The sequence below is a fragment of the Planctomycetia bacterium genome, assembly GCA_016795155.1.
GTDB lineage: Bacteria > Planctomycetota > Planctomycetia > Gemmatales > HRBIN36 > JAEUIE01.
Genome location: JAEUIE010000055.1, coordinates 1 through 57,671, shown reverse-complemented (window position 1 = coordinate 57,671; position 57,671 = coordinate 1). Strand labels below are relative to the sequence as shown.

Below are 57,671 nucleotides of genomic sequence, written 5' to 3'. Positions count from 1 at the left end.
TTACCATCTTTCAGCGAATGGCAGTAGGTGAATTGTCCATCATCGGTTTGCCCCATGCAGAACATGCGGTCACCTTTGATGGCTGGACCTGCCATAGCGGAACCAAACCCAGTTGCTTTCCAGAGCAGCGCCGGGCCTTTTTCAGGCCATTGCGTGAGCAGTCCCTTCTCTGCTGATTTGCCATCGCGATGAATGCCACGGAAAGCGGGCCAGTCGTCACCGTGAAGTGAAGAGAGGGATAAGACTGCTAGTAAACTAATTGTCAGAAGTGTCTGTTTCATGGTGATCGCGAGCCTCCGTACCTTGAACATGCTCGATATCTTATGGGATGGGTGAGTACCCATTCAGTAGCTCGACTTATTTTCGCTTGCGCATATAGGCCTGCCTGCGAGCTTCTGCAACCTGCTCATGGAGATAGGCGAGCATTTCATCAGGCTTCATAGCCAGCAGTTTCTCAGGCGGAATGATTTCCCCGGCGTAGCCACACAAGCTGGCTTTGGTAGCTGACGACCATAATGGGGACCAGCTTGGCTTCAACGTTTTCGGCGGCCAGGCATGGAATGCACCTGCAAGACCAAAGGGAAGTACAGGCACTTTCGCCTTCCGTACCAGCAGCACGATGCCTTTCATGAACTCTCGCATCTCGCCGGTGGTGCTTCGCGTGCCTTCAGGAAAGACGAGGACTGCTTCACCATCCTGAAATCGTTTCAGAGTTTCCTTGATGCCATCGAGGCCAATGCCTTCGAGATCCACAGGGAATCCACCTTGCCTGGTAATGAACCCACCCAGAAACCAGTTTTTAAACAGTGTCTTGCGTGCCATGTACGAAATGGGGCGACTCACGGTAATTCCCACCAGAGGCGGATCCCAGACGCTTTCATGGTTGGATATGATCAGGAGCGGTCCTTTCCAGGGAACGCGCTGCATGCCAAAGCGGCGAAACGAATTAAAGATCAAAAAGATCATGCCGAAAAGCCAGAAGCCGAATTGCTGCCAGGCCCGACGGGAAAAGGAGAGCGGTTTCATCCAGCCTTCTCCCGATACTGTTGCACAGCCTGGTAAAGCTGATCAATCACCTGTTGCTTGGAAATATGCGTGCTGTCGATGATGATTGCATCTTGAGGAACCACCAGTGGTGCAAACGACCGGCTTTTATCACGCAGATCCCGGCGGTGCAATTCCTGAGCCAGTTGTTCCTGGGTCTTGCTCCTGTCCTCGCGATGGTGCAAATCGAGTAGCCGTCGCTTTGCTCTTTCGTTGACATCGGCATCAATATAGAACTTTAATTCAGCATTGGGGAAAACAAAGGATCCCTGATCACGGCCTTCCGCGACAAAACTACGTCCCTCTGCCAGGTAACATTCAGCCCGTTTGTGGATTGCTGCATTGATATGCTTGCGAACCGCAGGGAGTTCCGCCCAGGTGCTGCTCAGGTGCGACATCAGGTTGCCTTCAATTACCTGGCTGACATCGTTCTGATTGAGGTAAACATACTGGTCATCGGCATCAATCTGCCAGTCTTTCAAATGTGGGGCAAAATCCTCACAGGTAGCCTGCTCTTTCAGCCCGGCGTGATGAGCGGCATAGGCCAAGGCACGGTACATCGCTCCGGTGCGCAACAAAGCAAAGCCCAGCCGGTTTGCCAACTCGCGGGCTGCAGTCGTCTTCCCAGAGGCACTCGTACCATCAATCGTGATGATCATAGCATCATGTTAGCAGCCTGAGCAGATTAGGGCAGGATATCTGGATGTCATCCATGGGCTAATCGCGTGGAGGATGTATGAAAAATCGGTAAAAATCCGTGTTCACTAGCCACCCAGTAGGGGGCATGCATAGAGTTGCTTTGCCAAGTCTTTTCTCATTTCAAGGAGTGTTGGTATGTGTTGTCGTATAGTAGCTTCGTGTCTGCTGGTTCTGGCGATGGCTGGCGTTGTTGCAGCCCAGCCACCCGAAATGCCCAAGCCTAGTACTGAACATGCGTATCTCAAGAAACTGGTAGGCAACTGGGATTGCACCATGAAGATGATGGGCATGGAGATGAAATGCAGCCACAGCTATGAAATGCTGGGCGAATTCTGGGTGATGGGCAAGTTTGAAGGTGATTTTGGTGGCATGAAATTCTATGGCCGCGATACCTGCGGTTGGGATCCCAATAAGAAAAAATATGTCATGACCTGGGTCGACAGCATGTCCCCCACGCTGACCATGCTTGAAGGCACCATGGACGCATCTGGCAAGACACTGACCACCGAAGGCATGAGCACCAACATGGAAGGCAAGCCATGCAAAGTTAAGGAAATCGTGACATGGAAGAATGACGATGAAATGGCATTCACCATGTATGAAGAAAAAGCTGGTAAGATGGAAGTGAACTTTGAGATCAGCTACAAGCGACGCAAGTAATTTTCAGCTTAAGTAAATGCTGAATAGTTGAGACAGGGTCGCGATGGTACTCCATCTCGACCCTGTTTGCTTGAACATTGTCACGAATTTACAGGGTCGAACATGAGTACATTTACAACCCTGCCACAACTTCCGCTTTTTCAAAAGGCGATTAAGCATTCAGATCGGTTAGCCCACCAAATCTTCGTTCACGTTTTCCAAAAGTTCTGACAGCATCAAATAATGCTTCTCGATCGAAATCAGGCCAGTAGAGATCAGTCACATAGAGTTCAGCATAAGAAATCTGCCAAAGTAGAAAGTTGCTGATCCGCATTTCTCCAGCAGTACGAATCAGCAGGTCTGGATCAGGGCATCCCGCCGTGTACAGGGCTTGTCCAATGGATGCTTCATCAATCTGTTCAGGCTTCAGTTGCCCTTGCTGTACTTTTCGGGCCAGTTGCTGTACCGCATCGACAATTTCAATGCGGCTGCCATAGTTGATGGCCAGGCAGAGCGTCATGCCATGGTTATGTTCGCTCAGTCTGCAGTTGGTATCAATTTCATGCAGTACGTCCGCTGGTAGTGGCTCTCGGCGGCCTATGGTCATGAATTTGATGTCCTGCTCAAGAATCTCCTCGCGCTCTTCGATCAGGAATTCCTTGAGCAGTGCCATCAGGAAATCAATTTCGGTTTGCGGCCGTTTCCAGTTTTCTGAACTCAGGCAGAACAGTGTCAGTTGTTCGATGCCGAGCCTGCAGCATTCTTCCACCACCACGCGAACACTGCCTGCCCCCTGGCGATGACCGACGGTACGCACTTCATCCCGCTTGCCTGCCCACCGGCCATTACCATCCATGATGATGGCAATGTGCCTCGGAATCGTGGTGATTCCCCAGGACTGCAGTGCATCAGGGGTGTAGCGGGGTTTGGTGGGCATGCTCAGCAGATAATGGTTTGATCCCGATCCGGACCGACGGATACCATGGATACAGGCAAGCCGACCGCACCGCTGATGACATCAACATACCGGCGGGCAGCAGTGGGCAGGTCACTGAGTTTCCGCAACTTGGAAATATCTTCCTTCCAGCCGGGGATCGTCGTGTAGATAGGTTTGCATTTAGCCAGTATCTGGGAATCACTAGGGAAATGATCCACCCGCTTGCCATCGACTTCGTACGCTGTGCAGACTTTGACTTCTTCGAGTCCACTGAGAACATCGAGCAGCATCAGGGATACAGAATCAGCATCGCTGAGCGCTGCGGTGTAGCGCACTGCAACGGCATCAAACCAGCCACAGCGCCTTGGTCGGCCAGTGACGGTGCCATACTCTCTGCCCACCTTGCGAATCTGGTCGCCGATGGCGTCGGTCAACTCAGTGGGGAAGGGGCCTCCACCTACTCTTGTTGTGTAAGCTTTGACAATGCCAAGAACTTTGGTTAATCGACGTGCTGGTACACCAGCGCTGCCAATGCCTGCTGCAGTGCTGCTGGAACTGGTGACATAAGGGAAAGTACCATGATCCAGATCGAGCAAGCTGCCTTGTGCTGCTTCAAAAAGAATCGTGTCTTTGGTCACCAGGGCATGATGCAGCAGTTCAGTGGTATCGGTGATGTGGGGTCGCAGCTTTTCTCCGAAGGCAATGTACTCATCAGCAAGTTGGTTAGCCTTGAACTGGCTGGTGGACCCCAGTGCAGCCAGGATTTTGTTCTTGATGGGGACAATGATATTCAGTCGTTCGCGCAGCCAGTCGGGCTGCAAGAGTTCACCAACACGAATAGCATAGGTTCGGCCAGCCTTGTCTGCATAGCAGGGTCCGATGCCACGCCCAGTGGTACCGATAGGCTTGGGAGCCAGGCCTTCATGAGCAGCTTCTTCCGCCATGTGGTAGGGGAAGATCACATGTGCCCGGTCGCTCAACTTGAGGTTCTGCCCGGTGATGCTGATGCCGGCTTTCTGAAGGCTATCGACCTCTTCAATGAACCGAGGCGGATACACTACCACGCCGTTGGCAATCACTGCAGTGCGATCAGGCCTGAGCACGCCAGTAGGCAACAGGGAAAGTTTGAAGGTTTTATCGCCATGTACAATCGTGTGCCCGGCATTGGCACCACCATTGTAACGGACAATGATCCGATGCTTTTCTGCCAGCAGGTCTACCATTTTGCCTTTGGCTTCATCGCCCCACTGTAAACCGACAACGCACACCACAGAGGACATCAGAACCTTTCCGGTTTTAATCAATGCAACTGTTGGAGAACACCAAAACGGGGAAAATACTCTGCGTACCCATTCAAGTACGACTTATACGTTCTATGCCGACACAAAGTGAACGCCTACCATATGTTCCGATGGGGTAAGCCTTGACCGGGCGCCTTCAGACGGGTATGGTCGAACGTAGGGTGGGAAACTACCTGCGGTGCAGATGTATTGGTGTTACGGTTTTAACGATTTTGCCGCTGAACTGCTGGAGTTGGCATCATGAAGCGATTTTGGGTTGGTTTGGCCATCCTGTCTTGCATTCCGTTGTCAGGCCTGGCACAAGAGCCACCTGCTTCTTCGCAGACTACACCACCACCGGTGGGTGTGGGTTTCAACGAACGCGTGGTGGAGAAACTCGCCAGTCCGGAAGATCGTGAAGCCAACATCTGGATGCTCGATTTCCACTTCAAAGATCCTCGAATTATGAAGATCGATGTTCCGGGGAAGGGCACCAAGGTTGTCTGGTACCTATGGTATCAGATTTCCAATACCACGGGTGAACCTCGGAATTTCAATCCCCGTTTTGTCTGGCTTGCTCAGGATGAGAACACGGTTCATCACGACAAGGTGCTGCACACCGTTCAAAAAGAAGTGCAGAAACGGGAGGATGAGCAGAACATCCTCGATATCAAGAACTCCTGGACCATCAGCAAGGAACCGATCCCTGTCAGCAAGGAATTCGATGGCAGTGGCAACCGCATTGCCTACCCGCTCCGAATCACTGGCGTTGCCACCTGGGATGACATCAATCCCAAGTCAACCCAGTTCAGCATCTTGGTGTTCGGCCTTTCCAATGGCTACACCAAGGTTGATGGCCCCGATGGCAAGGAAATTGTCCGCGTGAAAACGCTGCAACTCAATTTCAAACGCGTAGGCGATGATGACAACCTGAAAGGTGAACAGGTAAAGTTCGTTAACTACAAGTGGATTTATGCGACAACACCTGAACCACTGCCTGTGATTACTGAGAAAAAGTAAGCAACTGTCAGCCTACAATAGAAATGCAAGATAGCCCGGAGTTAATCCCGGGCTGTTTCATTAAGTGCCTGGGCGATGGCGGCCCATTCCTCCTGCAGGCCTCCTTGAAACACCGGCCTTCCCGCCTGACTGTACCAGTAACGGGCGTTGCCAATATCCCCTTCCTTGCGGTGCAGGTAGGCATGCATCCAGGAACCCATGTGGGTATGATCTTCCTGAGCACAGGAATGGGCTGCTTTCCAGTCGCCGTGGGCATCGTGCCAGAGAGCTTGGGTGATGAGGCATTGATCCGTGGGAAGCTGCGTCAGTTGTTTAATCTGTTCCGGTGTCATTAAACCTGCTCAACTTTATTCCACTTTCCATCACGTGCTGAGTCGAGCACTGCATCACACACATACTGTGTCCGCAGTGCATCGCGGAAATCGGGCATAGCTGGCTTGCCGGTTTCCAGACTTTCGCAGAAATCGGCAACCTGGTGGACAAAGGAATGTTCATACCCAATCTGTAAGCCAGGCACCCACCATTTGCCCATATAGGGGTGGTCGCCATCGGTGACATGGATGCTTCTCCAGCCGCGGACAATGCCTTCGTCACTATGATCGAAATACTGCAGCCGGTGCAGGTCGTGTAGATCCCAGGCGATGGAGGCATGCTCGCCATTGATTTCAAAAGTGTAGAGTGCCTTGTGGCCCCGGGCATAGCGGGTCGATTCGAAGGTAGCCAGCGAGCCGTTGTTGAAGCGGCACAGGAATGCACAGGCATCGTCGATGCCCACTTTTTCTTTCTTGCCAGTGAGGTTGTGCTGCCGTTCCTTAATGAAAGTTTCGGTCATGGCACTGACGGTGTTGATGTCGCCATTGAGCCAAAGGGCAGTATCGATGCAATGTGCGAGTAGATCGCCTGTTACGCCGGAACCAGCTGCGCCGACATCGAGCCGCCACAGGCCATTGCCACCCTGAGGCAGATCGGGGCTGATGGTCCAATCCTGCAGGAATTTGGCACGGTAATGGAAAATGCGGCCCAGTTTGCCACTGTCAATCAGTTGCTTGGCGAGTGTCACCGCAGGCACACGGCGGTAGTTGTACCAGACCATGTTTTTCACTTTGGCCTTTTCGACAGCAGCCACCATCTCACGGCCTTCCGAACCGTTCATGGAGAGTGGTTTTTCACAGAGAATCATCTTGCCGTTGGCTGCAGCAGCCAGAGCAATTTCCTTGTGGGTGTTGTTGGGGGTGCAGATGTCGATGGCATCAATGTCTTTGCGTTCGACCAGCTTGCGCCAATCGGTTTCAGTGCTGGCGTAACCCCATTTGTCAGCAAACGCTTTGACTGCCTGTTCATTGCGGGCACAGGCTGCCTGCAGAACCGGCTGATGTTTCAGATCAAAGAAATTCCCGACTTTACGATAGCCGTTAGAATGAGCCCGACCCATGAATCCGTAACCGATCATTCCAATACGCAGGGGTTTAGCGGCCATCGTTTCTGAACCTCATCAGAGAGTAAAGATCAGGAGTGTGCTCATTGCACTCCATCAAGGTGTGGAAGTCAATCATTGACAGAATTAATATGGAACTTCAACCGGGATGGCATAGTTTATTGATACCAATCATTGTTGCAGAAACTTCAAATCCTCTGCAACAAGCCCTTACTCTCACTTCTCAAGGGTTACAGGAGAAACGCTGATGTTACCGATGGTGTTGCTGGTATCGCTTGCTGCGCCGCAGGCAGAATTCAAAACCCCCGCTCCGGAATTCAACAAAGTGACCGAATGGGTCAACTCCAAGCCGCTGAAGCTTTCGGAACTGCGAGGCAAAGTGGTGGTGGTCCATTTCTTTGCATTCGGCTGAATCAACTGTGTCCGAAACTATCCCTGGTACAGGGAAGTGCAGGAACGTTATAAGAATAGCGAAGTGGTCATCATCGGTATTCATACACCTGAAACCGAGACTGAGTACAAAATTGACAAGCTGAAAAAGAAACTGGAAGATGCCGGCCTGACTCATCCTGTTGCAGTGGATAATAACCAGGCGAACTGGAACCGGTACGGCAACCGCATCTGGCCCAGTGTTTATCTCATTGACAAGAAAGGCAATGGTCGTTTCCGGTGGGATGGTGAACTGAAGTGGCAGGGCGCCAAGGGCGATACCATCATGCATGACAAGATCAAGTTGCTGTTGAAGGAACGGTAGAAACTACTTGATTAAATGCACTACAACATACCGGCACCAGGGCCGGAGTGTTAGCCAGTGGCGTAAAATGGCACCGTCCAATCGATCGAGCATGGGAAGCAACGGACAGTTTTTCCATGCTCGGCGGATCATGCCCGACAACTGCACGAACTGTAATTCAGCACTGGGAAATACTGTTTGAATCTGGCGTAGATCGTCCGCAGTCAACGGTCTTTCATCGGCAGTCCGTTCCTTACCGGCGTAGGGCAGGTAACGCCGGGCCAGTTCTAGGAGTTGGTTGCCTCCCCAAGGCTCACAGAAAACGGCCTGTCCGCCAGGTGCCAGCACTCGTTTGATTTCCTTAGCTGCATGGGTCAGTTCCAGATGATGCAGTATGGCGACACCCCAGATGGCGTCCATACTGCCATCTCGAAAAGGTAAATGAGCGCCATCAGCCACTACACCCTCAATTGCGACTTGGTTGCTTTTCGCTCTGCACACTGCTTCGTGCACGTAGCCTGAAGAAAGATCGAAAGCGATTACATGGGCACCCATGCGTGCCAGGCTGGTTGACGCCATGCCGTGCCCGCAGCCAAAGTCCACAACTCGCTTATATTGCAGGTTGCCAAGTCTGGCGAGTGCCGGGCGTACCCACGGTTCATGGTCAAGATAATCTTCGGCAGGAAAACGCAACAAGGCTGGGTTTGCTTCCCAGCCCTGGCGGCGTTCCTGGGCCTGCTCATCATGAAAGTGTTGTTCGTGACGCAGGCGTTCGTTCATGGAATTACTTCAATTCCTTGATGACGATGTCTTTGAAAATGACGTCCATCGGTCCGCCGCCATGAATCTGCAGTGCGATGATGCCAGAATCGGGAAGCTTGTCAAAGCTGCCATCGAGCATGGTCGTTCCGTTGATCTTGATGACCACTCGTTTGCCCTGGCACAAAATGTAGTAGTCGTTGAAATCATTGGTCTTGATAACTTTCTTGACAGTTTCCGGGTCAGAGGCTTTCATCATGCCGCCAAACTGTTCGCCATACAGGCTGCCCCAGTATTGTTGGCCCATGTCGCATTGGGGACCGGCCACAACAAATTTCTTCTGATCGATGATCTTCGAACGAATCTGAATACCACTATTTCCTTTTCCGTTAACGATGTTGACTTTCAGGCTCAGTTCAACATCCCGGAATTCCTTTTGGGAACAGAGAAACGTATTGAAGTCGATGCCTTTGGGTTGCGTGGTGCCGTAGATACAGTCCTGGCGAACGGACCAGTGTTTGTCCAGGCCCTTCCAGGCGACGTTGCCCGGAGTAGGCGATCCCTCTTGAGGTGACAACAGGCCACAGGTTAAGATCAGAAAAGCTAAACCAGAATGCATCAAGGTGCTCCCATGAAATGGTTTGAATCGGCAAGTGGTCTGTTTATCGTTTGGTGAACCGTATGAAGACTCACCAGTACAATACGGAAATTCCGCATGAAGTGTGCAGGCAATTCCCATGTTTGGAACGCTCTAAATCGGTAACTCTGCAGCCGGCAAGTTTTTCCGGCGCCAGGGTCTGGAAAGTAGAAACAGCGCAACAGATATTGGCGGTCAAGCAATGGCCGATGGGGCATCCCGTCCACATGCAGTTGACTGAAATACATGCGATGATGAATCAAGCCAGAGTGGAGGGACTCAACTGTGTGCCTGCAGTATTGCCCACTTATACTGGATCGACAACGGTGGAATCGCAACACCAATATTGGGATGTCTGTACCTGGATACCAGGTGAACCCTGCCTGAATCCTTCGGAAGAACAACTGAAGCAGATCGTCCGTGTCATCTCCCAACTGCATACCATTTGGCGGCGGATGGGTCATCGAGTTATGACGCAGTGTCGCGCTGTGCAAATTCAGCATGAAAAGCTCTTAGCCTGGCAGCATGGCTTTTTCAAGGCAATCCCGGATCTACCTGTGTACGCTCATGCTGCAGAAACCATTCAGCGATATCGAGCATCGGGGCTGAATGCGCTTGGTCCCTGGTTGTCTCGCAAGGTCGGTCAACACCCTTGTCTGGCCGATTGCCGTATCGAACACTTCCTGTTCAAAGACCAGTTGATAACTGGTATCGTGGACTACGGTGGAATGCGTTATGATCACCCTGCTCAGGATTTGGCAAGGCTGTTTGGATCGATGGAATCGGTTCACCCTGCAATCAGGTCCAGTGCCCTGGCAGAGTATGGATCAACATCTTCAGAGTTCGATCAGTTACGCACGCTGCTTGAAACGTGGGGATTGCTGGTTGCCATCGGAAATTGGCTTACCTGGCTGATGAAAGCGAAACGTGCTGTTTCCTTCATTCAGGAGGGTGAAAGGCGATTGCAGTTCCTGCTTAATCGGTTCTGCAGTCTGAGAAATCAACCTGTTTTCTGATCGTAAAGGACTACTCATGCCCCGGCTAAATATAATCAATAATTGGAGTGAAACGAAAAGGAATGATATGAGTTCGGTCAATCATAGAAAAACTTCGAGACAAAGCAGGCAACGTAAGACAGTTGCACGCAGAGGTCAGGCACCCATTGCAGAGAACATTATTCATACCTGGGTGGGTGAGGTGCAGTTTAATCGTGGCCTCAAATACGTCGAACAGTCGTTGCTCTTTCACCATTCACGACGAGGCACTTGGATCAAGGCCTACTGTGAAGGCAAAAGACATGGCAGCCTGTATTATCAGGTTCGTGCCAATGTCGTTGATGGCCGGATAGACAAAGCGAATTGTTCGTGTTCCATTGGCAAGTATGGCATCTGTCCCCATATTGCTGCGTTACTGGTGGAGTATTGCCGCAGTCCGGAGCGATTTCCGGTTTTTTCCATGTTTCGCTGGTTGGGCCAACTGCTTGGTCTGCAAAACTAATACAGGCGGGACGATTGTTCTAGCGAAGATTCTCGCACTATTGTAAGGTACAGCAGTAATGTCTTATCTATTGAGGTGATTTCATGCGCTTCATACTTCTGGCACTGTTACTCCTGGCGGGTTGCTCGAATAACAACCCGGTGAATGTTTCAGGGAATTCCTGTAATGACGTAGTGCTGCAATTCCATCCTTCGGATAAGGCACAGGAAGACATTCTTGCTGCGCTGATCAAGGCCAAAACGGGGATAACCCTTGAGTTGGCTGCAGGGACGTATTCCTTCAATACCAGTCTTTCGCTAACCGTTCCCGGTGTGACTATCCGCGGAGCAGGCATGGATCAGACCATTCTTTCATTTAAGGAACAGGATCAGGGCAAGGAAGGAATCTTGGTGACCGGGAATGATTTCAAAATGGAAGGACTGACCATTGAAGACACCAAGGGTGATGCTTTGAAAATCAACGGCGCCACCAATGTTACGCTGACCAAAGTGCGTGCTCGCTGGACGGGTGGTCCTGCAGAAACCAATGGAGCGTACGGCCTGTATCCGGTACAGTGCAGCCATGTAATTATTGATGGCTGCGAAGCTGAGTGCGCATCCGATGCTGGTATCTATGTCGGTCAATCAAAGCAGGTTATCGTGAAGAATTGCAAGGCAACCCGCAATGTGGCAGGCATCGAGATCGAAAATTGCACCGAAGTGGATGTCTTTGACAATTACTCGACCAACAACACCGGCGGGTTGCTGGTGTTTGATCTGCCTGACTTGCCCGCCAAGAATGGTAAGCAGGTGCGGGTGTTCAGGAACACGGTGATTGCCAACAATCATCGCAACTTTGCACCCAAGGGCAACATTGTAGCCACAGTACCTCCGGGAACGGGCATGATGGTGCTGGCCAGCGACCAGGTGGAACTCTTTCAGAATCAGGTCAAGCAGAACAATACCACTGGTTTGTCGATCATCAGCTACCACCTGGTGCAGAAGCCGATTCAGGATAAGGATTATGACCCATATCCTGAAGGTATTTACGTTCACGACAATGTATTTGAAGAGAATGGCAACTCACCCGGTGGCGAAATGGGATTACTGCTCACTGGCCTCTTAGGCAAGCCATTGCCTGACATTCTGTACGATGGCAATACTGATCCCAAAAAGCAAGTCGATGGCAAGCTGCCTGAAGAGAAACGCTTGAAGATCTCGAATCAAGACAAAGCACGCTTTGTTAACTTGAATTACACCGGCGGCGATATTCTGAAGTTCGCATTAGGTAAGCCCAAAATCGAACGTAACATCGCTTCCGTTGCCGGGACATTGCCAGCACTGCCTGCGGTGGAGTTGAAGTAAGCAACCTATGATAAGACAAGCAACAAGAATCAGCCTCGCAGCATGGGTGTGTCTGGCAGTCGTATGTTCAGGTTGCGGGAAAACGGAAGCCACCAAGGTTCAGAAGGCGGGCTCATCCCAGCAATGGGATGAACTGCCCAATTCGCTGGCAGATCTTCAGTTATTCCAGGGGCCTATTGCAGAGCAGGAGCCTGTAGCAGGTGTATTGCATTACGAGTTGAACACGCCACTCTTTTCCGATTACACTGCCAAGTATCGCTTCATCAAGCTCCCGGCAGGGAGCAGCATGCAATTCATCAACGAAGATGCATCACTGGAGTTTCCTGTTGGAACGCTGATTGCCAAGACTTTTGCTTACCCACATGATCAGCGTGACCCCGCCAAAGGACAGAAGTTACTGGAAACTCGCATCCTGAAACGGGAAGCGGCAGGCTGGATTGGTGTCAGCTACCTCTGGAATGATGAGCAGACAGCAGCGACCCAGAAACTGACCGGTTCCATCGTGCAGTCCAAATGGACTCATTTTGACGGCAACGAACGGACCAATGCCTACATCGTTCCCAATGCCAACCAATGCAAAGGCTGTCATGGCCCGACCAATCAACCCATCGGCCCCAAGCCCAGGAATCTCAACAGGCCGCCACCAGGAACGATGGCCGGAGCCAATCAGTTGGAACTCTGGCGGGATGCAGGTGTACTGCAAGGTTTGAAGAATGGGCAGCAGGTACATGCGGTGCCAGTCTGGAATCAGGAAACAACCGGTTCGCTGGAACAACGGGTACGAGCCTGGCTTGATATCAACTGTGCTCACTGTCACGATCCCACCGGCCCGGCACGTCAATCTGGGCTCGATTTGCGCTATACGCAGCTGGAACCAGCTAAGCGTGGTGTTATGAAAACTCCTGTTGCTGCTGGTCGTGGTTCGGGCGGTAAACTCTATGATGTGGTGCCTGGCAAGCCAGATGAATCGATTCTGATTCATCGGCTCGAATCGACGGAGCCAGGCATCATGATGCCTGAGTTGCCACGCCGCATGGTGGATGAAGAGGGTGTCAATCTGATTCGTAGCTGGATCAGTTCTTTGAAATAGTGGTGTTCATGCTGAGTGGCTTACCACGATCCTTGCTGATACCCAGTTTTTCAAACAGTGAATTACGGGCTTCACGCAGGTCTGCAACACTTGGAAGTCCTTCTGGCAACACTCCTTCCACCACTGCTACACGATAACTGAGCAGAAACAGCAATCCCCAGGTTACCACGGTAGCTGCAGTGTTCTTGGAGAAGAGTTTTAATGCGCTGCCGGCAAACTGGTTCAATTTGGGCTTCAGCCCACGAAAATCGACAGCATATATTTCATCCAGCAACAAATGGGAAACAAATCCAATCAGAACACCACCAGCCATCGCCAATGCAATGCGGTCGCCTTCGCTGACAAAGAGCAGATAAGCGGAAATGGCTGCAATCAGTGCAGCAGGAATGCTGTGACACATGCCACGATGCACGGTCAGTTGCTTGAACAGGTATGAAAATCCGAAACGCATGAACAAGTACATACCGCCGGCCAGGAGCAAGCGGAATTCGAGATTCCCATCCCCCAGTTTGTGAAAGATCAGAATGCTGCAGGCGGCAGCGATGAAGCTGAACATCTCCCGGACGGGTCTGCCACTGTCGCTATCGAGGTCAGGCAACATGCCTGATAGGCTGCATATGCTGCCAGCGAGTACTGCCTGCGCGGGTTCAAACCCAAGCGATTTCAAGCCAACAGCATAACCGACTCCCAAAACAGTGGAAAAGGCGATATGCTCTCGAAACGCAGCCATGGTGCATCCTTTCGCTAGGCATTCAGCTTGCGCAAATTACCTCAATAACGTGGTTCCAGCAACCCCGCCTTGACCCCCAGCGCCAAGCCGGTATAGTCCGCCGACACGGTTTTCTGAACGGGGACTGTTCGTGCTCCTTATCCATCGGTACATACTCTGGGAATTGCTCCGCATCTTCATCATGGCCCTGGCTGGCCTTTCCTCCATCGTGGTGATGGCAGGCATTGTGCAGGAAACCTCGCAGCAGGGTCTGGGTCCGGAACATATCATGTTGCTGGTGCCGCTGCTTCTGCCCAGTACCTTGCCCTATACCGTTCCTGCCACCATGCTATTTACCGTGGCAGTGGTGTATGGCAGGTTGTCGGCTGATAACGAAATTACAGCCATCAAGGCTGCTGGCATTCCCATTCGTGTTGCTTTATGGCCTGCGGTGCTGCTCAGTCTGCTGATATCAGCGGGCGTGTTTGCGCTGCATTACGAGTATATTCCCCACACGCATCATCGCTTGAGGGGCATGGCATTCAACGAATCAGAAGATTTTCTCTACGCCAAGCTGCGGCGTGATCTCTGTTTTAACGAACCTGGGTTTCAATACTCCATCTATGTTCGGGAAGTGCACGGCAAACGACTCATTGGCCCTATCTTCAAACAACGCAATGAAAAGGGTGAGTACGTCATGATAGCTTCCGCTGAGGAAGCGGAAATCAAAGTCGATCTGGATACCAAGACGATCATCGTCACGCTGATCCTGCCCGACGTCATTCGCGAGGGAAATTCAGGCCAGTTTGAACGGGAAGTCATCAAGATTCCGTTCCCTAAGAAGGTCAATCGCAATCCCCGGCCACGAGAGCGGTCTATTCCGGAAATCCTTGAACGCCAGGTCGATGCAGTTGTCGAAGAGGAGAAGCAAAAGGAAGAACTGGAGAAGTATTCGCCGGGAAGTACGGAATATCTGGTTCAACGGCAGAAGTACTATGACATTCGTCGTGAGGTTGGCGAACTGCGGGTGGAACTGGCGGAACGACCATCGCTGGCACTCGGTTGTTTCTTTTTTGTTCTGATCGGCTGCCCGGTAGCAATCTGGTTTCAAAAGAGTGATTTTCTGAGTTCCTTCGTCACCTGTTTTCTGCCTATTGTGCTGGTCTACTATCCACTCAATCTGCTGATGAAAAACCTGGGTAAGGATGGAAACAATGTGTACCTGGCCATGTGGCTGGGCAATGCCGTTCTGGGAGTTGCCGGACTGATGCTCTTATGGCGACTCGGACGCCGATAAGGGCTTATTCCCAGGAACAGGAGCAACATGGTGACCCTGCTGGATCGATACCTGTTAAGGCAGTTTCTGTTTGCCTACCTGGCAACCTTTGCCAGCCTGGTGATGATGTACATCGTGATCGATGTCTTTACCAAGTTCGAAGAATTTACCGCGCCCGATCCTGTTAAAGTCCTGATGAAAGAACAACGAGCCAATCAGGCATCTACCACGGGGGTTGTCCACAAGAAAGGCAAATCGTCTGTAGAACAAACGCCAATGGAAAAGGTTTCTACCTTTTTCAGAAACGTAGGCGTGTACTATGCTTACCGCGTTCCAGTGTTCTTTCAGCGCGTCAACGGGATCATCATTCTCCTGGCTGGTGCATTTACATTAGGCTGGATGGAGCGGCAGAACGAACTGATGCCCATCCTGGCAGCAGGCGTTCCGCTTCGACGCTTGCTGATACCACTCGCTGCTATCACCAGTTTTTTTCTCGTACTGCAATGGCTGGATACTGAACTGGTCATACCTCACTGCGCGGATAATCTGCTCAGGCAGGCAGAAGACCCGCTGGGCAAGCGTCCATTACTGGTCTCCGGTACATTCGACAATCGACATATCCATATTGAGGCGAAGGTTGCTTATCCCAATCGACAGATGATTCAGTTTGCCCGTGTGACATTTCCCTCAGATATCACAGGTAAAACTCTGCACATCCAGTCGAAGGAGATGTTCTACCATGCAGGTACCCGGCCTGAGGATCATGGCTGGTTCATGAATGGCTCTACTCCCGATGTTCTGCCCATCGCACACCCGGCCATCAGGCAATTAAAACCCGGGCAATTCTTCCTGCATACAGAACTGAGCTACAAGAGACTTGTCAGAAGGCCGAATTGGTATCTGTTTCAATCCACCGCAGATTTGTTTGAAGCACTGGAGACCGAAGAAGGTCTACCCCAGCGTTCTGCGGTCATCGGACTGATGCATCAGCGGCTGGTTGCACCGTTTTATGATCTGCTGTTGTTCCTGTTAGGCCTGCCCATCATCGTGGGACGATCAGAATGGAACATCTTTGTGCGTGTTGCCTGGTGCCTGATGATTTATGGCTTGCTGCAGGGTTTCGGCATGGCGACTTCAGCGCTCATCAAGACTGATGCCATCGACCCGGCACTGGCAGCCTGGCTGCCGTTACTGGTTCTCGGACCGATTGTTCCACCCGTCTTGTCAACCATGCGCACGTAGAAAAAATCTGTTGAAAATCTGTGGCAGGGTCGTAACGGTACTCCGTTTCGACCCTGATGCCGCGACATAAAGTTATTGCAATAATACAGGGTCGAGTGGAGTACCACACGACCCTGCCACAGCTTTCGAGTTGTTCAAAAGCAACTTAGAAAATCCAGGATACGCCCGCAGAGAAACCGCTGATCCAGAGATTGCTCGTCTGGTAGTTGAACAGTGGTCGGACTTCACCGCTGGTTGGTCCAGGGAATTGCGGCAACTGGCTGGCGTTGACGCTGCGATCAATCTGTTGTCCGGGGCGTACCACGTTCGACCAGTACATCATTTCATAACCAGCGAAGACACGAAGATGATCGGTCACTTGCAATCCAAGTTTTAACCCCAGTTCGGGAACATAGCTGAACTGTGATCGGGTATTGGTGCCAATGTTCGATTCCTGTGCGAGCAAGCCTCCTGTCAGCAACCCGGTTGTCTGGCCGTTAGGCGTAGTGACTTGCGTATTGCCACCAATCGTTACCGTTTGCTGGGTGCCACCCAATGCAATGCCGGTACGCATTTCGATGAAGAATCGTCCCATGCGTGCTTCGCTGATCAAGCCGATATTGCCGCCAATAAATGCATTCTGTGTGCTGAAGCGATCCTGCACGAAGAATTGTGTACCCTGAAGCAGTGTAGTATTGGGATCTATCACAAAGTCATTCAATACGTTGATGTTCTCCGTGATGTTCAGCGTTTCATCAAAGCCCAGATATTTCACGCCTGCATAACCATCGATGTTCCAATGGGTTCTTCGGCAAGGTGGAAAGTTATTGCACAGATTGAACCTGAAGTTCAAATCCGCGCCGCGAAGCTTGCTCGTGCGATCGATGTTCACGAAACCACCAAGAGCAGGCCGTAAAGCTGTTCCTAACTGCGAAACCTGTTCCAAATCTTCCGCAGGTACACGCGGTGTGCCATTAAAATTGACGGTGCTCGTATTGAAGAAGGGTCGAGCATAGAAGGTACTGCCATCTGCAGAGCCAGCCTGGTAATGCATGGCCTGGTCTTGTGTGGTAAAGAAGCTGCCGAACATACCCCAAGACTGGCGTCGATTAAACCAGACACCCATGCTGACTCTACCACCGAGCATGGTATCGGTGGGCAGATCGCTTCCGCCATAGACGACGGTTCCATCCAGAATGCTGGTGGTATTCTGTGGGCCGGTAATCACCAGAGCAGGAGCCTTGTCTGGAGTAACCGAAAAGAGGACAAAATCGAGACTGCCATACCAGAGGCCTGGGCTGCCATGAATTGACTGCAGGAAGTATCGATCAGACATGCCCCCGCTGTATTGCATGCCGGGGAACGCACCGCCGTCATAAATCGGTGCACCTTGAAAGATCTGCCCATCGATTGGTCCATTGACCACCACTGGCGGGCCACCTGGTTGCGGCTGACCCTGGGCGAAATCTCCTGAAGGATAGGGCATGCTGCCTGGATAAATGACAGTTCCTGCACCCATCGGAGGTGTCTGGGCAGCAGGCATCAGTTTCATGTTTGGAGGTAAAACCGCATTGGCGGGTGCTGTTGCAATCGGGTATCCCGAAGCAGAAACACGCGGTGGCGGCAGAGTTTCAACGCCATATGATTTCCCTGCTGGCGCCTGAGGAATGGGCAATGCCATGCTGTTGTCACCAGCAAAGCCGGTGCGTTCGATGGCCTGATCCACTTTGGATCGACCCGTGATGGGCCTGCCCAGCAGGGACATCGAAGAGGTAGCTGCCTCTTCATAACGGGCGGTATGGGTGCTGACAGGCTTCCAGTCCTGGGCGACGATGGGTAATGCTCCAAATCCCACAATCGCAAAGCTGCACCACTTGATGTACGACCGTTTCATTGCCATCACTCCAGTATGCGTTGTCCTACGGCGAAGTAGTTGATCCTTCAGAGGGTTGTCTGTTATTTGAAACTGCTACCCAGCAAAAGCCCTTTTCCAATCGCAGCAGAGCTGCTCCCTCCACTGCTCGGTGGTCTGATGGGTGTGCTACCCAGCAACAACCCTTTACCCAGAGATCCACCAGCGGAACTCGGAGGCGTTGGCGTTACGCTGGATGGTGGCTGTACAACAGGTGTGCTTCCCAGCAGAAGTCCTTTGCCAATGGCTCCAGGTGTGCTGCCACCACTGCTAGGTGGTCGAATAGGCGTGCTTCCCAGTAAGACACCTTTGCCGATGCCTGTTGAACCGCCACCCGATGTTGATCCATTGCTGGGCTGCACGGGTGTGGAAGAGGGAATACCTGTTGCTGATTTGGCGTTCAGTCCGAAGTTATAGCTGGTTCCTTGCTGGCTGCCCGAAATCATGATTGAACTGATATCTTTCTTGGTGCCAGCGGTTCCACCCAGGCTGCCTGGAGTCACTTTACCTGAAACGTAGCCAGCAGGCTGTGACATCTGGGCTAGTGAATAATTGCCGGGCCGCAGGTTGCCAAACTGGTAATTGCCCTGGGCATCAGTGGTAGTCAGCAAAGTCAGCTTCTTGCCCAGATCATTGGTGCCAGTCAGTTTGACCTGGACATTGGCAAAGAACTGTTCGGTCGCGTCAATTTGCCCGTTGTTGTTGCTATCGTGGTAGACTTTGCCACTGATGGCAACAGGGCGGTATTCGCCGAAGTTGTTGTTGGAACTGTTGGAAGTGCCTAACACCACACTGATGGAATCGGTCTTTTGCGAATTAGCCACAACGGTGTTCGCCTGAGATTCGCGTCCATCGAGTAGGCCGGCAGGTTGTGATTTCTGCGTCATGGTATATTTACCTGCCTTCAGCGGGCTGGCTGTCAGATAGCGATAAGTAACAGTGATTTCGGCATTACCCAGGCTGGAGATGTTGCTGGCAAGATTGCTGCCACCAGTCACTTGTATATTGGATTGAGCCAGGAAGGAGAGGTTGACAGACTCGTTGCCAATGAAGGCATTTACCGCATTGCCTGTCAATGTCTGGGTTTGAATGCCTGACGCGGACTGATTGCCAAGCGTAATTCCCGATCCACCAGCGTAGTTAATGGATCCATCAAAGGCTGCAAGTGAATGTGCAGTAACAGCGCTGGGGCTGATCTGCAGATTGAGGTTGAATCCTGGTCCATTGAGCAGCATGGTGCCTGCCACGGAGCCTGTGAGAGTAACAGGAGAACTGCTCTTGTTCTCTGCTTTGATGGAGCTGACGATCTGGCCATTCAGCTTGATTTCAACCGATTGTAGTGTTCCCAGCGAAGGATTGAACTGCTGCAGGGCCTGGGCCCGAATGGAATTCATCGAAGTATTGAAGAAATTCAACGTCTGCGATTGCGACTGAATCGCGGAGCCGAGTGAACTGTCTGTACTGAATTGATAATAGCCGTACTGATCGGTTGTTGTGGTGCCAGCTACCTTACCGGATGCGTTTTTCAGTTCGATAATGCTGTTGGCTACTGAGGGTTCGTTTGTATCCCGTATGCCGTTGCCATTGAGATCTTCGAAAACAAATCCACTGATGATATTCCCAGCCAGTAAGCGACGATCCTCCAGACATTCCAATTCTAAAGCGTATGAACGCCTTGGGGGTCGAGTCATTGTTGTCACTCCATGCGACCTGTTGTGCATCCATGCCAGCGCAATCCCGCGCAAGACTCTATGTATTGTGATCGGAGGAATCGTCCTCGAGCATGGCTCAAAAGCATGTACCGCACGACACTTGATCCGCTTCGGACCAGTTATAGTCCCCCCGGACGCTACAAGTGGAAAGCTACTAACCCTACAGGTGTTACAGATGTTACTGAAGTTAAGGCAGTTACCTGAATCGCTGCTTGAATTGAAAAAGCCTCCGAAAGAATCGGAGGCGTGAATCGCATTCGGTTTCTCAATCAGCCAACCACTGCCAGCAGATCATCTTCAGTCATGATCAGGAATTCATCATTGTCAACTCGCACTTCATTGCCTGCCCAGGAGCTGAAGAGCACCTTGTCACCTTCTTTGACAACGAATGGCTGTCGCGTGCCGTTTGGCAGCAGCTTTCCATCGCCTATGCTCAGAACCTTGCCTTGGCGGGGCTTTTCCCGGGCTGAATCGGGAAGGACTATGCCGCCTTTGGATTTTTCCTCTGCCTCCATTCGTTTGACGATGATTTTGTCATTCAAAGGGACAATCTTCATTGATGTGCAACTCCGGGGGGATGTATTCAATCACAGGCTGATAAGGCAGGTGATAACTGTGATTATACAAACCAGCGCTGAAAACTGTTCTATTTCTTACTGCGAGCTGTAAGTCTTTCGCAATGCTCGCTGCAAAGTGAAAACTAACTCATGTCGATTGACAGGTTTATTAACAATGGAATACACCTTAACTTCCATGGCTTTGCGTACCAGTTGATCATCCGAGGAAGCCGTGACGAGAATACAGGGCAATTCTGAAACAATTCGCCTGGCCAGTGTGACGGTTTCCAGACCATTCAAGGTTCGCATATACATGTCGCAGAGAAACAAATGCACTGGCTGTGATTCCAGCAGTTGCAAGGCGGTTTCGCCATCCTCAGCAACCAGGGTAGGGTAACCTATCGGGGAAATAATCTCCCTTAACGATTCCCTGCATAACGGGTCGTCATCTGCAATCAGAATCGAGTAATCCTTACGTTCCAGAACAGCCATCTTGACAGTCTCGAGTGTACCCAAATTATCTGAGCAAATAGAGTGCCTAATCTAACGATTTTACTGACTTCTATATTTTGACATAAATTACTTTGCTTGCAAAACTTCTGCAAGCCGAGTTCACTTTTTCTGTCACGAGTCGAGCCTGTTCCGGTAATGGGTGCACCATAACCCCAACCGGAGCATAAACATGTTATCAACTTCCGCTCGATCCATAGTCACTGCAGCCATGGTTGTTCTCAACGCCCTGGTATCTTCGATTGCAAATGAGCCCGACAAAACGCTGACCATGACACCCGTCGTCATTCGCGATCCCATGGTCAACAACATGGTGGCAGGGAGTATCCTGAAGCCGGAAGGCTGGCAGTTTCAAGGTGGAGTGAAATGGTACCCGAATATGTATCATCAAGCCAATTTTGAAGCCATTATCAGCAAGCCGGGAACCTTCCAGCAACTCGAATTTCTTCCCATCGCCTATGCCTGCCACCTGAAGAATCCTGTCTTCCCCATGCAGCGGCTGAGCAACTACCAGGGCCAGATTGTTCTCGAACCTACTGCACCGGGCAAGTTGATTGAAGAATTCACACTGCCCGGCCATCGCAAGGTGAAACCAGAGTCTATCAGGCATTTTGATATGCCTGAGTTGGCCAGGCTCTGTCAGAAAATGAGTGGCGAAGGCAACTGGAAAGCAACACGAACACGGGTAACTTACCAGTTCCAGGGGCAGTCAGTCGAAGAAGATTTCTATGTTGCCTGCTTCTATCATCCCGAAGTTTCTCTGGGTGTAAACAATGCCTCGATGATCTCCTGGGGTGTCGGGCTGGCATTTTCTATTCGGGCAGAAGCAGGCGAACTGGACGCTGCAACGCCTGCCATACTCGCTTGTGTCCATTCACTGAAAGGCAATGCAGAACACTACAAACAGGTGCTCTATGTAAGAAGCCTGTTTACCAAACGTATGATGCAGAACATTGCCGATGCCGGTACCATCAGCAGGCAGATCAGCGCTAACAATGATCATGCCTTGGCCCTGATGCGTGAAGCACGGGCTTACAAGAACGCTTCGGAAGATCGCATCAGTAAGCAGTTCAGCGACTACATCCGGGGCACACAGGAATATACCAACGCCGGTGTGCACTACAGCTTACCGAGTGGATACAACCAGGCGTGGGTACACTCCAACGGAACGGTGGTTCTGAGCAATGATGCAACATTCGATCCCAATGCCACATTGACTGGAAACTGGAGTGAATTAAAGCAAGTACGGTAATCTGGGATGCAATTTCACATCCAGCTTGGAAATACCAAGTTGGATGTTTTGTTTCAATCGAATGAAAAAGTTTATTTTTGACTTTATTTTGTCAACGTAATGTACTATGATACGCAGAAGCTAAGAGACGTACCCATCCACGTTTCTCCATAGAACAACAGCTAAGGATAGAGGGTTTCAATCATTCAACGGATGATTGAGACTCATCACAACGCACAGGAGTGCATCGATGATGAAGAAATGGGTCGCAGTTGCCGTTCTGGCTTCATGCTTGTTATCCAACCACAGTCAACTATCAGCGCAGAGCACAGTCTACACGTCTTCTGCAACCTTCCTAGCCAATGTTTCACCTGGTTTCTATACCGAAACCTTTACTGGCAACCCTGGAACTTATGATTCCGGAGCAGGGTTTTCAAGCCTTGGCTTTTCGTACATATTTGACGCAGCTGGTGGAATTGAGCCACTATATCGCAGTGGTGCATTCATTGGCAACACTTATTCTCAACAGTCACTCACCATCACATTCACCAGTGGTAATGTGACTGCTCTGGGTGGCAATTTCTTTCTGACTGATGTGACTGATAATCCATTGACTGGCACGGTCACAATAACACTCAGCGACGGTACCGTGGAGAGTTTCACCACGACTAGTGCATCAGATTATCGAGGGTTCACTTCTGATAACGGCACGGTCATTACTTCACTCGTTTTGTCAGCTCCTCTGGCAGCTCAATTCAACAGCATGGATAACTTCACGGTTGGTGTTGCTGTGCCTGAACCAGCCAGTATTGCCATGATTGGATTGGCAATCGCTGGTGTTGGTGGATATGTATACCGCCAACGCAAGAAGAAAGATCAGGTAATCGAAACGGTTGACTGCTAATCTCTGCAATCAACTGTCAGCAATCGAGTCAGCCTGCTTCCAATGAAGCAGGCTGTTTTTGTTTAGTTTCAATCCGCCTGCAGGCCCATCTTGCAGCATCACGCACTCCAGCATCTTCATCCATCATGGCCTTTTTGAGCAATGCATAGGCCTCTGCATTCTGTTCATTTCCGAGTAGCAGACACGCGTTTCTCAATAATCCATTCCGTTTAGCCCGCCAGAGTGCGGTGTGTCTGAATCGTGAACGCCACTGTTCAGCGGAATAGGTGAATAGTTCGAGCAGGTTTATCGTGCCAGATTGCTGCTGCTGATCTGCCAGCAAGGCAGGTTCCTTTCCCGCTGGCGCTTTACGATTCCATGGGCAGACATCCTGGCAGATATCGCAGCCGAACAACCAGTGGTTGATATCCTTCTTTTGCTGATCAGGCACCGCCCCTCTTAGCTCAATGGTCAGATAGCTGATGCACCGCGTGGCATCCAGCTTGCCCGGCTCTGGAAATGCTTGCGTGGGGCAGGCATCCAGGCATGCGGTACAGGTTCCACAATGGCTTGGTACATGCGGCGGGTCATATTCGAGTTCCACATCAGTTAACATTGATGCGATGAAAAAGAAACTGCCAAAGTGCTTGTTGATGAGCATGGTGTTTTTGCCAAACCATCCCAAGCCTGCCATCCTCGCGAAATCACGTTCCAGGAGCGGAGCAGTATCCACTACTCCACGAGTGTTTGCTGCAGGTTGCTGTTCATTCAACCATGCGGACAGGGAATTGAGCTTTTTCCAGAGCAACTCATGATAGTCTGTGTTCAGGGCATAGCTGGCTACTTTTCCATGTAGCGGTGACACTGGCACCTTTCGAAAAGCAGGCTGATGATACGAAATGCCCAGAACAATAATGCTTTTCACGCCAGGGAGTATAGATTCTGGATTCGACCTGGCCTCTTTGTATTTTTCGAGATAGGCCATCTCGCCTGCATAGCCTTGGTCGAGCCAGTCAAGGAAGGATGTGTGTGTTGGCGCTTTTGTGGCGGGTGTGATGCCCACCAGCTCAAACCCAAGCTGATGGGCCTGGCTCTTGATGGCATCACTGAGGGAAGGCATGTTACATCCCTCCGGTCGCTCCAATGATTTCACCGGTAACCCAGCAGGCATCATCAGAAGCCAGGAAACCTACTAGCCCGGCAATATCATCAGGCTGGCCCAGGCGGCGCAGTGGTGTGTGCCGGGCAATCCTGTCAAACATCGGGCCGGGCATGGTGTCGCGAGCCAGTTTGGTCTCGGTTAAACCAGGGGAGACGCTGTTGACGCGGATTTGTTTTGGACCGAGTTCCTTCGCCAGGCACCGGGTCATGGCATCGATGGATGCCTTGGTACAGGTGTAAAGCATCGAGCCGACCAGATTTTCCCGGACGATGGCTGAGCTGATGTTAATCACACTGCCGCCTGCTTTGCCAAAGAAGGGCAGGGCCTGCTGGATAGCCAACATCGGGCCGCGCACATTGATGTTGAAGAAACGGGCAAACTGAGCGACATCAATCTGTTCGAACGGGATCATATCCCCCACTGCGGCATTATTGACGAGGATATCCAACTGAGGCTGGTTCTTCTTGAGCGCAGCAAAGAGCAATTCAATCTGACTGGGAATTTCCATATCGCACCGATACGTGGATGCCTGCACTCCCAGCAGAACCAGTTCGTCGCAGACACGCTCTGCAGCCTCTGCTTCATCCTCGAAGCCATAGGTAAGTACTATATTTGCACCATCTCGAGCCAGTTTACGGCAGACGGCAGCGCCAATGCCACGAGAACCGCCTGTTACCAGCGCAACCTTGCCATTCAGCCGATGATGGGCCATGAATCGTCCTCATGAGGTACTCAAGAGGGTTATACAGGCTAAATGTGCCAGCGGCGAACAGGGCTTTGGTTCTCCACCTTGCCAAGGGGAAGTTAGACGGGGTTGTTCATGCTGTAGCTATAACCACACCCGGCCTCCCCTTGGTAAGGGGAGGAGAAAAACATCGCTTGGTTACTTCAACCAGATTGTCTAGGAAGCAACATTAGTGGGAGGAGTTTCTTCAGTTGCCTGCAGTTTCATGCGGAGCTTTTGACGTGCACGGCTTAGGAGCGGGCCGATGCTGTTCACCGGTATGCCCATGCGACTGCTGATTTCCTCGTAACTCAAACCAACCAGATAATGCAGACGGACCACTTCACGCACATTTTTAGGCAGTGCTGTCAGCAGATCGTGTACCTGTTCCAGCGAATCAGAATCGTGATGATCTTCTTCGGTTTCTTCCATTGCCTGCGCAGAGTTCGGCATCGATTGGAAGATGGCTGAAGTTCCAAATTTACGAGCCAGCAGGTGGATGCAGGATCGTCGGCAAATCACTGTCAAATAGGTAGCTAAACTTGAACGTCCCTGAAACTGTCGCAAGGCGGAATAATTGTTGGCGACCACCTGTAGCAGTACATCGGATGCGAGATCTTCCACATCTTCCGGGCGAAGCGTCAGACCTCGTAGATGTGCAGTGTGATGAATAACTCGGTAGATAAGATTCAGATACGTGTCTACGAAATCGTTCCAGGCGCCCGGCTGGTGCGAAAGACAGCGTTGAATCAGCTTGTTGTCGTCCAATAACGAAGGCACAACCCGGCCCTTGGTTCTGCCAACCTACACCCCTGTGCTGGCAGAATGACACATGCAGGACGTTCCATCACTCTATTTTACGCTGTACCAGTTGCCTTTGTGGGGAAAAAGTGTGTGCCAGCAGGTTGTATGGCGGGTCAAGAGGGTAGGATTACGCCAACAAATCGTTTTCTACCTGTTTCGCAAGCAACTGTTTCATTCTGTAGGATAAATGCATCACGCGAAGATAACTCATTACGGTGTTTTCATGAATTTGACCGCTGGCAAGCCATACTATCAGAAAGTTTCCTATCGCTTGCTGAAAGGGTTGTTCAAGGACCTCAATATTAAAGTGGGAACCAGGCAGATCAAGGTGCCCCTGGTTGATATTGCCGGGCTACATCTGCTGCACTGGACGGAGAACTGGAAAACTCAGTTGATGTCGCATGCATTGAACCAGCGCGTAGGTGCTGTGCTCGATATTGGCGTAAACGTGGGACAGACCTTGCTTGATTACCTCAGCGTTCAAAAGCCGGCTGCACGCTATTTTGGATTCGAGCCAAATGCCTATGCCGTGGCTTATGTGATGCAATTGATCAGGATGAACCAGTTATCAGATATCCACCTGGTGCCCATTGGTTTATCGAATAGTGCAGGCGTGGTTTCCCTCAGCATGGAAACATCATCATCGGTCTTTGCATCGGATGCCAGCATCACCGAATATCAAAGGCCTGACAGACAATTGACCCACATGTATATCCCCTGTTTCAGGTTCGATGACATCAGGCAGTCGGTGGGTATCCCACAGGTCGCGTTCGTCAAAATTGATGTGGAGGGCGCTGAGCTTGAGGTATTGCAGGGCATGACCGAAGTGCTGAAGAACGACAGGCCTCTCATCACCTGCGAGGTGCTGCATCGCGATCCGAAGTATCCGATAGATGCCTACCAGAAGACAATCAACGCCATGCAGCAACTGCTGGTCAGTCATAGTTACCATTTGTTGCATGTCGTGAAAACCGGAGAACAGTTTCAGTTGAAACGTGTTGAGAATTTTTCTGATAAAATTTTGAAAGTCCCCGATGTCTACACAGAGTGTGATTATCTGTTCGTGCCAGCCGATCACGACTGGAAATTGCAGCAATGGCTGATGCAATAGAAACAGACACCTGCATGAGGAGCCTGTTGAAACGTATTGAGTTGTGGCAGGGTTATGCATGACCCTGCGAGATCGCGAAGTTGTTGCATATCCAGCAGGGTCATTCGGAGTACCGAATAACCCTGCCACAGATTATCGAAATTTTATTGCAATCAATTACTGCCTGGTGTTTTCAGACAGGCTTTTTCCCAGTTCAGGGTTATACGAAGTGATTTCCTTGAGGTACTCTATCCAGGATCTTACATCCTGCGATTTCTCTTCCATGCCTACAAAGTTCCTGAACGATGTTCCATCAATCATCAGTTGTCGCATCATGGATGGCCTGATGACTTCGTTGTGAAACGCTTCCAGATCCAGTGGATTGGAAGTCTTAGGCTCGGATCGCGAGGAAAGATAAATAAGGTAATAAACTGATTTGGAACGATCAGGAATGACAACCGTATCACCCTTGTTCTTGAGCTTGTCCAGGCACTGCGTGACAAAGTCAGCAGGCTCGTTGTCAACAGCCTTGGGGATAGGGCAGGCATTGTAAGTGGGTATGTCTGTTGTCGACTTGAGTTCAGGTTCACTGTATCGCGCGATGACCTGACCCGGAGCATAACCTTTCATGTCAATGAGTTTGCGATAATTATCGGGGCCTGCCTGTACATCCTTGATGATTCGTTGCGCTTCTTCCTGCGCCAGGGCACGGGCCTGTTCCATTTTCCAGGCCTTCAGGACATCTGCTTCGGCTTCCTTGAAAGTGGGTGTACGCGGGTCGCTTGCTTCTGCTACCCAATGCAAGGCAATTTCCTTGTTCTTGCGTGATGAATCATACAGGCTGGAATTGGTAGCTTCAAATAACTTGGGCTTGTCTCCACCAATCTCATTCTTGGCCAGCAGATAACGAACCGTATCTTCCAGTTGTCGGGGCGTTGCCCGGTCGTTGGGATCGTAATAGAGGGGCTTGATGAAGGTATTGAGTAGGCGTTCGTTCGGCTCATTCAGTAGATTGTTTTTGGAACGCAGGTCTTTTGTCTCGTAGTAGCTCAGTCCACGGCCCGTGGTGAATTTGGTCAAATATTCCTGCAGGGTCTGCTTGGGTTCATCTTTATAAAGCGGAGGCGTTGCACTGGTTGGCAGCTTACGCAGCACCTTGCTGCGCCATTCAGAATATTTCTTGCCATATTCGGTCAGGGTTTCCGTGATCGTGGTGAGATCATTGTTCAGATACTCCTTGCTCTTGGTTTCGTAGCGTTGTTCCTTGAGTACGGGAACTACCACATCAAAGGGAACAAACGAATCTTTATGGCCACGTCGCATGGTCAGTGCTGGTTGAAGCATACCGGGCAGTGATGTTGCGCCAGCAATGGTTTCTACAGCACGAATGATTTCATTCGTTTGCTGTGGCACGGCTTCGCCGATGAGTTGCAAGGAGAAGATATCGCCAGGAGAAAAGGTTCCCAGCTTGGTAGCAGCCAGGGCGAAGTTGCCGAGAATGCCAGCCAGGTGGGCATGATCTTGCTGAGCATGCCAGGTGTAAACGCGTACCCAGGGGCTTCCGGGCTGCTTGGTCAGTGCGAATTCGATGTATGGCTGTAGCGTGCGATACTGGGTCATCTTCTTGGCTTCATAGGCCTGTGACAGTTCTGCCAGTGCATTGAACGGTGCAAGGCGATCCCATTCATCCACCACCTTGTAGTAGTGCTTTTGAGCAGGCTGGTCTTTCTTCATATCAGCCATCACAAATCCGATGCGGTACATCGGTGGGATTTTGAAACCGGGAGTATCCTTCTCCGGCCCTGGATAATCCTTCTTGTACTTTTCGAAGTACTCCATCAGAGTTGCTTCGCTCGGTGCTGCAATGCGTGAAAGAAAATCTTCCACTTTGATGGGAAGGATGCCAGTGCTGAGCGAGGTTTTCACTGCAACAAAGCTGGACCATAAATCAGCAGGAGTTAGCTTGGCGGGCTTGGAACGATCGGGGAAAGGCATTCCTGCACGAGCGTAAGCGATTTCTGCAATCACACGTGAAATATCTTCGCCGGCAATCTGCTTAGCAATGCCGACTTTGACTTCATCTGCCAGTACCGAAAAGACGTTATCCACTTTACCCATATCCGAAGGGCCACGCGTGCGGGCAAGATTTCTGACGGTCGTATTGATTTCATCAACAGTCACTTTTCCCATGCCGAGCTTGAGCAGATCGTCTCTGATCGAGGAGTTGGTGATGGAGATGCCCAGTTCCTGCGCTTTGTTACGCATGACGATAAATTCAGCCAAAGATTCGGGTGTTTCGGGCTGATTCAACATGTTGAAAACAGAAAGCGAAGGTCGTACCTGGCTGAGAATACTGTTGTCGCGTGCCGTCATGGCTTCGCGAATGGTGCTGTCCTTGCCCATCATCTCGAGCAGTTTCTGCTGTTTCTTGTTGTTATCGTTGATTTCTGCATCGGAGAAACCCAAGTCCTTCAGGTATCGCTCTTCGCCATTAGCATAAACAGTACCCATGATCTGCAGAGCAAACTGGCGGCGCTGTTGCAATGCTGTCAACTGATCCTGATTGTAATTGGTGCCTGCCACACGAAAGACGGTATCATCTTGCTTGCCACCAAGCTTTTCCTTGAACCAGTTAATGATTCCGCCACGTTGGCCGCCATTGCCCATGGCCGGTACATCAGTACTGAGAACAAAGATGAACATCACGCCGATGGTCAGGATGGCGAGCATCATCTTCTGATTCTTGCGAATATAGTTCATGGCCTTCGTCGCCATATTTCAGCACCTTGCATGAGAAACCAGGTATCCAGGAGCAGTGTCCTTCACTGCCTGGGCCTACCCGCAATCAATTTAAGGAAAATTCCCCAAGTGTATGAATTGTAGGGACTTTACGCCCACGAACAACACCTTTCACATGCCTGTTTTCCTCGCTATTCCCTGGGCTTGCCCTTGTCTAACCCCTTGACTGCCTTCTATACCAATGAACTTTAGACAAGGGACGCGTTGCAAAACACGTACAACTGACTCAACAGGGGGATTCTTGAGTGAACAGTCAATAACCCATTTGTTGAAGATGCACCGAGCGCCATATTAATAGAGGAGCCGTGATGGCTACCCGCAAGACTGAAGCAAAAACGACGAAGAAAGCAGCCACCAAGGCAACCGCTAAACCCAAAACGACCAAGAAAAAAGCCGTTGTAGCAGAAGCTCCGCCCGAACCCAAGCAATACATCAAGCCGGGCAAGGGGAAGAATCTGGTGATTGTCGAATCACCAGCCAAGGCCAAAACCATTGGTAAATACCTGGGGCCCGATTTTGAAGTGACGGCCAGTAAAGGCCACGTCCGCGATCTCCCCATGAAGAAGTTCGGCATCGATATCGAGAACGGTTGGGCTGCAACCTATCAGGACCTGCCCGATCGACTCGATCTCATCAATGGATTGAAGAAACAGGCAGCCAAGGCCAAGATGGTCTATCTGGCGCCTGATCCTGACCGTGAAGGTGAGGCCATTGCCTGGCACCTGAAGGAATCGCTTGGACTGACCGATGAACATGTCCAACGGGTGACTTTTAATGAAATCACCAAGTCGGCTGTTCAGAAGGCATTTACCCAGACTCGTGCGATCAATGAAGATCTGGTGCGAGCCCAGGAAACCCGCCGGTTTCTTGATCGTGTCGTAGGCTACCAGCTTTCCCCCTTATTGAGGAAGAAGATCACCCGTCATGCGACAGCAGGGCGTGTTCAATCGGTCGCAGTCCGCCTGATTGTGGAAAAGGAACGGGAAATTCAGGCATTCAAGTCGGAAGAATATTGGAAAATCACTGGTACATTCATGCCCGTTGACCTGGCTGCCAAGGTTGCGCCAGACTTCTTCAAGAAATTGCGTGATGCTGAGCTGAAACGCAAAGAGGCTGCTGCCAACAAGACCGCAGCCAAGCCTGACGAAGACAACGACCCGGTTGAGGCAGAAGGAGCAACTGAAACTGGTGAAGAAGCTATTCCCGCTGTTCCACAACTGGAACTGGTCGAAGAAATGCCCGAAGGTGCTTTCACGGCAGAACTTGCCCAGTGGGATGGGAAAAAGTTTGAATCAAGCAATGGCGAAACCTCGCAGGCTATCGTTGATGCTATCAACAAACATTCTGTGAGTGTCTCGAAGATCGAGCAGAAAGACCGCCAGGAACGGCCGGTTCCTCCATTCACCACCAGCACGCTGCAACAGCAGGCCGCACTTCGATTACGTTACACCGCCAAGCGAACCATGATGGCTGCCCAGCGACTCTACGAAGGTGTAGAAATCAAAGGCGAAGGCTCAGTCGCTCTCATCACTTACATGCGAACCGATAGCGTCCGCGTCAGCAACGATGCCTTGAAAGCAGTGCGCGAACATATCGAAGCACGGTTTGGCAAACCCTATCTGCCCGACCAGGCAAATATGTACAGCTCAGGCAAGTCGGCACAGGAGGGTCACGAAGCCATCCGTCCAACGGATCTTTCGCAGACTCCCGACAAGCTGAAAAATGTCATACCGCTGGAGCAGTTCAAGCTCTACGACTTGATCTATCGCCGCTTTGTTGCCAGCCAGATGACGCCTGCGGTGTTTGCTGTCACCAATGTCGAGATCGAAGCAGCACAGAAGAAAGGCATCTTCAAGGCACAGGGTAAGATTCTGAAGTTTGACGGCTATCGCAAAGTGCTGGCCCCCGGCAAATCGGAAGATGCCATTCTCCCTGCGATGAAGGAAAACGATCCGCTCTCGCTGATGGAACTGATTCCGACACAGCATTTCACGCAGCCACCTGCCCGTTTCAATGAAGCATCGCTGGTGAAGACGCTGGAAAAGGAGGGTATTGGCCGACCGAGTACCTATGCCAGTATCATCAGCAAGATTCAGGAGCGTGGATACGTTGAACTGAAGGAACGCCGTTTCTTCGCTACCGAGTTGGGTATGGTCGTGACCGATGCTCTCGTCAAAAATTTCCCCCAGATTATGGATGTGAAGTTTACCAGTCACATGGAAGATGAGCTGGATGACATTGAAAATGCCAAGATCGGCTGGCGCGATGTGCTGGATGAGTTTTACCAGCCTTTTAACAAACTTCTTAAAACGGCAGAAGAATCCATGGAACCGGTCAAGGGTATCGAGACCGGCGAAAAATGTCCGCAGTGTGGCAACCCGTTGATCATCCGCTGGAGCAAGCTAGGCAAGTTTGCAGGCTGTTCCAACTACCCCGAGTGCAAATACATCAAGCCACGCGAGGGTGAGGAACGGCAGGTGGTGGAAACAGAACACAAGTGCCCGGATTGTGGCAAGCCACTGCTGGAACGCATGGGCAAGTATGGCAAATTCCTTGCCTGTTCCGGCTACCCCGAATGCAAAATGGTGATGAACATTGGCGAGGGCGGCGTGCCGGTGCCTGCCATGAAAAAGACCGAGCATGTCTGCGAAAAATGCGGTAAACCGATGGTGCTGCGCGAAGGCAAACGTGGGCCATTCCTGGCCTGCACAGGATATCCCAAGTGCAAGAATGCCAAGGACGTGGATAAAGACGGCAACCCGATGAAGCCGATTGACACCGGTGTGACATGCGACAAATGCGGCGGCCCGATGGCCATCCGCAAAGGCCCGCGCGGTCCGTTCCTGGGTTGTGCCGCCTATCCGAAGTGCCGCAATGCCAAGCCTCTACCTGAAGATTTGAAGGAGAAGCTGAAGGACATTCTGCCACCGCCACCACCGAAGAAGGAACTGCCTCAGGTGGAGATATTGGAGACCTGTCCAGAATGTGCCGGGCCCATGAAACTACGCGAATTCCGCGGCCGTTACTTCCTGGGATGTACCAAATATCCCAAGTGCAAAGGGACAGCGAAACTCAGCGAAGAGTTGGCTGCGAAACTGGGTTCCGTCTAAAGTGTGATATGGATCGGGTGCCATGGCTTGCGGTACTCCGCTAGCCATGCAGATGAGCACATGGCGCTGTGGCGGAGTCTCCTGACTCCGCCATTTGGAACCTGTTGTTATTCTAATTCTGGAACCCCTAAATCCCTGCAAATCTTACGAGCAAGATAATTGTTAATTTCTCGATGCCTTGGAATAGCACTGGTTTGTGAATTAGTGGGGTTTACATACAAACTATGTTTGCTGCCTTCCCGCAGAAGATAGCAACCGTGGCTTTCCAAATGACGAATCAGATCAATTCGCTTCACAAAACTGCCAATGCAAAAGGTTCTCGAATAGTTTCTTGATCGGAAATGGTTTGACGTGCCATTTCCCGATTTGCCTCAAGTACTAATTCCACTGCTTCACGTAAATTGGTGCGAGCCTCCTCCAGGGTTTCTCCTTGCGTATTGGCTCCAGGCAACTCTTCTACGTATCCGATGTATCCTTCAGCAACTTTCATAAACACTGCTGTAAACTGCATGGTCCATGACTCCTCAGCACTCTTGCATTGTACCCTATGAAAGCGCAAGATGAAACATATCTTCGAATTCACACATAGTAGCTCTCGCGGTGTAGCGAGGTTTACTGACCTCGCCACTGAGATTGACCGCAGGTCTCCAGTATTCAATGAAGACCTGCGGTCATACTGGGTGTAATGGTCAGGAGACCATTACACAGCGCCGGGGCTTCGATTTCTCCCCTCTCCCCTGGAGGGAGAGGGGCTGGGGGGTGAGGGGGTGCGTATTCTGAAAACAGTACTCCGCTGGCTGCTAGGCATCGCATTCATTGCAGCAGGCATCAATCATTTCTGGCATCCTGATTTTTACCTCAAGATCATGCCCGATTATCTACCCTGGCATCGGGAACTCGTCTATCTCAGCGGGGTGTGCGAAATAGTTGCAGGTGCATTGTTATTGCATCGGCAAACTCAGTCGCTGGCAGCCTGGGGTATCGTAGCCATGCTGCTGGTGTTCTTCACGGTGCATATCGATATGTTGGTGCATGCGGAGCGTTATCCGGAAGTTTCGCCCGCATTCCTGTGGGGCAGATTGCTCCTGCAGTTTGTCCTCGTTGCCTGGGCCTGGTTGTACACCGGCCGACCCGCTTCTCCCCTCTCCCCTTTGAGGGAGAGGGGCCGGGGGTGAGGGGATGGATAACCACGCGCTGTGGCGAGGTTTCCTGACCTCGCCACAGCGCGGATGGCTCCCAACGAACACGAAGGCGACGTGGAACCAGCCTTCACCGGCTCACTCTACTTTACCGTGGTAGACGTGGACACTCTCTGGGAACACCTCCGCGAACAGGCTGAAGTCTGTTATGAAATCGAAAACTTCGACTACGGCATGCGCGAATTCGGCATCTACGATAACAATGGTTATTTGTTGCAGTTTGGGCAGGAATTACGGGAGCGATAGGGATTTGTGATGAGCCGTTTTGTGCCGATAATCAGACGGATGCTCGACTTGTCTATCGCAAAAGAATTAGCAATGAACCAGGCAAAGCGTTGCGACTTTGTGGGCACATTCAAAGTTTTACCCAGTCTTGATTGACAACAGTAAAGTTGCAGATTTTAAAATTAGGTCTATGGTTAATAGTTGTTAGTACCAACAATAGTGCCAACTGCTTGGTAATTGCCATTAACTTCGGAGGCATTATGAATGTTCGCTGCGGATTCTGTTTCAAGGATATGATGATAGTCAATGCAACAGAGACAATTAAATGTCCGATCTGCACAAAAGACGTAATCATCGTTGATCCTAAGGGGAAAACCTTACGGTATGCAGAAGGAGTGCAACCGGCATGGAAACAACCAGTTGGATATATGCTTTTCTGGATAGGTATTGCCGCATTTGTCGCAACATTCTTCGTAGGAGGTAACCGTGAAAGTTCGTTTGACCAACAGGCAGGCGTTCTGTCTGCATTACTCAACCCCTTGGGATGGATAGGAGTTATCACTGGTGTCATATGGGGCAACTTTAACCGTTCAAAACCAACTGCAAAGGAATTAACCAAACTTAACGACCAAAACCTCGATAACAATCCTTAACCATTCAAAGTTCATTGGCATGAAAACTCTGGCGAGTTTACACACAATTATTCGGTATTGGATGGGGTGTCTGCGGAGTCCTTGGTGTTTTCATCTATGCTACGAAAGGCGGCATCAGTCCAAGTAGGGTGCGTCGCAGCGCTACGATGCCGAGGTACTAGTAATCTCGCTTCCTCAAGCAAGACGCACCGAACCTATCGCTAAACTGACTGGCGAACAAAATAACGATCCTGTCAACGAGCTAGGATGAGCTTGCTCTGTTGATGCCTAGACGAGCTTCCTCCCTCTTCAAGTAAGCTTCCACATATTTCCTCTCGTCTAATAATTTGTCTATGGTCTCTTGCTTAATGTTGAAAATCTTATCCGTACGCTTACGAATAACAACTAACATCACAACAATTGCTAGCGACAAAAATGAAATTAGGTAAACTCCCCATTGCATAATTGTTGCTTGAAATCTTTGAGTTTCAAGCCATTGTTCAAGATTGCTCCCTTCCTTTCCGATGACTCCTTTTCCTCTAAGGTTCGCAACGTATTCGAGCTTGGGAGTAGGGTTGTTAGTTGAGACAACGATCCTCACAGTTTCGCCTACATTCAGCATCTTCAATTCGACATTTAACGTGTCATCTTTGCTATTCTTCACTGCACGGAGAATATCGGGACTAACTTTGGCTTCGGTAATGATCTTTCCCGAAACGCCAAACACAAAAATGACATCTTCTGCCTCTTTATTGCCCTCATTAGTAATGTTATCGACACAACAGAAACATTGTCGAGAGTCATAGGTGGGGATACGGAATAGAATAGCTTCGCTTCTTTCGCATTCCAATAACTCGTAAAAATCGTTGCAGCAATACCAACCAGCAGACCAAATAAAATCTTTGCTATGTCGCCGTACGGCATCCACATTAGTGTTTTGGCTGACTCGTCTTTCTTATCTTCTACTTTGACAGCATCTTCAGGCATGTTATACCCTTTAAAGAAATATAGTCCAATTAGTGTATGTCGCCGTGCTACAATACCGAAGTACTGGTGCTCTTGCGTTCGCAATCAATACGCACCGAACGTCTCGCTAAACCTTGGTGCGTCTCGCTCTGATTCGCAGAGCACCTGTCACTTGACGCTCTATCGCTTGACAGCACCTTACTCAAACTCGAAATTACTTGCCAAGTACCGGGCATTTCAAAGTTCAACAGTGTCGCGAATACCTCATTCACGACACTAAAACAACTTCGTTTACCATTACGCCCCCGCGGGGTCTTGCCCATTCGTCCAGGCGCCGCCTAGTTTTTGGTATTCGGGTGGGAAGAGGATGCTGCCTTTGGGGTCGCCTTGGTAGCCCATCACTTCGTTGGGTTTGCCGCGGGCTTTGCTGCGTTTTTCCCAGTTGCTGGCCCAGGAGCCGTTGCCTTCCATGGGCTTACGGAGTTCCTTGTTCCAGAACATGACATGCCCCTGGCGATAGCTTTGCACGCCCAGGTTCACCGTGGTGAAGGCTGCTGCACCCAGTTCGGCGGAACTGAGCGTTTCCCGTTTGCGTCCACGGCAGCAATCCAGGAAGTCTTCCCACAGGGCATAGGTATCGGTGTTGTAGCTGTACTTGCGTTTCGGGCCGGCATCGTCCATCGGGCTGGCGACAAAATTGCCACCCTCTTCACTCTTCGCCTTGGGAGCAGCCGGGCCGCCCTTGCCCAGGTTCTGCGGTAGAATCTCGTAACCCATGATATTGTTCTTGCGAACAAACTTCAGCGTACCCATGCGGCCACGAATCACTTCATCAATCGCATAGTCGTTGATCATAGTGGCGGTGATGATGAGCTGGCAGCCTTCATCGTAATCAGCGACGACTGTGGCAACATCAGGCACATCGCGTTCATCATATTCGAGGTAGATGCCACCCGAACCGGTGACACGGGCGGGGTAACGCACGCCCATCGCTGCAATCATGTGCGTGGTCTGATGGACGAACAGATCGGTGAACATGCCGCCGCCAAATGGCCAGTAACAACGCCATTGGCCGTAGACGGCACGGTCGAAAGGCTGCTGTTCGGGCTTGGGGCCGATAGCCACGCCGTTGACATCGTACTTGTAACCCAGGAACATATCCCAATCGATAGTCTTGGGATTCATGTCCCTGGTCAGCTTGTAATAACGCCACTGGCCCAGGGCCGAGTTGCGGAAGTAGCTGGTCTGTGCCTGAGCCACGTGGCCGATATTGCCGGCGCGAATGTATTCATTGGCCATCCGCCAGATGGGGTTAGCCATCGACTGCACGCCGACGGACATCACACGGTTGTACTTCTTGGAAGCATCAACGACGGCATGCGATTCTTCGATGGTGCGGGTCATCGGCTTTTCGCAGTAGACATCTTTGCCTGCGGCCATCGCATCAATCGACATCTTGGCATGCCAATGGTCGGGAGTGCAGATGCAGACGACATCGACTTCCTTGCTGTCGAGCAGTTGCTGATAATTCTTGGTGACCTTGCTCTTGTCGTCGGGGTTGATCTTGAGAGCCTCAGCAGCAGGGTAGAGGCCGCGACCTACTTCCTTGTTGCCATCCCACACGTCGCAGACGCCTGCAGCACGAACGGGTTTATCTTCGCCGATCATAATGTTGAGGATCTTGATGTGCGATTCCATGCATCGGCCGCCGGTGCCTAGAAAGGCGATGCCGATCTTTTCATTGGCGCCAAGCACCTTGGCGTACGATTGGGCGGGCAGAGTCAAAGCGGCAGCGCCCAGTGCGGTGTTGCCCAGGAAACGGCGGCGATTGAGAGGATTCATCGTGTACTCCGAATCAATTTGAGGATGGCGATATTATGGCAGATGCAAATCGAAATGCTACTGGAATATCAGGAGACGGTGGAGAGTGATTGAATACGATTCCAGAAGTTACGCAGGATGGCTTCGCTGCTGGATGGCGCCTGTTTGTTGGCATAGGTGACGACGGCGTAGAGGTCAGTCAGCTTGCGGATATCCTGATGGGCGAACTTCATCGATTGCCCCAACCGCTGGGCAAATTCGAGCGGAGTCTCATCAGGCTGGCGGGCTAGCCGGTTTTCGTAGGCCCAGGAGTGAAGTGCTGCGAAGCTGTAGCGGATCATCTCTTCCATCGAACGGAAGTTGCTCGGGTTATTCAGCGGGTTACTGAACCAGGCAAAGGGCTTGGGAGGCAGTTTGGATTCGGCATCGGGTACATCAGCAGCAGTATTGTTGGCTTTATCCTGATCAGGGAAAAGTCCTTTCCACCAGGCCAGAATCTCCTGCCAGATTTGCAGCAAGCCGTTCCAGAGTTGCCTGCCCCACTTCCACAAGGCAAAGAGTATCCCTCCCAGCAGCAGGGCATAGAAGAGCCACTTGAGCCAGTCCCAAGATGCGGACGGTGCTTGACTGGCTTGGGGTGGTGGCGGCGGTGGAGGAGGGGAGTTGGCAGCGCCAGGTTCCTGTTGTGGCTCACCCTGGTTGCCCTGCTCATTCTGATCGTCTTGCTTACTTTGCCCCTGGCCAGCATTACGTTTATCACGCATTTCGTTCTTGTTCCCCTGGTTCCCTTCGCGGCCCTGCTGCGATGGGTCTTGCGAGGACTCGCCATTCTCTCCCTGCTTGTCGCCTTGCTGTTTATCATCTTGTTCAGAGGACGCGTTTTTCCCCTGTCGCTTGTAAGAAGATTTGCCGTTGGCACGATCTGACTTGCCTGATTTGCTGTTCTGTTCAGAAGAGATTGATTGATCGCCTTGCCCATGTTCACCCTGCGATTGATTCCCTTGCGACTGCTTTCCTTGAGATTGCTGTTTGCCTTGTCCCTGACTTTGTCCTTGATTTTGCTGATCACTGTTCTTATTGCCAGCTCGAACGGCTTGGGCATTCTTGTCTGATTGGCCCTGCTGCTGCCTATTGTTGCGCTGTTGTGGATTGCCTTGCTTGTTACCCTGCTGGGCCTGCTTGCCGCCTTGCTGCTGCTGCTTGTTTTCGGGACCGGGGCCTGATTGATCGCTCTTCCCGCTGCTGCCCTCGAAGAAATGGGTGTTGTTTGCATCACGTTCTTTCGAAGAGAGCGTAAACCACTGCGAAAGATGATACTCAGCTTCCGGGCGAGGCAGGAGCACGGCACTCAGAACCATCAACGTGAAGATGAGGGCTGCACCCAGCCCCAGCCAAAGCGCGGTCATCGAAGCGGGCATCTGGAGCCGACGGCCACGCAGATAGCGTCGCAAGCCGAGGAAGCTGGTGGTCAGCAACATGCCCAGGCCGCAGGCAACATAAATGGTCAGCATCCAGAAGGCATAGCGACGGCCAACAAGGTCCGTCGCAGGAATCATCGCCTGCCCCACGCCAAAGAGTGGCAAAGCCGCCAGCGAAAAATAGACCACCATCAAACCGGGCTTTTTCCGCCGCTGTTCATCTTCCCGCTGCTGCTGATACTGGTTGAACCATTCTTCGGATTTTGAATTGGGAACCGCCACTGGCTCAGGTGCATTGGTATCGAGCAGGCCACCGCCATCTTCATCATCCTCATCGTCCCAGGTGGAGTCCTGCGTGAGCTTGTGGGCACTCCACCAGATGATCGACATCAGGCAGAAAGGAATGATCCAACCAAACCCACCGAGCGCTGTTTGAGGGATTTCCACGTAACGATACATCACAAGTCCGGCAGCAATGGCTAGGCCGATGCCATACAGCCCGGCACGTTCAGAGATATCGCCTCGCATGGAGATGCGGGCGATCAGAACTGTGCCAACGATGAAGAAGAATAGAATCCACTTGAGCTGGCCCATGTACGCACCGGAATAGGCCAGTTCGAGCAGGAAGAAGCACAAGCTCATGAGCAGGCCCATGAGCAGGGCAGGCATCACGCCGCCTACCACGTAGTCTGCCATGGTTTTATCAAGCCGCTTTGCCATATCAGTTATTGTGCTTTAACTCTGTCAGGAACTCAATCCTTTTCGCAACACTTCCGGCAAACGTTCCGGGCGAACATTGTCGTAACAGGCAAGCATGCAGAACCGGCGGATGGAAGCAGGGAAGCCCACCGCAGTGAAATGGGGATGACCTGTAGCAGGGTATGGGCCGCCATGATTCATCGCCGGGCTGACCATCACGCCGGTAGGCATACGGTCGTTGAGAAGCCTGCCTACCTTGTTTCTCAGCACTGGTGAGAGCAGATCATACTGTTGGTTATCCTTGCCGGTGGTATCGCTGTAGATGCTGCCGACGAGTTGGCCTTCCAGTTGCTGGAGCGCTGATTTCAATTCGTCGATGTTCTTGCAAACGATTGCCAGTGTAGCGTTGCCGAAGGCTTCCCGTTGCAGTGCCTCGGCGAGCTTGAGGAAATGACTGCCGGTCGTTTGCATCAGGGTATGTTGATAGCTGAAGCCTGCACCGCCGCCAGGCTGACCGCCTGTCAGCAGTAAGGCTCCCGATTCCCGCAAAGCCTGCACGCTGGCATGCAGATTGTCCCGCACTCCCTGAGTCAACAATGTGCCAACCGCTGCGGTCTGGTACTTTGTCTTCATGCCATCGATGAATGCTTGCGCTTTGGGCCCTTCGATGAAGAAGAGCAAGCCAGGGTTGGTGCAGAACTGTCCCATGCCCAACAGGCATGAACCCGTTACTTCTTCCAGCAGAGCATCAAATCGTTCTTCCAAAGCACCGGGAAGCAGAACCACTGGATTGAGCGATCCCATTTCGAGGAAGATCGGTTTGCCGTGTTCATCAGCCACTTTTTTCAACGCCAGTCCCGTGGACCGTGAGCCGGTGAACCCTACCGATGTAATGCGATGGTCAGCGACCAGCTTCAAGCCATCACTGGGCTCCAGATGGAAAAACATCTGCACCGTTCCCGGCGGTAAGTTCGCATCGCTGGCAGCTTGTTGTGCAAGTTCCGCCAGCTTCTGCGTGGTACCAGGATGTGCCGGGTGCCCCTTGGCAATCACCGGGCAACCTGCAGCGATGGCGGAAGCAAAATCGCCACCCGATACACTGTTGTAGGCAAAGGGGAAATTGTTCGGGCCAATCACCAGCACCGGCCCCAATGGAATGTAACACGAATGGATGTTGCGCTGCGCGTCGTGCGTGGCCAACTGCCAATCGTTCCGTCGAACCGATTGTGCCGCCTGTCTGAGCTGATCCACCGTTCGCGGAATCTCATTGACCACCAGGCGTGGCTCCACCGGCAAACCCGTTTCCAGCGTTGCCAACTCCGCAAGTTGGCTTTTATTCTTTTCAATAAGCGTGGCATAGCTCTCCAGAAACAGAGCACGCTGTTCATCAGGTAAGGCACGCAGTTGCTCAAATGCCTTGCTTGCTGCAGCGAGCATCGGCTCCAGATCAGCCCAGGTGCTGATGGGGAACTGCCCAGGCAAAGGCTGCATCGTTTTGGGATTCATTGCCTGAAAAGTAGCCCCAGATTGCGAAGCCCGCCACGAACCATCAACCAGGATATGCGTAACAGACATGGTGTTAACTCGGATGAAAGTGACAGGATGATTATCTTAGTAACGGAGGGGTGCCGTCGCCGAAGTATCGTAGGATGCCGTCGCCGCGCTAAGGTATCGAAGTGCAGGGATTTTCGCGGCCTCAAGCAAGACGCACCATACGGCGCGCGGCCAATAATCTCTCGACATCACACTACCGACGCGTTAAATTCGCTGAACGTCAAACTACTCGGCTAGACTATGTTTAGCCTGGCTCAGGCACAGCATCGCGCGGAGAAGCCAAGAATGCTTGCGAACGAAATCAAAACGAATGACAAAAGTACGATACTGTTTCGTGGACGTGATCCACTGTATTCAGTGTGTATCAGCCCTGATGGCAGTTGTGGTCTGGATGCTGGCGGCAGTGTCGAAATGGTTCCCGGTATTGTGATTCTCAATCAGACCAATATTAAGAAGGTCAAGTTCGTTGGAAGCGCAGCTGTTAGAATCTGGAAAACAGAAACCAGAGAGTTGTTGGCGCTTCTTTCCGGTCACGAACGCCCCGTTGTTGCGGCTCTTTTTGTTTCCAATGACAAAGTAGCCACTCTCAGTTTCGATGGCGACCTCAGAATAACTTGCCTTCGCACTCAGAAGGTGGTTCAGTCTGGCAAGAAGATCATGGGCAGGAGCAATGCACTGGTTTATCTGCCAAAGAAAGGGTTGCTGGTTTCTACCATGGGTGATGAATCAGTTCGTGGCTGGGATGTGAAAACAGGAAAAGAGCGGTTTGTTCTGCACGGGCACCCGAAAAACTTTTTTCTCTGGTCTGCAGCTGTTCATCCAACAAACGAACAATTGGTGACCGGTGGAGGCTATGGGTTAGTTATTTTTTGGGATTTGCAGAAGAAAAAAGCCGCTCGAACCATAGCACTGAATTCAGCGCCCAGTGATTTGGCATGGCATCCCGATGGTGTTCGGCTCTTTATCGCAACCGCAGGCCGGCTGATGATCGTTGATGGAAAATCTGGAAAAACCCTGAACGAACTCGACTCAGAACAACACAATCTTCAAGCCATAGCAGTATCACCAGATGGAAAACTCGTTGCTGCCGGGGGCGGAGGAACGGTTCGAGGCGGAGCATCATCCAAGAAAAACTCAGTGATCCATGTTTGGAACGTCAAAACTGGCAGGAAAGAAGTTCGCTTAGTAGGACACACACAAAGGGTAAGTAGCATTGTGTTCAAGCCTGATGGGAAAGAACTATTATCTGTATCATTTGACAATACGCTCAGATCATGGCAAGTCGTTTGAACTCGTGTCTTGTGCAACCTCGCTAAAGCTTCAAGCTACAGGTGTTCTCGCGACCTCAAGCAAGACGTACCACATACCTGGCGATCCAAAATCTCTAACTTTGGAACGATGAAGAGTAGAATGCCTATGATCAGGAGCAAACTTGCATCATTTTATTGTAACAGCTAAGATCGGTATAACTGGAGACGGATATGAGCATTAGAAAAGACAACTTGGATCGCAAAACTGCCAAAGCATACGAAGCCTGGCGGAAAGAGTTCTCGGTTGAAGATTTGCTCAAGTACACCGAGGGGGGGAAGACGTATCCCTTGAAAGATGTTATTGCCGAGTTGGAAGAAATGGAAACCAGGAGAACGAAGCAAAACAAGTCAAAGAAGAAGGGTTCCTAGGTCAACATGTTCTATGTGGATGTTTCTGGCGAACTTCGAGAGCGAATCAAGGCATGTTACCGTCAGGCGGTGAAAGAGAATCGCCAGCATGATTTTCTTGCTGCACTGACTGAAATCAATCGTCGCTAAACAGAATCCCCAAAAGAATTCGGCGACCCCTTGTATAAACTGCCACTCCTGAAATTACAGATATGCTCTGCAGCAATCAGACCCGTGTTTGTGGAGTATGGCGTTTCCGAAGATCATCCAATTGTGGTTCTTCGCAGGATTAAGTTGATGTGATGGGGATGTGTCGCCGCCATGTGTGAAACGGTTTATTACCCTCCGCACGCCTCACCCGTCACTGGCGTTCCGGGTTGAACGTTGCAACTGACTCTCATCGCAGTAATTCACAATTAACCTGCAGAATGTATATCATGCCTGAAACGTGTCGAAGATGGCACAATGCAACGAAAAGCCCGGAACGCCAGTGACGGGGTCGTTTGGCGAAAGTGAGGGTGCAACGCTGATCAGGTGGTGTGATTTCCGGGCGATAGCAGTCACCCTATCTCATCCAAAACAAAAAAACGCCAGGATTGAATCCTGGCGTTGAATGGCTTGTGAACGCCTTACTTCAAAATCTTCTTCAACTCCTCATCCAGCGTTCCTACGTCCAGAGTGCGGCTGGTGATCTTGCCGCTGGCGTCCTGCAGGAACATGGCGGGGAAGACATTCAAACCGTAGTAGATGGCGGCGGGGCTTTCGAAGCTGCCGGGGCTGTGCATATGCACCGCAGCGGGCAGGGTGGCGTTGTTCTTCTGGAAGAATGCTTGGGCATCCTCCAGCTTATCATCAATGTTGACAGCAACCAGCACTACACCCTTGGCGGAGAGCGGAGTCAGAATCTGTTTCAGCTTGGCGAAGTCGGCAGAGGCAGTGTTGCACCAGGTGGCCCAGTAGTAAACGACCACCGTTCGGCCCTGCAGTGCCTGGGCGTTAAACTGGCCATTGTTGTTGAGCACCTGGGCATTCACGCCGATTTCCCAGGTCTTGCCCAGTGAAGTCAGTCGGCGAATGGCGCCGGTTGCCTTCTGGGCAAAGCGGGAGTTGGCATGCTTGGCGACAACCTGTTCATACCACTGACGTGCTTCGGTTTCCTTGTTCAGCAACTCGTAGATTTCGCCGAGGTGATGCATGGCTTCGGGCGTATCGGAACCCTGTGGATAGGCTTTGACATGGGCAGCCAGTTTTTCCGCATGGGTTGCCTGGATTATCAGATGGTCTTCAGCCTTCTTGATCGATGCCAACTGCTGATTGTTTTCCATGTTCAGCAAGCGATACTGCGCATAGCTGGCGATTTCCGTGCCCGGCGCTTGCTTGGCAACCTGGTTGCTGTAACTCTGGAAATTGGTGTAGGCAGTAGTATCACCGGTGGCGCTGGCGGAAACGGTAGCTGCCAGGCTGTCGATAATCTGTTTGTACCAGCTTTCGCGATCTTTCTCTGCACAGAGTGGAACGATGCGGTTGATGATCTCAGCACGCTTGCCGTGATAAGCGACCATGGCAGGGTTCGGCCCGGCATTCACTTCCTGCGGCACCTTGGCATCCAGATCAGCCAACTCCTTCAACACTTTTTGCAGTGGGCCATCTTCAACCGCTGGAGCGCTCGGAGTTGAGCTGTTATTGCTCGACATCAGGCCATTGTTCGAGGATGGTGTATCCAGAGTGGTGGGGGCATCTTTCAGCTTCCAGGTATCGCCCACCTGAATGATGTCGCCCAGTTGGATGTACTCGGTCTTGCCTGCTGTTTCACAGAGAATCATGGCGCGGGCATGAATGATGACATCCTGCTTCCATCCAGTGCTGTCCATCAACATGCGGCTGGGAATGCCCGTTTCCACATGCAGCCACTTGCTGGATGCATTCAGATTCAGCTTGCCAGCTACCTGTTGAAAGTTGCTCGGAACATTCTTCAAACCGTTCTTGATGCGTTCCACTTCCGTGGCGGATACGCCGATGGTTCGCAGATCATCATCGTTCACCAGCAGTGTGGAAAATCGCTGATAATCCTTGTTGGCAACGCTCTTCATCACTTCCTGGGAAAGCTCTTCGAGCGAGAGGGAAAGCCACGTGTCAAGCTGTCCGTTGGCTGCTTTCGAAACCCCAATGCGTGACCCAGCGGTGTTCAGCCAGATGAATCGGTCTGGTTTGCCGGCGGCTTTGGTATCGACCTCGCGATAGACCTCCATGCCATCTTTGTAATAGCTGAAGATATCGGGATAGTTGTCCTTGTTGGTATCGATCAGTCGGCGAAGTACCGTGCCCTTGGCGTCCTTGAGCAGCCAGACGTTCTGGCCCGGCTTAGCAGCGGGGTCGCCGGTCACCGTGCATTTCGCCACCTCTTCCGCAGTAGGTGTAGATATCTGAACGTCCTTCTGGGAAGGCTGATAGCGAAGTACCTGGGCAACCGCATCAGATGGTGCAGCCTGCAGGCTGAAACTCGTCAGCCAGCACATCACGCCAGCCAATGCTAATGATGCTATTCCAAAGTTCTTGTTCATGATGAAGTCCCCCTGACTTGACATGCCAAACGCACGAAGCGATCCGTCGTGATGACGCTCACCCTGTATCTATCGGCTTGCAAGTGGGGTACTACAACCGTTCAAATGGGTACCGTCGGAGAAGTACCTGTTAAGCTGGGTAAAGTATTCCGCCATGGTGCATCGAAACGAATCCGTAGCACCGCGACCAGCATCAATAAAGCCCCGATCGGATGGATGCCATAGTGATGTAGCTCTCGTCCAAAAGAGAACGCGGAACTGAAATGTGAGAGAAGTCCGACGATAACCCCCAGGCAGATGAGCAAGGTAGTTGCTCGAGTCTGTTGTGTGAAGATAGCCATCACGACGCCGATCGCCGCCAGTGGAGCAAACAGTGCATACGTGGACGATTCTGATGCCGGACCGAAGACCAGCATCCAGGTGATAGTCAGACAGAAGAGCCAGACGTACTTAGTTCTCGAAGGAGGGGTTTTCAATAACGTGCTGCGGTTCCGCCATGTCCAGAAGGCGAGGCACGCCGCTGCAGCCAATTGAATGACTTGGTAGGCACGGTGACTGATGGGGAGCGAGTAGGCTTTGATCAGTAACCAGATATCGCGGTTGGAATTCTTTAAATCCATTTCGATCTTAGTATCACCCAGCGAACTGTGGATCCAATCGCGGTATAGATCGATGACATAGGCAGAATCATGAAACGCAAAAGGTATCCCTGCGATCAGCAGCAAGGAGACGACAAGTGGAGGCAACAACTCTTTCGGTCTTATCAGGAGAAGAAGCAATGCCATGGCAAACGGATAAACTTTCAGGCTGATGGCAATAGCCAGGAGAATTCCACACAGGGTCCATTGTCTGGCTGTAAAGGTCGCCACACTGCCCATGAGCAGGCCGAGCAGTAGCATATTCGCCTGGGCATTGTTGAAGGAGCCTATGCAAAACGGGAACAGCCCGACCCACCAGATGGAACAGGCAAGATCAGACCATTCGGGAAAGAAACACTTTTGAAAACGGTAAGCACCCCAAGTGAGAATTACCAGATTCAGCAGTCGCCAGACGATGCTGGCAATCTGGTCCGGGATCAGATTGAAGACACTGAAAAACGCAGCCCAGACGGGTGAGTAGCGGAAATGGGCTTCGTAGTTGCCATAAACCGGTTCCCCCTTGGCAAAAGTATGACCTGCCAAAGCAAATGTTGGGTAGACAGTTCCCTTGGTTGGTGAAAGAGTTGCACGAACGCTGACGACAATAACCAGAATCAACCAGAGGCTGATCGGTAACCAGTATGGATGTTTAAGAAAAAGTGCTTTCCATCCATGAAAAAGCGTACGAAGAGTTTGCATATTATCCATCAATGCAAAAGTTGATCTGAGTATCCCCGACGTGATTCGAACACGTAACCTTTGCCTCCGGAGGGCAACGCTCTATCCAGTTGAGCTACGGGGACTCGTATGAGGCAGTATACTCCCTGCGAACTCCAAGTGCCAGTGTTGATTACCGTACATGCTGGCCAAACTGATGTTCATAACCAGTTGATGCCAAAGGGTAATACATCCCATCTATTTTGAGTTGCACCGCACGTACCGATAGGAACCGCCCAATATGGGAAAGGTTCACGCCCAGGTGTTTGAGTGGCTGAGTCTCCATCAGTTTTGCTGCATCTGATTCCGAACAGGCGAACAGCAATTCAAAGTCTTCACCATCACTGAGTGCATGTTCTACGGGAGTTTTGCCATCATGCAGGTGATGTACCGCTTCACGAACCGGCAATTGATCCGCCCAGATTTCCACGCCACAGCCGCTTTCATTACACAAATGATGAACATCAGTTGCCAGGCCATCACTCAGGTCGATCATCGCATGCAGGTCAACCAGCGATTGTAGCAGCTGCGCCTCAGCAACTCGTGGCGTGAAATCGAGATGATGCCCCAGGATACTGCCGCCCAGTTCGCCAGTGACCAGCAAGGCATCGCCAGGTTTAGCTCCGGAACGTCGCACAGCACCTCGATCCGTTGGCCTGCCTAAAAAGGTGACGTTGATACAAATTGGGCCATCCCAGGCATTGGTATCGCCGCCGAGAATGATAGTGTTGAATCGAGTGGCCTGCTGTTGTAACGCGGTGAAGCAGGCCTTGGCCCACTCCTCTGAAATGTCATGCGGAAAACCAACACTGACGACTGCTGCAATCGGAATGGCTGCCATTGCTGCCATATCGCTGAGGTTGACACTCATGGCTTTTCGGCCAATGCGCTCCGGGCCTGCATCACGCAGAAAACAACTCCCTTCCAGCAGCATATCAGTGGTTACTAGCAGAGACTGTGAATCAGCCCAGCGCAATCCACCGCAGTCATCACCCGGTGGAATGATGACATCAGCATGCTGTCTGGTTTGTTCTCGAATCCAGCGGATGAAATCTCGTTCTGCCATAACGCTGTAATAGGAAATTCACTGCAGTTGCCTATGCAGCCCGAGTCAATGTGCCTGGCAACGCGAGATAACCAGCGGAAGGAGATGCTTTGACACCACGTTCCATGCCATGAATGAGCCGGGCAATCTCGTCAACCTGAGCAGTCAACCGAGGCGAATCTACACCAGCCAGGCTCAACTGTTCCAGTTGTTTCGCTGCTTCCGCAAGAGTGGGATAGCCATAAAGTTGTCCACCATCAATCAGGACATGCGTCAGGCGGATGAAGCGTGCCGAGTCAGCCACCTGCAAGGCAGATCGCATGTCGGCCAGGTGCGAAGGCAACTTCACCACATAGCTGCGGATGAGTTGGACAAATTCCCGATCGGCATGGAACTGGGAAAGAATCCGTTCCACCGATTTCGCGACCGGCATCGGGCTGTCAGGCAGATACATCGACAAGGTATGCCGCCAGGTGGCCAGCACGATAGGTCGAGTCAGGAATCCATCGCCGCCAGCTTGCAGGAAATCGCTTCGCTGAGATGCATCTTGCAGTGTACCGACTGCGAGGATGGCCCCCTGGTAATATTGTGTCCGCAGGATGTTACAGGCCTCAACCAATGGAATATCACGTTTCTCTACATCCCAGAGAATCAGGTCGATTTTCTCTTCCTTGGTTCGCTCAATCGCCCGTTCGGCATCAGCTAACACTTCAGAGCGCAGCCCCAGTCGCTCGAGTTGGTAGCTCACTACACGCTGTTGATCCTGCCCATCTGCCACCACCAGAACTTTACCCAGCAACGGTTGTGTTATTTCATACTCAGGCACGCTATCATCCACGAGCAATCGATCTACTGTCACCACATGCAGCAGTTCCGAGGGGCTGACGGGGAGTTGCAGTGAAATGGAATTTGCATTTAACTGCAGTGCTGCATGCAATGCTTCCGATTGTCTGGTCAACAGTGCCATGTCAAATGTTGCAGGCAATGAATGCGTTGAAGCAACGTGTTCACTTTCTATGTCAATATGCAGCCTGGCTGGTGCATACGAATGGTTACCTTGCTGAATCATGCCCAGTTTGATGACGATAATTCCGCTGGAAGTTGCCCTGATCGCTTGATGAATCAACTGTTGGATAAGTGCAACAAGCCTGTGCTGATCGGTGGTAATGCTGACCGGGAGGGGGCCAGCAGGATGCAAGACCAGATCAAGCCCTTTCTCTTCCGCCGAAGGACGCAGTTGGGCGGTAACGTGCTGCAGCAGCTTCCAGGGATTGACTGCTTCCTTGACCAGCGATGCCTCGCCCGCTTCCAGCCGTGCGTAATCAATGGCCTGGGTCAACAGGCGGCGGACATGGCGGCCATGCTGCAGAATACCCAGCAGCGATTGCCGACGCTGATCCTGATCGGTGCTGCTGTCAAAGAGTGAATCAGTATGTTCGATGAGTTGAGCCAGCGGTGGTTCCAGCGTTTGCGCCAGCCCGCTGAAGAAACGTGTGCCGGAGAGCGATTGCATGCCGGTGTTTGTCTCAGCAGGTTGCTGCGGTACAGCCTGAATGAAATAACCTGAACTATTCTTGCCTGTGCCTGTGAGGGGATTAATCTGAACATCGTAAACAGCTGATTTCCCATCGGCTTCGTCTCGCTGCCACGGTGTTGACCAGTTCGAAGTGGAGTTGGCAGTTTCCTTCGTAATCAGTTGAAAGAGCGGATGGTCGCCTGGTGCACTTTTCGTGTTGCCTCGCAGAGCACGGGCTGGTTCGTTTTCCAGCAGAATGTTACCCGACGTGTCTGTCAGCAAGGCAGGGTGTTGCAGTGTCAGTATGGCAGACTTGAATTGCTGACCTAATCGGGTTTCGCTTTCCCATGCCTGTTCTACTTCTCGAAATTCTGACTGCAGTTGAGCACGTTGTTTTCGCAGTTCTTCCAGTTGCTCTTCCGCCTGGTTCCACTGAGCTTCCAGATCTTTGCATTCGCTACGAGCCTGTTTCAATTGCTGTTCAGATTTGAGCAACTGGGTCTTGGCAGTATCCGCAGATGCTGTGACAACCTCTAATTGAATTTCCAGTTCCTTCAGTCGATCCGCCTGTTGAGGCTGGGATTGCAACTGTTTTAAAGACTGTTCTGCTTCATCGAGCAGTTCGATGAGGGTATCGTGTTCCGTTTGAGCCGTCTCAAGCAACTGCTGGAACCGGTCAGCTTCCTTCTTCCACATATCTCGTTCGTTCTGAAACGTGGTGACCTGTTCGGAGAGTTGTTGATAACGAGTATGTTGACCTGCATCCTGATCATGCAGCTTCTGCATCTCGGCGGCAGTTTGATGCAGTTGCTGAGTGAGATCATCGCTGTCAGCCTCTGCCAGTTGCCAGCGTAAAAAGAGATTGAGCAGAGATGCCGCCTGCTGCATCAAGCCATGAACCGGCAGATCGTCGTTGGGTTTGATGTCCTGAACCAGCAAAACCCCCTTGCCATGCAATCCCAAATCGAGAGGTATGCCGCAATCGTGGTGTTGTCTGGAGAATTGTGCCTGCAGCAACACATGCCGTAGTAGTTCTTCGTTGGAAGATTCAGTAGCAGAAGTGCTGACCGCCAGCCTGGGCGGTTGATCACCTTCCTGCATCCAGATAGCGGCATATTTTGCCTGCAGAACCACGATAAATTTATCGAGCCAGCGCTGTCCGACATCCCGCAGCGAAACATCCTGAGCCAGCAGTTGGCTCAGTTCCTGGATAACAGGCAGGTAATTGATACGCGTGGCATGAAACTGGTGAATCAGCTTGATCTCTGCTTCCAGTTGCTGATTGGCAAACTGCAAACGATCGCGATCAGCCAGTGCAACTCGCAGCGGTTCTGCCAGGTTGACATCAATGACAGATGGATTGGATTTTGGTCCGGATGAAGCTGACGTATCGGCTGTTCCTCGACTGATTCTGGAGTGAATGAATAGCGATAAGCCGATCGCACCCATCCAGGGCAGTACGTAGCCAAGCCAGGAGCCAGGAGGACACCGCAATGCACAAGCTGACCATGCTGCCAGCGTTACCGTCGTGAACAACAACAGGCTCTCGGCACTGGGAGAGAGCAGTGCATAACCAATCATCAACAGCAAGGCAAACGTGGTATAGCTGATGTCCTGACTAACCACCATGGTGAACAGCAGTTGAGCTGTGGGAATGCTGAACGCAGCCAGCAGTAAAAGGGATTGAACCTGTTGTGCCTGCTCCGCCGTTGCCAGTGACCAGCGAATTTTGCTGATGAACCATGCGCCGGCCATCATGCCGACGGCGCCCAGGCTGGCGGTCCATGCCAGTGAACGGTAGCCCGGCTGGCTTAGCAATGCAAAGTACATCGCTGCAATTGACAGGATGCCGGCACTGAGCAGCCACAGAAATATCAAGAGGCCTGTGGGCAGACCGTAGCGTCTGAAACCGAGCGAACCATTCGATTCACCAAGATTGATGCCGAGATCATCTTCGGATGGAATGGAAGTGCTGAAAGGAATGAGCGAACGATCCGCTGTCATCATGGCTTCCGTGCCTGTGTACAGAGGTAAAGGTATGAATAGCTGAAGTTTACTCGGAATAGGCCGGATTTGTCGAGACAGGTTTTGGCAATCGGATGCCCATCGACTCCAATCGAGGAGCCAGGACCTTCGGCAATCGACAGTCTATCAAGATTTTTTCGCCTTGTGTCTCCTGATGATAGACTTCACCGTGTGCTGCCAGATATGCCAGTGCCTTGCCATTGCTGCTGTGAATATCCAGATGCAGATCGAAAAGATCTTCGGAAAGAATGCTGATCACTGCTTCGGCCAGATGATCCAGCCCCTGCTTGCGATGGACACTGATGGAAACTACGCGATCCGGTCGTCGCTCAATGGCGTGAGCAACACGCTGCTCGGCTTCCAGTGGATCAGCCAACTTGTCGATTTTGTTCAACACGAGAATCGTTGGTTTTTGCAGACAGTCGAGTTCCTCGAGAACCTGGTTGACTGCCTTGATGTGTTCAACAACAAAGGGATTGCTGGCATCGACTACGTGCAGCAACAGGCGAGCCTGGCGTGCTTCTTCGAGGGTTGCTTTGAAGGATGCGACCAGATGGTGAGGCAGATAACGGATGAAACCAACCGTGTCACTGAGAAGCACCTTGCCCCAGTCTTTGATTTTCCATTGCCGGGTACGTGTTTCGAGCGTGGAGAAGAGTTTATCTTCGACGTAAGCTCCGCCATCGGTCAAGGCGTTCATTAGCGAACTTTTGCCCGCGTTGGTATAACCCACTAATGAAACGGTATGTTCCTCGCTTCGGCTGCGTACTTCTCTTTCCTTGCGGGACTCGACATCATGCAATTTCTTCTTGAGTTCCTGAATACGATGGGTCACCAGTCGGCGATCTTCTTCCAACTGGGTTTCACCAGGGCCTCGTAATCCGATGCCACCCTTATAGCGGGACAAGTGCGTCCACATCTGTTTCAAGCGGGGCAGGCTGTATTCGAGTTGGGCCAGTTCCACCTGCAGCCGGGCTGCTGTGGTGCGTGCCCGTGATGCAAAGATGTCGAGAATCAGTTCCGAGCGGTCTATCACCTTGACATGCGTGGCAGTTTCCAGATTGCGTGTCTGGGCCGGCGTCAGTTCATTATCGAAAATGACTACATCTGCATCGGTAGCTTCGACCAGTTGAGCCAGTTCGTCCACTTTGCCTTTGCCAATGTAGGTGCCATGCTGAATTTCCTGCCTGCGTTGCGTCAGTTCCCCGACAACGGTGGCACCGGCAGAAACCGCCAACCCGCGCAATTCGTCCAGAGGATCGGCAGAAATCCAGGGTCTGCGTGGCAACTCCACGCCCACCAGTACGGTCTTTTCCTGCTCTACGGTCTGTTGTTCGCGTACTTCAGGTCTACTCAAAGAAATATCTCAAAGAGTTAAGGTGACGAGAAACCGACACTTCCCACGACGTTTCCGTTCGGGGTACCCGCCAGATTGATAAAACGACGCAGTTTTCCCGATTTGGCATCATGTGGGATTTTATCCACGATCCGAATGTCGCACTCGATAGTCGTGGGCAATGATTCATGGCGAAGCAGCTTATCAATGGATTCCCGAATCTGCGTTGTTGTCAGACTGGAACCGGGTGTCACCTCCACCAGAACATTGAATTGATTGACACCCGTCTGAATGACCTGATATTCCGCCAGATCAAACAGAAGCAGAAATGCATCCTTGAAGATGAAGTTCGACATTTTCAGAATATCACCAGTTTCGGTCTTGAGCCAGAACTGATCATTGGCCCGGCCAGCAATGGCTGAGACAAGCGGAAGTTTGTTGCCACACGGGCAGGGATCAGGGCTGATGGTGATGACATCATCGATTTCGTAACGAATGATCGGCTGAACATAATTCAGCAGATTAGTCAGCAGCACTTTGCTACCAGGTGTTCCTGGCGGCACCGGGTTATAGTCAGCGTCCACATTTTCCAGAATGGCCATATCGGAGTTAATGTGGGCTCCTTGGCCCTTGGGGCAACCCAGACTGAGTTGCGGGCATTCACCCATCGCATAATGGTTGGCAACCGGCACACCAAGATGCTTTTGAATATACTCCTGGGTTTCCGGTGGAAGCGGCTCACTGATGCCAATCACCAGTTCCAGATGGCCGTTAGACGCAATGGATGTCTGACCATTTTTGGCGGCCCGCGCCAGTTGTTCCAGAATGTGCACATAGGCCGTTATGAAATTGGGTTTGAATTCGTCCAGTTTCTTGAGGTTCTCCGCAAACGGATCAGACAGGTTCAGCCGCATAAGGTCTGCCAGTTTGCTGGATGCTTTGGGCATATATCCAAAGGCAGCACCAGATGGGATAAAACAGGGTTTGAAAAGGATCATCGCCCATCGTGATCGCTTTTTAAACAATTTCTTGAAGAGAGTGCCCCAGGTTTTAGGCATGGCATGTCCACGCGCTACCTGCATGGCAAAAAGGTGAAATGGACTGTCCTTGGGTTGCACAATGACCGCAGCTTGTCCCTGACTTCCTGATGTGTGGCATACCACATAGTCATCCAGGTAGTATTTGCCTATGTTGCTGAAGTCACTCATGAAATCGATGATGGGCTGCCTTTTCAATCTTGAATCGGTGACAAAGGTTTCAAAATGATTCATCATGTCATTTTTTTTCAGGATGGGGAGATCCCGAAGCTGACAGCTATTCAGATCAATGCCCTTGAACTTCTGCTGGTAATAAGGTGAATGTTGTGCAGCATGATGGAGCAGTTTTCGCAGTTTGTCATTCTGTAGCTTCTGCAGACGCTCCGGGGTGTACTTCATGATTGAGTTGTAATATCGAACGTAATAGATAAATCGAAACAGATCGAGCATGATTTCTCTTCGGTGAGGAAACGGACTGTCGCAGGTCTCTGCAATGGATTTTGGGGAAAACGCTTGACAATGACCAGCATCAGCCTCATGTTCTTACAAGAAAGACAGTGTTAATCTGGTAGAGGCAATGCTCCAGTCAAACCAGGCTGCGAGCAGCAATACCCACATGGTGAAAGGAATCCATGATTCTCGGGTTTTCATTCAATGAGTTCATGGGACGTTGGCTCCTGGCGATGTGCTTGTGTTGCTGCATGGCACAGTTTCAAACGGTGAACGCTCAGGCTGAGGGAGCTGCACCAGTTGCTGCTCCTCCTCCACCTGCTGCCAAAACAGCGGAAGTGAGCAGTTCACCTATGATGGACTTTTTGTTCAAAAGTCCAACAGGCTGGGTGCTGATAGCAGCTTACCTTTTTTTCGTCGGGTTGATGGTTTATTTGATCATTGATTTGCGGGCAGCCAACTTCATGCCTGCCGACTTCATTGAAAAACTGGATGGCATGCTGGCTAACAAACAGTTCAAGGAAGGCTTCGAATTGGCTCGTGCTGAACCATCACCTTTTGGCAAAGTCATGGCGGCCGGCATGGCCAGACTGTCATCAGGTCTGCCCGAAGCCCGCGATGCTGCGGAATTCATGATTGAAAGCGCCAAAAACCGAAAAGACAGCCTGCTTGGCTATATGGCAGTTCTGGGCACACTGGGGCCACTGATTGGCCTCGTCGGTACCGTTTCGGGCATGATTGATACTTTTGCTGAACTGGGCACAGGAACTACTCCCAATGTTGGCAAGCTGGCCAGCGGTATTTCACATGCCCTCAATGCAACCTTGATTGGTATTTTTCTCTCGGTGCTGGCGATTCCCGTTTACACCTATTTCAAAAACAGGTTGTCTCGAATCGTTATTGATGCCAGTCTGCTGGCTGATGATCTGCTCACGCAAACCTACTACAACTCCCGCAAGCCCGATGCCGGTACTGCTTCGGTGCCACCGGTTGCCTCAGTCCAAAGCAAACCACCTCCTAAAGCCTGATGAAATTCTGCTGGTAAGCACCAGCGAGGTGAATGTTACATGGCAGTTTCGGTCGACAGCAACGAGATGGAGATCAATCTCACACCACTCCTCGATCTGGTGCTGCAGTTGATCATGTTCTTTCTGGCCTGCATCAATTTTGCTGCTGAACAGGTCAGTGGCAATGTGCAGTTGCCTTTATCCTCCTCCGCTCAGGAAATTCAACCTAAGACGGAGCAGGAATACATCATGATCAATATCGAACTGGTGCGTAAGGACAGGCTTTCTCCTGCGGGCACCATCGTAATGACCAGCGAAGGCAAGCCGGTACGCGATCCCATCGTGCCCCGGACTTTTCGCTTCCGCATCCTGGGCGGTGAGGACATTACCATTCTTGATCGACCAGACCAGAAAGCACTCGGATTGGGGCGTGCCATGAACCGCATGAAAATCCTGGCGCAGGACCTGCGGTTACGCATGGCTGCTCGCGATAAAATTCCGGTCGATTCCATCAAGGAACTGAGAGTACCCGTTATAGTTCGTGCTGATGTCGAAACAGAATACAAGTTGATTTATGACCTGATTCAGCAATGCAGAAATGCCGGCTTTCAACGGATTGAACTGCGTGCTTATACGAGGAATGAGTAGAGTCCCCTCTCCCCCTGGTGAGAGGGGAGCAGATTAGTATTTTGCACTGTTTGAGCGAGTAACTGTCATGAGAAAACGAAGGCATAGGGTGAAGGCTGAGTCTGCATCGGGGGGAGAATTCTCCTCGACCTCGGTCTTCGTCACGCCCATGCTCGATATGGCATTTCAGATTCTGGCATTTTTTGTCTTTACTTATAATCCATCAGCCATCGAAGGGCAGTTTCCAATCAACCTGGCCCAGGCAGAAGTCGGCGGAGAAGACAAGGCGCCCAAACCGGAAGACAAGGTTGCCCCCGATCAGCCCACTGAACTCAAATCAACCTTGTTCATCGAAGTGCGTGCCATGGAAGGCGGACGGCTGAGTTCGATTAAGGTGGGTACAACGGATGTAAAGCCAGACGATACGGAACCTGACAAGACAGAAGCGTTGATCAATGGGCTGACCAGGGAACTCCTTGAACTCAAAAACCGAAACCCGACGGAAGACCGCATAACCATCAAAGGTACACCGACATTGCGATGGGAAATTATGATGCGGGTGATCGATGCTGCCCGCCGAAATTTCAATCCACAAACGAAGGAACGTCGCGACCTCTTTCCACGAGTCAGCCTGGGAGCCATTGAACAGTGATGAGCCGACGCCTCATTACCTATGTTCTTCTGTGCACATCGCTGCTGATTGTAGTGTTGGCCCAGGCCAGTTTCCGAAGGCCCACGGTATGGCAATGGCTGCAGGCTGAACCGGAAAGGAAAAACGAAGTTGTCAGTGAAACAATTCCACAGGTCGAAACCCGGCAAGCAGGCCAGCGTCGAGCCCCGTATCCTCATCTGGCAACCATTCAGAGCGCCGTGGACAGCGAAGGTTTTCTGACACCTGCTCCAGATGCACTTCCCGAAATGCAGGCATCTGCACGTGCCAGTCGGGATGCGGATGCCAGGTATCATCTGCTGCAATTAGCCAGAGATGCTGTGCCGGGAGCATTGGAAAACGATGCCATTACTGGAACGCGTTACCAGGCATTACTGCAAAAACCCGAATATTTTCGAGGCGAAATCATACGAATCGAAGGCGATCTGATTTCGCTGGGTGAACCGATGGAATTGCACCGCAAGGTGCCGGGCATGGAGGTATGTTACCTGGGGTTAATGACCAACGCCAAACCAGAACATCAGTACCTGATACTGTTCGTCGATTTGCCTGAGAAATTGAAAACACTGCAGAAGGATTGGAAACAACTTTATTTGCGTGATGTTCAATTTTCGGGATACTTTTACAAAGTAGCCCGTTTTCAACAGGATGCTGGCAAAAAGAAAACATGGATGTTGCCAGTGCTGGTGGGTAAATCGCCTCTGATCCCCCCAACACCTGATCAGGCATCCCATTGGCACAATCTGGTTACCATTTTCCTGATCATGGCAATACCAGTACTGTGCATTGTGTGCCTGCTGCCTCGTTATTTCAGGAAGGATGAACAGACCCATGAGCAACTGATGCAGCAGTTCCGTACCCGACACGATCAACGAATCCATGATTCACTGGATGAGCTGAACACACAACAGGATCGTGGCTAGAGCATTTTCAAAAACCATCTTGCGCATTCAGGTAATACATGAAATACTGTGACGTGTCCATGTCATGGAGTCACAGATGAAAGCGTACTCGGTTGATTTACGTGAGCGGGTGTTGGCAGACTTTCAGGGAGGCA

General features: G+C 51.4%; 53 protein-coding genes and 1 tRNA gene (1 of these 54 running past the window's edge). 23 read left to right on the top strand and 31 right to left on the bottom strand.

What is annotated here, in order from left to right; genetic code table 11:
• The 3 genes from JNJ77_19460 to cmk all read right to left on the bottom strand — a co-directional run.
• Window positions 1-281: the start of a PQQ-like beta-propeller repeat protein gene (locus tag JNJ77_19460; GenBank protein MBL8824773.1), read on the bottom strand. The gene continues 952 nt to the left of window position 1, outside the view; the window shows 281 of its 1,233 coding nt (coding positions 1-281); it begins with the start codon at window positions 279-281; its stop codon lies off the left edge, out of view.
• Between the two features lie 76 nt (window positions 282-357).
• Window positions 358-1,026: a 1-acyl-sn-glycerol-3-phosphate acyltransferase gene (locus tag JNJ77_19455; protein ID MBL8824772.1), complete on the bottom strand. Its 669-nt coding sequence runs from the start codon at window positions 1,024-1,026 to the stop codon at window positions 358-360.
• Complete coding sequence (gene cmk, locus JNJ77_19450) at window positions 1,023-1,703, bottom strand: (d)CMP kinase (GenBank protein ID MBL8824771.1); 681 nt, start codon at window positions 1,701-1,703, stop codon at window positions 1,023-1,025. Before cmk ends, JNJ77_19455 begins: the two co-directional genes overlap by 4 nt.
• Before the next feature lie 175 nt (window positions 1,704-1,878).
• On the opposite strand from cmk, the gene JNJ77_19445 reads away from it, so the two are divergent.
• Entirely contained in the window at window positions 1,879-2,403 is a 525-nt protein-coding gene (locus JNJ77_19445) for a DUF1579 family protein (GenBank protein ID MBL8824770.1), read from the top strand.
• 151 nt (window positions 2,404-2,554) lie between these two features.
• On the opposite strand, the gene JNJ77_19440 is transcribed toward JNJ77_19445, so the two are convergent.
• Together JNJ77_19440 and JNJ77_19435 are read right to left on the bottom strand one after the other, a co-directional pair.
• The gene (locus tag JNJ77_19440) at window positions 2,555-3,319 is read right to left on the bottom strand and encodes an isoprenyl transferase (GenBank protein MBL8824769.1); all 765 of its coding nucleotides are present in this window, start codon (window positions 3,317-3,319) and stop codon (window positions 2,555-2,557) included.
• A gap of 2 nt (window positions 3,320-3,321) precedes the next feature.
• Complete coding sequence (locus JNJ77_19435; GenBank protein ID MBL8824768.1) at window positions 3,322-4,599, bottom strand: adenylosuccinate synthase; 1,278 nt, start codon at window positions 4,597-4,599, stop codon at window positions 3,322-3,324.
• 261 nt (window positions 4,600-4,860) lie between these two features.
• On the opposite strand from JNJ77_19435, the gene JNJ77_19430 reads away from it, so the two are divergent.
• Window positions 4,861-5,619 carry a hypothetical protein gene (locus JNJ77_19430; protein ID MBL8824767.1) on the top strand — a complete coding sequence of 253 codons (759 nt, stop codon included), beginning with the start codon at window positions 4,861-4,863 and terminating at the stop codon, window positions 5,617-5,619.
• A 41-nt stretch (window positions 5,620-5,660) separates the two neighbouring features.
• Here JNJ77_19430 and JNJ77_19425 read toward each other — a convergent pair whose 3' ends face one another.
• Window positions 5,661-5,951 (bottom strand): hypothetical protein, encoded by a 291-nt coding sequence (locus JNJ77_19425; GenBank protein ID MBL8824766.1) that lies wholly within the window; start codon window positions 5,949-5,951, stop codon window positions 5,661-5,663.
• Window positions 5,951-7,096: a Gfo/Idh/MocA family oxidoreductase gene (locus JNJ77_19420; GenBank protein ID MBL8824765.1), complete on the bottom strand. Its 1,146-nt coding sequence runs from the start codon at window positions 7,094-7,096 to the stop codon at window positions 5,951-5,953. The genes JNJ77_19425 and JNJ77_19420 overlap by 1 nt, the downstream gene beginning before the upstream one ends.
• A gap of 205 nt (window positions 7,097-7,301) precedes the next feature.
• Between JNJ77_19420 and JNJ77_19415 the strand changes: the two genes are divergently transcribed.
• A complete protein-coding gene (locus JNJ77_19415) occupies window positions 7,302-7,466 on the top strand; it encodes a hypothetical protein (GenBank protein MBL8824764.1) in 165 nt (54 codons plus the stop codon).
• 36 nt (window positions 7,467-7,502) lie between these two features.
• A complete protein-coding gene (locus tag JNJ77_19410) occupies window positions 7,503-7,808 on the top strand; it encodes a redoxin domain-containing protein (GenBank protein MBL8824763.1) in 306 nt (101 codons plus the stop codon).
• A 3-nt stretch (window positions 7,809-7,811) separates the two neighbouring features.
• On the opposite strand, the gene JNJ77_19405 is transcribed toward JNJ77_19410, so the two are convergent.
• Both JNJ77_19405 and JNJ77_19400 read right to left on the bottom strand, forming a co-directional pair.
• Window positions 7,812-8,567 (bottom strand): class I SAM-dependent methyltransferase, encoded by a 756-nt coding sequence (locus JNJ77_19405; protein ID MBL8824762.1) that lies wholly within the window; start codon window positions 8,565-8,567, stop codon window positions 7,812-7,814.
• Between the two features lie 4 nt (window positions 8,568-8,571).
• Window positions 8,572-9,165 (bottom strand): DUF1080 domain-containing protein, encoded by a 594-nt coding sequence (locus JNJ77_19400; GenBank protein ID MBL8824761.1) that lies wholly within the window; start codon window positions 9,163-9,165, stop codon window positions 8,572-8,574.
• 62 nt (window positions 9,166-9,227) lie between these two features.
• On the opposite strand from JNJ77_19400, the gene JNJ77_19395 reads away from it, so the two are divergent.
• From JNJ77_19395 to JNJ77_19380, 4 genes are all read left to right on the top strand, one after another.
• Window positions 9,228-10,199 (top strand): aminoglycoside phosphotransferase family protein, encoded by a 972-nt coding sequence (locus JNJ77_19395; GenBank protein MBL8824760.1) that lies wholly within the window; start codon window positions 9,228-9,230, stop codon window positions 10,197-10,199.
• Between the two features lie 67 nt (window positions 10,200-10,266).
• A complete protein-coding gene (locus tag JNJ77_19390) occupies window positions 10,267-10,680 on the top strand; it encodes a hypothetical protein (protein MBL8824759.1) in 414 nt (137 codons plus the stop codon).
• A gap of 83 nt (window positions 10,681-10,763) precedes the next feature.
• Window positions 10,764-12,023 (top strand): right-handed parallel beta-helix repeat-containing protein, encoded by a 1,260-nt coding sequence (locus JNJ77_19385; protein MBL8824758.1) that lies wholly within the window; start codon window positions 10,764-10,766, stop codon window positions 12,021-12,023.
• A gap of 7 nt (window positions 12,024-12,030) precedes the next feature.
• Window positions 12,031-13,113, top strand: coding sequence for a hypothetical protein (locus tag JNJ77_19380; protein ID MBL8824757.1), 1,083 nt, complete (start codon window positions 12,031-12,033; stop codon window positions 13,111-13,113).
• Here JNJ77_19380 and JNJ77_19375 read toward each other — a convergent pair.
• Complete coding sequence (locus tag JNJ77_19375) at window positions 13,097-13,843, bottom strand: metal-dependent hydrolase (GenBank protein MBL8824756.1); 747 nt, start codon at window positions 13,841-13,843, stop codon at window positions 13,097-13,099. The two genes, JNJ77_19380 and JNJ77_19375, sit on opposite strands and share 17 nt — an antisense overlap.
• A 130-nt stretch (window positions 13,844-13,973) precedes the next feature.
• On the opposite strand from JNJ77_19375, the gene JNJ77_19370 reads away from it, so the two are divergent.
• On the top strand, window positions 13,974-15,119 hold the full coding sequence (locus tag JNJ77_19370) for an LptF/LptG family permease (GenBank protein MBL8824755.1): 1,146 nt from the start codon (window positions 13,974-13,976) through the stop codon (window positions 15,117-15,119).
• Window positions 15,120-15,146: 27 nt separating this feature from the next.
• Window positions 15,147-16,340, top strand: coding sequence for an LptF/LptG family permease (locus tag JNJ77_19365; GenBank protein ID MBL8824754.1), 1,194 nt, complete (start codon window positions 15,147-15,149; stop codon window positions 16,338-16,340).
• 145 nt (window positions 16,341-16,485) lie between these two features.
• Here the strand turns inward: JNJ77_19365 and JNJ77_19360 are convergent, their stop codons facing one another.
• The 4 genes from JNJ77_19360 to JNJ77_19345 form a co-directional block, all read right to left on the bottom strand.
• Complete coding sequence (locus JNJ77_19360; GenBank protein MBL8824753.1) at window positions 16,486-18,213, bottom strand: BBP7 family outer membrane beta-barrel protein; 1,728 nt, start codon at window positions 18,211-18,213, stop codon at window positions 16,486-16,488.
• Window positions 18,214-18,275: 62 nt separating this feature from the next.
• Complete coding sequence (locus JNJ77_19355) at window positions 18,276-19,922, bottom strand: choice-of-anchor E domain-containing protein (protein ID MBL8824752.1); 1,647 nt, start codon at window positions 19,920-19,922, stop codon at window positions 18,276-18,278.
• 290 nt (window positions 19,923-20,212) lie between these two features.
• Entirely contained in the window at window positions 20,213-20,500 is a 288-nt protein-coding gene (locus JNJ77_19350) for a co-chaperone GroES (protein ID MBL8824751.1), read from the bottom strand.
• 96 nt (window positions 20,501-20,596) lie between these two features.
• Complete coding sequence (locus tag JNJ77_19345; GenBank protein ID MBL8824750.1) at window positions 20,597-20,992, bottom strand: response regulator; 396 nt, start codon at window positions 20,990-20,992, stop codon at window positions 20,597-20,599.
• Window positions 20,993-21,182: 190 nt separating this feature from the next.
• Between JNJ77_19345 and JNJ77_19340 the strand changes: the two genes are divergently transcribed.
• Together JNJ77_19340 and JNJ77_19335 are read left to right on the top strand one after the other, a co-directional pair.
• Window positions 21,183-22,262, top strand: coding sequence for a hypothetical protein (locus JNJ77_19340; GenBank protein ID MBL8824749.1), 1,080 nt, complete (start codon window positions 21,183-21,185; stop codon window positions 22,260-22,262).
• A 229-nt stretch (window positions 22,263-22,491) separates the two neighbouring features.
• Window positions 22,492-23,145: a PEP-CTERM sorting domain-containing protein gene (locus JNJ77_19335; protein ID MBL8824748.1), complete on the top strand. Its 654-nt coding sequence runs from the start codon at window positions 22,492-22,494 to the stop codon at window positions 23,143-23,145.
• Window positions 23,146-23,173: 28 nt separating this feature from the next.
• On the opposite strand, the gene queG is transcribed toward JNJ77_19335, so the two are convergent.
• From queG to JNJ77_19320, 3 genes are all read right to left on the bottom strand, one after another.
• Window positions 23,174-24,244 (bottom strand): tRNA epoxyqueuosine(34) reductase QueG, encoded by a 1,071-nt coding sequence (gene queG / locus JNJ77_19330; protein ID MBL8824747.1) that lies wholly within the window; start codon window positions 24,242-24,244, stop codon window positions 23,174-23,176.
• Window position 24,245: 1 nt separating this feature from the next.
• Window positions 24,246-24,998, bottom strand: coding sequence for an SDR family oxidoreductase (locus JNJ77_19325; GenBank protein MBL8824746.1), 753 nt, complete (start codon window positions 24,996-24,998; stop codon window positions 24,246-24,248).
• Between the two features lie 189 nt (window positions 24,999-25,187).
• Entirely contained in the window at window positions 25,188-25,790 is a 603-nt protein-coding gene (locus tag JNJ77_19320) for a sigma-70 family RNA polymerase sigma factor (GenBank protein MBL8824745.1), read from the bottom strand.
• A gap of 247 nt (window positions 25,791-26,037) precedes the next feature.
• Between JNJ77_19320 and JNJ77_19315 the strand changes: the two genes are divergently transcribed.
• On the top strand, window positions 26,038-26,925 hold the full coding sequence (locus tag JNJ77_19315; GenBank protein MBL8824744.1) for an FkbM family methyltransferase: 888 nt from the start codon (window positions 26,038-26,040) through the stop codon (window positions 26,923-26,925).
• Between the two features lie 156 nt (window positions 26,926-27,081).
• Here JNJ77_19315 and JNJ77_19310 read toward each other — a convergent pair whose 3' ends face one another.
• Window positions 27,082-29,679, bottom strand: a complete 2,598-nt coding sequence (locus JNJ77_19310) for a hypothetical protein (protein MBL8824743.1) — start codon at window positions 29,677-29,679, stop codon at window positions 27,082-27,084.
• 332 nt (window positions 29,680-30,011) lie between these two features.
• Here JNJ77_19310 and topA point away from each other — a divergent pair, with 332 nt between their 5' ends.
• Window positions 30,012-32,813, top strand: a complete 2,802-nt coding sequence (gene topA, locus JNJ77_19305; GenBank protein MBL8824742.1) for a type I DNA topoisomerase — start codon at window positions 30,012-30,014, stop codon at window positions 32,811-32,813.
• 107 nt (window positions 32,814-32,920) lie between these two features.
• Here topA and JNJ77_19300 read toward each other — a convergent pair whose 3' ends face one another.
• A complete protein-coding gene (locus JNJ77_19300; protein ID MBL8824741.1) occupies window positions 32,921-33,109 on the bottom strand; it encodes a type II toxin-antitoxin system HicA family toxin in 189 nt (62 codons plus the stop codon).
• The gene (locus tag JNJ77_19295) at window positions 33,106-33,324 is read right to left on the bottom strand and encodes a type II toxin-antitoxin system HicB family antitoxin (protein MBL8824740.1); all 219 of its coding nucleotides are present in this window, start codon (window positions 33,322-33,324) and stop codon (window positions 33,106-33,108) included. The genes JNJ77_19300 and JNJ77_19295 overlap by 4 nt, the downstream gene beginning before the upstream one ends.
• Window positions 33,325-33,586: 262 nt before the next feature.
• Here JNJ77_19295 and JNJ77_19290 point away from each other — a divergent pair, with 262 nt between their 5' ends.
• The 3 genes from JNJ77_19290 to JNJ77_19280 all read left to right on the top strand — a co-directional run bounded on the left by JNJ77_19290 (window position 33,587) and on the right by JNJ77_19280 (window position 34,890).
• On the top strand, window positions 33,587-33,988 hold the full coding sequence (locus JNJ77_19290; GenBank protein MBL8824739.1) for a DoxX family membrane protein: 402 nt from the start codon (window positions 33,587-33,589) through the stop codon (window positions 33,986-33,988).
• A 21-nt stretch (window positions 33,989-34,009) separates the two neighbouring features.
• Window positions 34,010-34,258, top strand: a complete 249-nt coding sequence (locus JNJ77_19285) for a hypothetical protein (GenBank protein MBL8824738.1) — start codon at window positions 34,010-34,012, stop codon at window positions 34,256-34,258.
• Window positions 34,259-34,497: 239 nt separating this feature from the next.
• Window positions 34,498-34,890: a hypothetical protein gene (locus tag JNJ77_19280; GenBank protein ID MBL8824737.1), complete on the top strand. Its 393-nt coding sequence runs from the start codon at window positions 34,498-34,500 to the stop codon at window positions 34,888-34,890.
• Window positions 34,891-35,131: 241 nt separating this feature from the next.
• Here the strand turns inward: JNJ77_19280 and JNJ77_19275 are convergent, their stop codons facing one another.
• From JNJ77_19275 to JNJ77_19260, 4 genes are all read right to left on the bottom strand, one after another.
• Window positions 35,132-35,797 (bottom strand): hypothetical protein, encoded by a 666-nt coding sequence (locus tag JNJ77_19275; protein MBL8824736.1) that lies wholly within the window; start codon window positions 35,795-35,797, stop codon window positions 35,132-35,134.
• A 335-nt stretch (window positions 35,798-36,132) separates the two neighbouring features.
• On the bottom strand, window positions 36,133-37,677 hold the full coding sequence (locus JNJ77_19270; protein MBL8824735.1) for a Gfo/Idh/MocA family oxidoreductase: 1,545 nt from the start codon (window positions 37,675-37,677) through the stop codon (window positions 36,133-36,135).
• Between the two features lie 68 nt (window positions 37,678-37,745).
• Window positions 37,746-39,770: a DUF4129 domain-containing protein gene (locus JNJ77_19265; GenBank protein ID MBL8824734.1), complete on the bottom strand. Its 2,025-nt coding sequence runs from the start codon at window positions 39,768-39,770 to the stop codon at window positions 37,746-37,748.
• A gap of 48 nt (window positions 39,771-39,818) precedes the next feature.
• Window positions 39,819-41,348 (bottom strand): aldehyde dehydrogenase (NADP(+)), encoded by a 1,530-nt coding sequence (locus tag JNJ77_19260; GenBank protein MBL8824733.1) that lies wholly within the window; start codon window positions 41,346-41,348, stop codon window positions 39,819-39,821.
• Between the two features lie 693 nt (window positions 41,349-42,041).
• On the opposite strand from JNJ77_19260, the gene JNJ77_19255 reads away from it, so the two are divergent.
• Window positions 42,042-42,617 carry a hypothetical protein gene (locus tag JNJ77_19255; protein ID MBL8824732.1) on the top strand — a complete coding sequence of 192 codons (576 nt, stop codon included), beginning with the start codon at window positions 42,042-42,044 and terminating at the stop codon, window positions 42,615-42,617.
• Window positions 42,618-42,808: 191 nt separating this feature from the next.
• The gene (locus JNJ77_19250; protein MBL8824731.1) at window positions 42,809-43,006 is read left to right on the top strand and encodes a hypothetical protein; all 198 of its coding nucleotides are present in this window, start codon (window positions 42,809-42,811) and stop codon (window positions 43,004-43,006) included.
• A gap of 608 nt (window positions 43,007-43,614) precedes the next feature.
• On the opposite strand, the gene JNJ77_19245 is transcribed toward JNJ77_19250, so the two are convergent.
• The 7 genes from JNJ77_19245 to JNJ77_19215 all read right to left on the bottom strand — a co-directional run bounded on the left by JNJ77_19245 (window position 43,615) and on the right by JNJ77_19215 (window position 54,310).
• Window positions 43,615-45,546, bottom strand: a complete 1,932-nt coding sequence (locus JNJ77_19245) for a redoxin domain-containing protein (GenBank protein ID MBL8824730.1) — start codon at window positions 45,544-45,546, stop codon at window positions 43,615-43,617.
• A gap of 101 nt (window positions 45,547-45,647) precedes the next feature.
• Complete coding sequence (locus tag JNJ77_19240) at window positions 45,648-46,883, bottom strand: DUF2029 domain-containing protein (protein ID MBL8824729.1); 1,236 nt, start codon at window positions 46,881-46,883, stop codon at window positions 45,648-45,650.
• A gap of 30 nt (window positions 46,884-46,913) precedes the next feature.
• Window positions 46,914-46,987, bottom strand: a tRNA-Arg gene (locus tag JNJ77_19235).
• 47 nt (window positions 46,988-47,034) lie between these two features.
• Window positions 47,035-47,967 (bottom strand): thiamine-monophosphate kinase, encoded by a 933-nt coding sequence (locus JNJ77_19230; protein MBL8824728.1) that lies wholly within the window; start codon window positions 47,965-47,967, stop codon window positions 47,035-47,037.
• A 31-nt stretch (window positions 47,968-47,998) separates the two neighbouring features.
• Complete coding sequence (locus JNJ77_19225) at window positions 47,999-51,469, bottom strand: response regulator (GenBank protein ID MBL8824727.1); 3,471 nt, start codon at window positions 51,467-51,469, stop codon at window positions 47,999-48,001.
• 46 nt (window positions 51,470-51,515) lie between these two features.
• On the bottom strand, window positions 51,516-52,844 hold the full coding sequence (gene hflX / locus JNJ77_19220; GenBank protein MBL8824726.1) for a GTPase HflX: 1,329 nt from the start codon (window positions 52,842-52,844) through the stop codon (window positions 51,516-51,518).
• Window positions 52,845-52,861: 17 nt separating this feature from the next.
• Window positions 52,862-54,310 carry a phenylacetate--CoA ligase family protein gene (locus JNJ77_19215; protein ID MBL8824725.1) on the bottom strand — a complete coding sequence of 483 codons (1,449 nt, stop codon included), beginning with the start codon at window positions 54,308-54,310 and terminating at the stop codon, window positions 52,862-52,864.
• Between the two features lie 251 nt (window positions 54,311-54,561).
• On the opposite strand from JNJ77_19215, the gene JNJ77_19210 reads away from it, so the two are divergent.
• From JNJ77_19210 to JNJ77_19195, 4 genes are all read left to right on the top strand, one after another.
• A complete protein-coding gene (locus JNJ77_19210; GenBank protein MBL8824724.1) occupies window positions 54,562-55,338 on the top strand; it encodes a MotA/TolQ/ExbB proton channel family protein in 777 nt (258 codons plus the stop codon).
• A 39-nt stretch (window positions 55,339-55,377) separates the two neighbouring features.
• Entirely contained in the window at window positions 55,378-55,965 is a 588-nt protein-coding gene (locus JNJ77_19205; GenBank protein MBL8824723.1) for a biopolymer transporter ExbD, read from the top strand.
• 67 nt (window positions 55,966-56,032) lie between these two features.
• Window positions 56,033-56,596, top strand: coding sequence for a biopolymer transporter ExbD (locus tag JNJ77_19200; GenBank protein MBL8824722.1), 564 nt, complete (start codon window positions 56,033-56,035; stop codon window positions 56,594-56,596).
• On the top strand, window positions 56,596-57,537 hold the full coding sequence (locus JNJ77_19195; protein ID MBL8824721.1) for a hypothetical protein: 942 nt from the start codon (window positions 56,596-56,598) through the stop codon (window positions 57,535-57,537). The genes JNJ77_19200 and JNJ77_19195 overlap by 1 nt, the downstream gene beginning before the upstream one ends.
• Window positions 57,538-57,671 lie beyond the last annotated feature (134 nt).

Bases quoted from the DNA above. Each gene is read 5' to 3' on its own strand.
- JNJ77_19455 (MBL8824772.1), bottom strand. From the start codon at position 1,026: ATGAAACCGCTCTCCTTTTCCCGTCGGGCCTGGCAGCAATTCGGCTTC.
- cmk (MBL8824771.1), bottom strand. From the start codon at position 1,703: ATGATCATCACGATTGATGGTACGAGTGCCTCTGGGAAGACGACTGCA.
- JNJ77_19445 (MBL8824770.1), top strand. From the start codon at position 1,879: ATGTGTTGTCGTATAGTAGCTTCGTGTCTGCTGGTTCTGGCGATGGCT.
- JNJ77_19440 (MBL8824769.1), bottom strand. From the start codon at position 3,319: ATGCCCACCAAACCCCGCTACACCCCTGATGCACTGCAGTCCTGGGGA.
- JNJ77_19435 (MBL8824768.1), bottom strand. From the start codon at position 4,599: ATGTCCTCTGTGGTGTGCGTTGTCGGTTTACAGTGGGGCGATGAAGCC.
- JNJ77_19430 (MBL8824767.1), top strand. From the start codon at position 4,861: ATGAAGCGATTTTGGGTTGGTTTGGCCATCCTGTCTTGCATTCCGTTG.
- JNJ77_19425 (MBL8824766.1), bottom strand. From the start codon at position 5,951: ATGACACCGGAACAGATTAAACAACTGACGCAGCTTCCCACGGATCAA.
- JNJ77_19420 (MBL8824765.1), bottom strand. From the start codon at position 7,096: ATGGCCGCTAAACCCCTGCGTATTGGAATGATCGGTTACGGATTCATG.
- JNJ77_19415 (MBL8824764.1), top strand. From the start codon at position 7,302: ATGTTACCGATGGTGTTGCTGGTATCGCTTGCTGCGCCGCAGGCAGAA.
- JNJ77_19405 (MBL8824762.1), bottom strand. From the start codon at position 8,567: ATGAACGAACGCCTGCGTCACGAACAACACTTTCATGATGAGCAGGCC.
- JNJ77_19400 (MBL8824761.1), bottom strand. From the start codon at position 9,165: ATGCATTCTGGTTTAGCTTTTCTGATCTTAACCTGTGGCCTGTTGTCA.
- JNJ77_19395 (MBL8824760.1), top strand. From the start codon at position 9,228: ATGAAGACTCACCAGTACAATACGGAAATTCCGCATGAAGTGTGCAGG.
- JNJ77_19390 (MBL8824759.1), top strand. From the start codon at position 10,267: ATGAGTTCGGTCAATCATAGAAAAACTTCGAGACAAAGCAGGCAACGT.
- JNJ77_19385 (MBL8824758.1), top strand. From the start codon at position 10,764: ATGCGCTTCATACTTCTGGCACTGTTACTCCTGGCGGGTTGCTCGAAT.
- JNJ77_19380 (MBL8824757.1), top strand. From the start codon at position 12,031: ATGATAAGACAAGCAACAAGAATCAGCCTCGCAGCATGGGTGTGTCTG.
- JNJ77_19375 (MBL8824756.1), bottom strand. From the start codon at position 13,843: ATGGCTGCGTTTCGAGAGCATATCGCCTTTTCCACTGTTTTGGGAGTC.
- JNJ77_19365 (MBL8824754.1), top strand. From the start codon at position 15,147: ATGGTGACCCTGCTGGATCGATACCTGTTAAGGCAGTTTCTGTTTGCC.
- JNJ77_19360 (MBL8824753.1), bottom strand. From the start codon at position 18,213: ATGAAACGGTCGTACATCAAGTGGTGCAGCTTTGCGATTGTGGGATTT.
- JNJ77_19355 (MBL8824752.1), bottom strand. From the start codon at position 19,922: ATGACTCGACCCCCAAGGCGTTCATACGCTTTAGAATTGGAATGTCTG.
- JNJ77_19350 (MBL8824751.1), bottom strand. From the start codon at position 20,500: ATGAAGATTGTCCCTTTGAATGACAAAATCATCGTCAAACGAATGGAG.
- JNJ77_19345 (MBL8824750.1), bottom strand. From the start codon at position 20,992: ATGGCTGTTCTGGAACGTAAGGATTACTCGATTCTGATTGCAGATGAC.
- JNJ77_19340 (MBL8824749.1), top strand. From the start codon at position 21,183: ATGTTATCAACTTCCGCTCGATCCATAGTCACTGCAGCCATGGTTGTT.
- JNJ77_19335 (MBL8824748.1), top strand. From the start codon at position 22,492: ATGATGAAGAAATGGGTCGCAGTTGCCGTTCTGGCTTCATGCTTGTTA.
- queG (MBL8824747.1), bottom strand. From the start codon at position 24,244: ATGCCTTCCCTCAGTGATGCCATCAAGAGCCAGGCCCATCAGCTTGGG.
- JNJ77_19325 (MBL8824746.1), bottom strand. From the start codon at position 24,998: ATGGCCCATCATCGGCTGAATGGCAAGGTTGCGCTGGTAACAGGCGGT.
- JNJ77_19315 (MBL8824744.1), top strand. From the start codon at position 26,038: ATGAATTTGACCGCTGGCAAGCCATACTATCAGAAAGTTTCCTATCGC.
- JNJ77_19310 (MBL8824743.1), bottom strand. From the start codon at position 29,679: ATGGCGACGAAGGCCATGAACTATATTCGCAAGAATCAGAAGATGATG.
- topA (MBL8824742.1), top strand. From the start codon at position 30,012: ATGGCTACCCGCAAGACTGAAGCAAAAACGACGAAGAAAGCAGCCACC.
- JNJ77_19295 (MBL8824740.1), bottom strand. From the start codon at position 33,324: ATGCAGTTTACAGCAGTGTTTATGAAAGTTGCTGAAGGATACATCGGA.
- JNJ77_19280 (MBL8824737.1), top strand. From the start codon at position 34,498: ATGAATGTTCGCTGCGGATTCTGTTTCAAGGATATGATGATAGTCAAT.
- JNJ77_19270 (MBL8824735.1), bottom strand. From the start codon at position 37,677: ATGAATCCTCTCAATCGCCGCCGTTTCCTGGGCAACACCGCACTGGGC.
- JNJ77_19265 (MBL8824734.1), bottom strand. From the start codon at position 39,770: ATGGCAGACTACGTGGTAGGCGGCGTGATGCCTGCCCTGCTCATGGGC.
- JNJ77_19260 (MBL8824733.1), bottom strand. From the start codon at position 41,348: ATGTCTGTTACGCATATCCTGGTTGATGGTTCGTGGCGGGCTTCGCAA.
- JNJ77_19255 (MBL8824732.1), top strand. From the start codon at position 42,042: ATGGGTGATGAATCAGTTCGTGGCTGGGATGTGAAAACAGGAAAAGAG.
- JNJ77_19250 (MBL8824731.1), top strand. From the start codon at position 42,809: ATGAGCATTAGAAAAGACAACTTGGATCGCAAAACTGCCAAAGCATAC.
- JNJ77_19245 (MBL8824730.1), bottom strand. From the start codon at position 45,546: ATGAACAAGAACTTTGGAATAGCATCATTAGCATTGGCTGGCGTGATG.
- JNJ77_19240 (MBL8824729.1), bottom strand. From the start codon at position 46,883: ATGCAAACTCTTCGTACGCTTTTTCATGGATGGAAAGCACTTTTTCTT.
- JNJ77_19230 (MBL8824728.1), bottom strand. From the start codon at position 47,967: ATGGCAGAACGAGATTTCATCCGCTGGATTCGAGAACAAACCAGACAG.
- JNJ77_19225 (MBL8824727.1), bottom strand. From the start codon at position 51,469: ATGATGACAGCGGATCGTTCGCTCATTCCTTTCAGCACTTCCATTCCA.
- JNJ77_19215 (MBL8824725.1), bottom strand. From the start codon at position 54,310: ATGCTCGATCTGTTTCGATTTATCTATTACGTTCGATATTACAACTCA.
- JNJ77_19210 (MBL8824724.1), top strand. From the start codon at position 54,562: ATGGCACAGTTTCAAACGGTGAACGCTCAGGCTGAGGGAGCTGCACCA.
- JNJ77_19205 (MBL8824723.1), top strand. From the start codon at position 55,378: ATGGCAGTTTCGGTCGACAGCAACGAGATGGAGATCAATCTCACACCA.
- JNJ77_19200 (MBL8824722.1), top strand. From the start codon at position 56,033: ATGAGAAAACGAAGGCATAGGGTGAAGGCTGAGTCTGCATCGGGGGGA.
- JNJ77_19195 (MBL8824721.1), top strand. From the start codon at position 56,596: ATGAGCCGACGCCTCATTACCTATGTTCTTCTGTGCACATCGCTGCTG.